Origin of the sequence: Gordonia westfalica, assembly GCF_900105725.1 — a bacterium.
Taxonomy (GTDB): domain Bacteria; phylum Actinomycetota; class Actinomycetes; order Mycobacteriales; family Mycobacteriaceae; genus Gordonia; species Gordonia westfalica.
In genome coordinates this window covers 2,130,023-2,186,143 of record NZ_FNLM01000034.1, presented here as the reverse complement: position 1 = coordinate 2,186,143, position 56,121 = coordinate 2,130,023, and the positions used below count along the sequence as shown (strand labels likewise).

52 protein-coding genes, 1 tRNA gene and 3 pseudogenes (2 of these 56 only partly in view) are annotated in these 56,121 nt (G+C 67.6%); 29 read left to right on the top strand and 27 right to left on the bottom strand.

Going from position 1 to position 56,121, the window contains the following annotated elements; translation table 11 throughout:
- Positions 1-487: the 3' portion of a serine hydrolase gene (locus BLU62_RS15370; protein ID WP_084811914.1), read on the top strand. 359 nt of this gene lie to the left of the window's left edge; 487 of the gene's 846 nt are visible here — the last part of the coding sequence; its start codon lies beyond the left edge, outside the window; the stop codon is at positions 485-487.
- An 11-nt stretch (positions 488-498) separates the two neighbouring features.
- Here BLU62_RS15370 and BLU62_RS15365 read toward each other — a convergent pair whose 3' ends face one another.
- The 5 genes from BLU62_RS15365 to BLU62_RS15345 are packed head-to-tail and all read right to left on the bottom strand — an operon-like array spanning position 499 to position 5,988.
- Positions 499-1,830 (bottom strand): YibE/F family protein, encoded by a 1,332-nt coding sequence (locus BLU62_RS15365; protein ID WP_074850417.1) that lies wholly within the window; start codon positions 1,828-1,830, stop codon positions 499-501.
- Positions 1,831-1,856: 26 nt separating this feature from the next.
- Positions 1,857-2,795, bottom strand: a complete 939-nt coding sequence (locus BLU62_RS15360; protein WP_074850415.1) for a MetQ/NlpA family ABC transporter substrate-binding protein — start codon at positions 2,793-2,795, stop codon at positions 1,857-1,859.
- A 34-nt stretch (positions 2,796-2,829) separates the two neighbouring features.
- Positions 2,830-3,537 (bottom strand): methionine ABC transporter permease, encoded by a 708-nt coding sequence (locus BLU62_RS15355; RefSeq protein WP_074850413.1) that lies wholly within the window; start codon positions 3,535-3,537, stop codon positions 2,830-2,832.
- On the bottom strand, positions 3,534-4,574 hold the full coding sequence (locus tag BLU62_RS15350; RefSeq protein ID WP_074850411.1) for a methionine ABC transporter ATP-binding protein: 1,041 nt from the start codon (positions 4,572-4,574) through the stop codon (positions 3,534-3,536). Before BLU62_RS15350 ends, BLU62_RS15355 begins: the two co-directional genes overlap by 4 nt.
- A 13-nt stretch (positions 4,575-4,587) precedes the next feature.
- The gene (locus BLU62_RS15345; protein WP_244278369.1) at positions 4,588-5,988 is read right to left on the bottom strand and encodes an LLM class flavin-dependent oxidoreductase; all 1,401 of its coding nucleotides are present in this window, start codon (positions 5,986-5,988) and stop codon (positions 4,588-4,590) included.
- Between the two features lie 149 nt (positions 5,989-6,137).
- Here BLU62_RS15345 and BLU62_RS15340 point away from each other — a divergent pair, with 149 nt between their 5' ends.
- Entirely contained in the window at positions 6,138-6,641 is a 504-nt protein-coding gene (locus BLU62_RS15340) for a mycothiol transferase (RefSeq protein ID WP_074850407.1), read from the top strand.
- A 12-nt stretch (positions 6,642-6,653) separates the two neighbouring features.
- Here the strand turns inward: BLU62_RS15340 and BLU62_RS33860 are convergent, their stop codons facing one another.
- Positions 6,654-6,833, bottom strand: a complete 180-nt coding sequence (locus tag BLU62_RS33860; RefSeq protein ID WP_244278198.1) for a helix-turn-helix domain-containing protein — start codon at positions 6,831-6,833, stop codon at positions 6,654-6,656.
- 323 nt (positions 6,834-7,156) lie between these two features.
- On the opposite strand from BLU62_RS33860, the gene BLU62_RS15330 reads away from it, so the two are divergent.
- Positions 7,157-7,744, top strand: a complete 588-nt coding sequence (locus tag BLU62_RS15330) for an alpha/beta fold hydrolase (protein ID WP_244278197.1) — start codon at positions 7,157-7,159, stop codon at positions 7,742-7,744.
- Positions 7,745-7,811: 67 nt separating this feature from the next.
- On the opposite strand, the gene BLU62_RS15325 is transcribed toward BLU62_RS15330, so the two are convergent.
- Entirely contained in the window at positions 7,812-8,225 is a 414-nt protein-coding gene (locus BLU62_RS15325) for a hypothetical protein (RefSeq protein WP_074850403.1), read from the bottom strand.
- 143 nt (positions 8,226-8,368) lie between these two features.
- Between BLU62_RS15325 and BLU62_RS15320 the strand changes: the two genes are divergently transcribed.
- Positions 8,369-9,301 (top strand): LLM class F420-dependent oxidoreductase, encoded by a 933-nt coding sequence (locus BLU62_RS15320; protein WP_074850402.1) that lies wholly within the window; start codon positions 8,369-8,371, stop codon positions 9,299-9,301.
- A 10-nt stretch (positions 9,302-9,311) separates the two neighbouring features.
- Here BLU62_RS15320 and BLU62_RS15315 read toward each other — a convergent pair whose 3' ends face one another.
- From BLU62_RS15315 to BLU62_RS15305, 3 genes are read right to left on the bottom strand one after another with little or no spacing between them, the layout of a single operon-like run.
- Positions 9,312-10,055 carry a pirin family protein gene (locus tag BLU62_RS15315; protein WP_074850400.1) on the bottom strand — a complete coding sequence of 248 codons (744 nt, stop codon included), beginning with the start codon at positions 10,053-10,055 and terminating at the stop codon, positions 9,312-9,314.
- Positions 10,055-10,537 carry a MarR family winged helix-turn-helix transcriptional regulator gene (locus BLU62_RS15310; RefSeq protein WP_074850398.1) on the bottom strand — a complete coding sequence of 161 codons (483 nt, stop codon included), beginning with the start codon at positions 10,535-10,537 and terminating at the stop codon, positions 10,055-10,057. Before BLU62_RS15310 ends, BLU62_RS15315 begins: the two co-directional genes overlap by 1 nt.
- A gap of 3 nt (positions 10,538-10,540) precedes the next feature.
- Complete coding sequence (locus BLU62_RS15305) at positions 10,541-11,512, bottom strand: pirin family protein (RefSeq protein ID WP_074850396.1); 972 nt, start codon at positions 11,510-11,512, stop codon at positions 10,541-10,543.
- Positions 11,513-11,641: 129 nt separating this feature from the next.
- Here BLU62_RS15305 and BLU62_RS15300 point away from each other — a divergent pair, with 129 nt between their 5' ends.
- A complete protein-coding gene (locus BLU62_RS15300; protein WP_074850394.1) occupies positions 11,642-12,022 on the top strand; it encodes a hypothetical protein in 381 nt (126 codons plus the stop codon).
- A 50-nt stretch (positions 12,023-12,072) separates the two neighbouring features.
- Positions 12,073-12,909 (top strand): alpha/beta hydrolase, encoded by an 837-nt coding sequence (locus BLU62_RS15295; protein WP_074850392.1) that lies wholly within the window; start codon positions 12,073-12,075, stop codon positions 12,907-12,909.
- 46 nt (positions 12,910-12,955) lie between these two features.
- Here the strand turns inward: BLU62_RS15295 and BLU62_RS15290 are convergent, their stop codons facing one another.
- Positions 12,956-13,504: a TetR/AcrR family transcriptional regulator gene (locus tag BLU62_RS15290; RefSeq protein ID WP_074850390.1), complete on the bottom strand. Its 549-nt coding sequence runs from the start codon at positions 13,502-13,504 to the stop codon at positions 12,956-12,958.
- 92 nt (positions 13,505-13,596) lie between these two features.
- Here BLU62_RS15290 and BLU62_RS15285 point away from each other — a divergent pair, with 92 nt between their 5' ends.
- Positions 13,597-15,645 carry a hypothetical protein gene (locus tag BLU62_RS15285; RefSeq protein WP_139180030.1) on the top strand — a complete coding sequence of 683 codons (2,049 nt, stop codon included), beginning with the start codon at positions 13,597-13,599 and terminating at the stop codon, positions 15,643-15,645.
- Positions 15,646-15,737: 92 nt separating this feature from the next.
- On the opposite strand, the pseudogene BLU62_RS15280 reads toward BLU62_RS15285, so the two are convergent.
- The 3 genes and pseudogenes from BLU62_RS15280 to BLU62_RS15270 form a co-directional block, all read right to left on the bottom strand.
- A pseudogene (locus BLU62_RS15280) lies at positions 15,738-16,216 on the bottom strand (hypothetical protein).
- 120 nt (positions 16,217-16,336) lie between these two features.
- Positions 16,337-17,824 carry an alpha/beta hydrolase gene (locus tag BLU62_RS15275; RefSeq protein WP_074850386.1) on the bottom strand — a complete coding sequence of 496 codons (1,488 nt, stop codon included), beginning with the start codon at positions 17,822-17,824 and terminating at the stop codon, positions 16,337-16,339.
- Positions 17,825-17,918: 94 nt separating this feature from the next.
- On the bottom strand, positions 17,919-18,722 hold the full coding sequence (locus BLU62_RS15270; protein WP_074850384.1) for an alpha/beta fold hydrolase: 804 nt from the start codon (positions 18,720-18,722) through the stop codon (positions 17,919-17,921).
- Between the two features lie 117 nt (positions 18,723-18,839).
- Between BLU62_RS15270 and BLU62_RS15265 the strand changes: the two genes are divergently transcribed.
- Positions 18,840-20,075 (top strand): benzoate/H(+) symporter BenE family transporter, encoded by a 1,236-nt coding sequence (locus BLU62_RS15265; RefSeq protein ID WP_074850382.1) that lies wholly within the window; start codon positions 18,840-18,842, stop codon positions 20,073-20,075.
- 68 nt (positions 20,076-20,143) lie between these two features.
- On the opposite strand, the gene BLU62_RS15260 is transcribed toward BLU62_RS15265, so the two are convergent.
- Complete coding sequence (locus BLU62_RS15260; RefSeq protein ID WP_074850380.1) at positions 20,144-21,568, bottom strand: aldehyde dehydrogenase family protein; 1,425 nt, start codon at positions 21,566-21,568, stop codon at positions 20,144-20,146.
- Positions 21,569-21,754: 186 nt separating this feature from the next.
- On the opposite strand from BLU62_RS15260, the gene BLU62_RS15255 reads away from it, so the two are divergent.
- Positions 21,755-22,075 (top strand): putative quinol monooxygenase, encoded by a 321-nt coding sequence (locus tag BLU62_RS15255; RefSeq protein WP_074850378.1) that lies wholly within the window; start codon positions 21,755-21,757, stop codon positions 22,073-22,075.
- Positions 22,076-22,091: 16 nt separating this feature from the next.
- Here BLU62_RS15255 and BLU62_RS15250 read toward each other — a convergent pair whose 3' ends face one another.
- The 3 genes from BLU62_RS15250 to BLU62_RS15240 form a co-directional block, all read right to left on the bottom strand.
- Positions 22,092-24,443 carry an MMPL family transporter gene (locus tag BLU62_RS15250; RefSeq protein ID WP_074850376.1) on the bottom strand — a complete coding sequence of 784 codons (2,352 nt, stop codon included), beginning with the start codon at positions 24,441-24,443 and terminating at the stop codon, positions 22,092-22,094.
- A gap of 1 nt (position 24,444) precedes the next feature.
- Complete coding sequence (locus BLU62_RS15245; RefSeq protein ID WP_074850373.1) at positions 24,445-25,083, bottom strand: TetR/AcrR family transcriptional regulator; 639 nt, start codon at positions 25,081-25,083, stop codon at positions 24,445-24,447.
- Positions 25,084-25,212: 129 nt separating this feature from the next.
- The gene (locus BLU62_RS15240) at positions 25,213-25,428 is read right to left on the bottom strand and encodes a hypothetical protein (RefSeq protein WP_074852924.1); all 216 of its coding nucleotides are present in this window, start codon (positions 25,426-25,428) and stop codon (positions 25,213-25,215) included.
- A gap of 117 nt (positions 25,429-25,545) precedes the next feature.
- On the opposite strand from BLU62_RS15240, the gene BLU62_RS15235 reads away from it, so the two are divergent.
- Positions 25,546-26,379, top strand: coding sequence for an SDR family NAD(P)-dependent oxidoreductase (locus BLU62_RS15235; RefSeq protein WP_074850371.1), 834 nt, complete (start codon positions 25,546-25,548; stop codon positions 26,377-26,379).
- 20 nt (positions 26,380-26,399) lie between these two features.
- On the opposite strand, the gene BLU62_RS15230 is transcribed toward BLU62_RS15235, so the two are convergent.
- Positions 26,400-26,473, bottom strand: a tRNA-Leu gene (locus BLU62_RS15230).
- Positions 26,474-26,550: 77 nt separating this feature from the next.
- Here BLU62_RS15230 and BLU62_RS15225 point away from each other — a divergent pair.
- From BLU62_RS15225 to BLU62_RS15205, 5 genes and pseudogenes are all read left to right on the top strand, one after another.
- Positions 26,551-27,774, top strand: coding sequence for an oxygenase MpaB family protein (locus BLU62_RS15225; RefSeq protein ID WP_074852923.1), 1,224 nt, complete (start codon positions 26,551-26,553; stop codon positions 27,772-27,774).
- A gap of 99 nt (positions 27,775-27,873) precedes the next feature.
- Positions 27,874-30,129: an MMPL family transporter gene (locus BLU62_RS15220; RefSeq protein WP_244278195.1), complete on the top strand. Its 2,256-nt coding sequence runs from the start codon at positions 27,874-27,876 to the stop codon at positions 30,127-30,129.
- Positions 30,086-30,768: pseudogene (locus BLU62_RS15215) on the top strand (TetR/AcrR family transcriptional regulator). Before BLU62_RS15220 ends, BLU62_RS15215 begins: the two are co-directional and overlap by 44 nt.
- A gap of 144 nt (positions 30,769-30,912) precedes the next feature.
- The gene (locus BLU62_RS15210; protein WP_074850367.1) at positions 30,913-31,779 is read left to right on the top strand and encodes a Bax inhibitor-1/YccA family protein; all 867 of its coding nucleotides are present in this window, start codon (positions 30,913-30,915) and stop codon (positions 31,777-31,779) included.
- 149 nt (positions 31,780-31,928) lie between these two features.
- A complete protein-coding gene (locus BLU62_RS15205) occupies positions 31,929-32,477 on the top strand; it encodes a DUF6790 family protein (RefSeq protein WP_244278193.1) in 549 nt (182 codons plus the stop codon).
- Here the strand turns inward: BLU62_RS15205 and BLU62_RS15200 are convergent.
- Positions 32,470-33,693 carry an acetyl-CoA C-acetyltransferase gene (locus BLU62_RS15200; RefSeq protein WP_074850363.1) on the bottom strand — a complete coding sequence of 408 codons (1,224 nt, stop codon included), beginning with the start codon at positions 33,691-33,693 and terminating at the stop codon, positions 32,470-32,472. The genes BLU62_RS15205 and BLU62_RS15200 overlap by 8 nt on opposite strands.
- A 72-nt stretch (positions 33,694-33,765) precedes the next feature.
- Entirely contained in the window at positions 33,766-34,713 is a 948-nt protein-coding gene (locus BLU62_RS15195) for an SGNH/GDSL hydrolase family protein (protein ID WP_074850361.1), read from the bottom strand.
- 97 nt (positions 34,714-34,810) lie between these two features.
- On the opposite strand from BLU62_RS15195, the gene BLU62_RS15190 reads away from it, so the two are divergent.
- Positions 34,811-36,205 (top strand): cystathionine beta-synthase, encoded by a 1,395-nt coding sequence (locus tag BLU62_RS15190; protein WP_074850359.1) that lies wholly within the window; start codon positions 34,811-34,813, stop codon positions 36,203-36,205.
- A 12-nt stretch (positions 36,206-36,217) separates the two neighbouring features.
- Positions 36,218-37,390: a cystathionine gamma-synthase gene (locus tag BLU62_RS15185; protein ID WP_074850357.1), complete on the top strand. Its 1,173-nt coding sequence runs from the start codon at positions 36,218-36,220 to the stop codon at positions 37,388-37,390.
- A gap of 5 nt (positions 37,391-37,395) precedes the next feature.
- On the opposite strand, the gene BLU62_RS15180 is transcribed toward BLU62_RS15185, so the two are convergent.
- Positions 37,396-38,475 (bottom strand): class I SAM-dependent methyltransferase, encoded by a 1,080-nt coding sequence (locus tag BLU62_RS15180; RefSeq protein ID WP_074850355.1) that lies wholly within the window; start codon positions 38,473-38,475, stop codon positions 37,396-37,398.
- Between the two features lie 110 nt (positions 38,476-38,585).
- Here BLU62_RS15180 and BLU62_RS15175 point away from each other — a divergent pair, with 110 nt between their 5' ends.
- From BLU62_RS15175 to BLU62_RS15165, 3 genes are all read left to right on the top strand, one after another.
- On the top strand, positions 38,586-41,561 hold the full coding sequence (locus BLU62_RS15175; RefSeq protein WP_074850353.1) for an ATP-binding protein: 2,976 nt from the start codon (positions 38,586-38,588) through the stop codon (positions 41,559-41,561).
- A gap of 4 nt (positions 41,562-41,565) precedes the next feature.
- On the top strand, positions 41,566-42,765 hold the full coding sequence (ilvA, locus tag BLU62_RS15170; RefSeq protein WP_074850351.1) for a threonine ammonia-lyase: 1,200 nt from the start codon (positions 41,566-41,568) through the stop codon (positions 42,763-42,765).
- An 80-nt stretch (positions 42,766-42,845) separates the two neighbouring features.
- Positions 42,846-43,757 carry a hypothetical protein gene (locus tag BLU62_RS15165; RefSeq protein WP_074850349.1) on the top strand — a complete coding sequence of 304 codons (912 nt, stop codon included), beginning with the start codon at positions 42,846-42,848 and terminating at the stop codon, positions 43,755-43,757.
- Positions 43,758-43,773: 16 nt separating this feature from the next.
- Here BLU62_RS15165 and BLU62_RS15160 read toward each other — a convergent pair whose 3' ends face one another.
- Complete coding sequence (locus tag BLU62_RS15160; RefSeq protein ID WP_074850347.1) at positions 43,774-44,292, bottom strand: SRPBCC family protein; 519 nt, start codon at positions 44,290-44,292, stop codon at positions 43,774-43,776.
- Positions 44,293-44,473: 181 nt separating this feature from the next.
- Between BLU62_RS15160 and BLU62_RS15155 the strand changes: the two genes are divergently transcribed.
- The 3 genes from BLU62_RS15155 (at position 44,474) to BLU62_RS15145 (ending at position 46,971) form a co-directional block, all read left to right on the top strand.
- Positions 44,474-45,403 carry a hypothetical protein gene (locus BLU62_RS15155; protein ID WP_074850345.1) on the top strand — a complete coding sequence of 310 codons (930 nt, stop codon included), beginning with the start codon at positions 44,474-44,476 and terminating at the stop codon, positions 45,401-45,403.
- A gap of 195 nt (positions 45,404-45,598) precedes the next feature.
- Positions 45,599-46,033 (top strand): Ltp family lipoprotein, encoded by a 435-nt coding sequence (locus tag BLU62_RS15150; RefSeq protein WP_074850343.1) that lies wholly within the window; start codon positions 45,599-45,601, stop codon positions 46,031-46,033.
- A 179-nt stretch (positions 46,034-46,212) separates the two neighbouring features.
- Positions 46,213-46,971, top strand: a complete 759-nt coding sequence (locus tag BLU62_RS15145; RefSeq protein WP_074850341.1) for a DUF4352 domain-containing protein — start codon at positions 46,213-46,215, stop codon at positions 46,969-46,971.
- 131 nt (positions 46,972-47,102) lie between these two features.
- Here BLU62_RS15145 and greA read toward each other — a convergent pair whose 3' ends face one another.
- The 3 genes from greA to BLU62_RS15130 all read right to left on the bottom strand — a co-directional run bounded on the left by greA (position 47,103) and on the right by BLU62_RS15130 (position 48,949).
- The gene (gene greA, locus BLU62_RS15140) at positions 47,103-47,588 is read right to left on the bottom strand and encodes a transcription elongation factor GreA (protein ID WP_074850339.1); all 486 of its coding nucleotides are present in this window, start codon (positions 47,586-47,588) and stop codon (positions 47,103-47,105) included.
- 129 nt (positions 47,589-47,717) lie between these two features.
- On the bottom strand, positions 47,718-48,494 hold the full coding sequence (locus BLU62_RS15135; RefSeq protein WP_074850337.1) for a queuosine precursor transporter: 777 nt from the start codon (positions 48,492-48,494) through the stop codon (positions 47,718-47,720).
- Positions 48,491-48,949 carry a DUF4307 domain-containing protein gene (locus BLU62_RS15130; RefSeq protein ID WP_074850335.1) on the bottom strand — a complete coding sequence of 153 codons (459 nt, stop codon included), beginning with the start codon at positions 48,947-48,949 and terminating at the stop codon, positions 48,491-48,493. Before BLU62_RS15130 ends, BLU62_RS15135 begins: the two co-directional genes overlap by 4 nt.
- Before the next feature lie 48 nt (positions 48,950-48,997).
- Between BLU62_RS15130 and mca the strand changes: the two genes are divergently transcribed.
- The 4 genes and pseudogenes from mca to BLU62_RS15110 all read left to right on the top strand — a co-directional run.
- Positions 48,998-49,894 (top strand): mycothiol conjugate amidase Mca, encoded by an 897-nt coding sequence (mca, locus tag BLU62_RS15125; protein WP_074850333.1) that lies wholly within the window; start codon positions 48,998-49,000, stop codon positions 49,892-49,894.
- A gap of 8 nt (positions 49,895-49,902) precedes the next feature.
- Positions 49,903-50,223, top strand: a complete 321-nt coding sequence (locus tag BLU62_RS15120; RefSeq protein ID WP_099047904.1) for a hypothetical protein — start codon at positions 49,903-49,905, stop codon at positions 50,221-50,223.
- Between the two features lie 13 nt (positions 50,224-50,236).
- Positions 50,237-52,225, top strand: a complete 1,989-nt coding sequence (locus tag BLU62_RS15115) for a thioredoxin domain-containing protein (protein WP_074852922.1) — start codon at positions 50,237-50,239, stop codon at positions 52,223-52,225.
- Between the two features lie 80 nt (positions 52,226-52,305).
- A pseudogene (locus BLU62_RS15110) lies at positions 52,306-52,539 on the top strand (tryptophan-rich sensory protein); the annotation flags it as partial.
- On the opposite strand, the gene rocD reads toward BLU62_RS15110, so the two are convergent.
- The gene (gene rocD, locus BLU62_RS34380) at positions 52,475-54,559 is read right to left on the bottom strand and encodes an ornithine--oxo-acid transaminase (RefSeq protein WP_074850329.1); all 2,085 of its coding nucleotides are present in this window, start codon (positions 54,557-54,559) and stop codon (positions 52,475-52,477) included. The pseudogene BLU62_RS15110 and the gene rocD overlap by 65 nt on opposite strands.
- 97 nt (positions 54,560-54,656) lie before the next feature.
- On the opposite strand from rocD, the gene BLU62_RS15100 reads away from it, so the two are divergent.
- Positions 54,657-55,103: an Lrp/AsnC family transcriptional regulator gene (locus tag BLU62_RS15100; protein WP_074850327.1), complete on the top strand. Its 447-nt coding sequence runs from the start codon at positions 54,657-54,659 to the stop codon at positions 55,101-55,103.
- A 231-nt stretch (positions 55,104-55,334) separates the two neighbouring features.
- Positions 55,335-56,121, top strand: partial view of a 3-deoxy-7-phosphoheptulonate synthase gene (locus BLU62_RS15095; RefSeq protein WP_074850325.1) — the 5' portion only. Its footprint extends 302 nt past the window's final position; only the first 787 of its 1,089 coding nucleotides appear in the window; its start codon is at positions 55,335-55,337; the stop codon falls past the right edge of the window.

The window sequence follows — 56,121 nt, the reverse complement described above, 5'->3', positions numbered from 1 at the left end:
GTGGGGTGCGCTGGGTGGCGGTCGCGCCTCCGTCGACGCGGTGACCGCCGTGCTGCGCGAGGGACACGACACCCGAACCCATGTCTCCTCGGAGATCGACACTCCGGCGTCGTACCCCGGGTACACCTCCTGGGCCCTGCGCGATCAGGCGCTGTTCGGCGCACACCTGCCCTGCCTGCCCGGCAGCGAGCAGATCATCCGGCTGATGAGCGACGTCGCCCCGAACCAGCAGTGGGGGATCGCCAAGGTCGGACGGAACAAGGGTGCGGTGACCGCCGTCAAGGGCGGCTGGGGGCCGGCCACCTCCAAGTCCGGTGGGCACCTCGTGCGTCAGCTCGGCATCATCACGACCACCGACGGTCAGGTCGCGGTGTCGATGGCGGCGATCCCGCGCAGCGGATCGTTCACCGACGGCACCAAGATGCTGACCCGCCTGGGCAACTGGCTCGGCAAGAACCTGGCCGAACTGCCCAAGGGGCGGTGCTGAACGGCCGGATCTCAGGTCGCCGCGTGCGCGACCGCCGGTGACGGCGCGCCCGCGGGCCGGCAGAGGGCCGCGGCGATCGCGGTCGTCAGCGGAACCGACAGCGCGATCGCGATGCCGCCGACGAAGGACCGGGCCAGTTCGACGGCCACCACGTCCGTGGTGAGCAGACCGCCGAGGGGTTGCCGGGCGACCGAGAACAGCAGCATCAGCGGCAGGGCGCTGCCCGCGTAGGCGAACACCAGCGTGTAGACGGTGCTCGCGATGTGGTCGCGTCCGACGCGCATCGCGGCCTTGAAGGTCGCGAGCCGGGTGGGTTCACCCGCGGCGGCCAGCTCGAAGGCCGCCGACGCCTGCGTGATCGTCACATCGTTGAGGACGCCGAGCGTGCCGATGATGAACCCGGCCAGCAGGAGGCCGCTGACCGAGATGTTGCCCTGATAGACCTGCAGGTTGGTGGTCTGGTCGCCGGACAGGCCGGTCAGGTTCATCGTCTCGATCGCCAGCCAGCTCAGCAGACCGGCCATCAGCAGCGAGACCAGCGTGCCGAGCAGGGCCGAACTCGTGCGGAGGCTGATGCCGTGCGCGAGATAGAGCACCACGAACAGAATGACCGCCGACGACACCACTGCCACCGCGACCGGGGACGAGCCGTCGAGGATGGCGGGCAGGGTGAACCCGCCGAGGACGATGAAGGCGAACGCGAGGCCGATGATCGACCGGAAACCGCGCCACGCCGCGACCAGCACGATGGCCGCGATGAACAGGATCGCCCAGATGATCGTGGCGGTGCCGCGCTGGAAGTCGAAGAAGGTGTAGCGGTTGCCGTCCGGGCCGGGCACCGTGGAGAGCCGGATCGCGTCGCCGACGTGCAGGGTCGGCTGACCGGCCTGGGGCTCGTCGAGCGATCCCGGTGCCGGCACCCCTTCGGTCCCCGGCGCGGCGCCGGACTGCGCACCCTTCGTGGGGATCTCCAGCACCGTGTACCGGCCGGCGACCTCACCGGAGTCGAAGCGGACCGCGTTGAGGATGCACGGACCGTCGGCGACCGGGTTGATGGGGATGTCGGCGGTCTCGAGCACCGAGCCCGCCGCCGGGTTCAGGCAGCTCGCCCGGAACTGGTCGACGACCTCGCCGTCGACCGTCTCGATCGACCCGCCGTCGGCGGACCGGAACTGGGTGGGCACCGGATGCTCGGAATCCGACGGCCAGAGGACGATCATGCCGATCGTCACCGCCACCGCGGTGACCGCCAGTGTCCCGATGACCAGCCACCGCGCGAACGGGGACAGCATGTGGGAGATATCGGTCAGCGAATGCGGGTGACCGTGATGTTTGCGCTCCACGCGGGTGAGCCTATGTGCAAGCGAAACTACAGGGGCAGCAGGATGCCCTTCACCCGCGGATCGGTGGCCAGGAACTCCTGGACCGCGGGATCCTTGAACGCGGCGACGAGGTTCTTGATGTTGTCGGTGTTCTCCCACTCGGTACCGATGGTCAGCTGCCCGGCGAACTCGTCGGGGGCCGGGGGCGCGTAGATCTGCTTCTCGATCGGGATGTTCGCGGCCAGGTAGTACTCGGTGTAGCCGACGGTGGCGTCGAGATCGGCCAGCGACCGCGACTGCGCGGCGAAGTCGAGCAGCACGAACTGCAGGTTGCGCGGGTTGTCGGCGATGTCCTTCTGGGTCGCCTTCCACTTGTCGATGCCCGGCTTGAGGGTGATCAGACCGGCGCGCTCGAGCAGCCAGAGGCCCTGTGCCTCGTTCGCGGGATCGGAGTAGAGCGAGACCTTCGCGTTCTGCGGGAGGTCCCCGACGTCCTTGTACTTGTCCGACCAGATGCCGAAGCCCCAGCGGAAGACGGGGGTGGCCGCCACTTCCTTGAAGTCGGGGTTGGCCTCGAGCACCTGCGCCAGCCACAGCTTGTGCTGGTAGATGGTGCCGGCGACCTCGCCGTCGCTCACGGCGCGGTTGAGGGTCGTCGAGTCGGCGAGGCCCTTGAAGTCGACCTTGATGCCGTAGCGGGGTGCGACCTCTTCGCCGACGAACTCGACGAGGGCCTGCTCGGAGGCGTTGCCCTCGGCGGTGACGACGGTGAGCGTTGCGCCGGCGGTCTCGTTGGGGGAGGTCGAATCCGACCCGAGGAAACGCCAGCCGAGAACGCCGGCCAGCACGGCGACGATCACGAGGACGCCGGCGATCAGCGGCCAGTGGCGACGCTTCGAGATCTCGATGTCGGAATTGCCTGCGGGTGGGAGGTTGTCGGGCGACGAAACCGACACCTCGGTGGTGGAACCGGTGTCCTGAGACATGAGTGGACCTTTCAAGTGTGGTGAAGGTGATGCGTCAGTGGTTGACGCGCTTGGAGGTCACCGGGTTGAGGCTGCGGGCGAGCGCGTCGCCGGCGAGCTGGATCAACGCCACGGTGATGATGAGGACGATGATCGTGGCGATCATGACGCCCTGGTCGAATCGCTGGTAGCCGTAGGTGACCGCGACGTAGCCGAGACCGCCGGCGCCGATCGTGCCCGCGATGGTCGAGTATTCGATCATCGCGATCGTGTTGATGGTCAGGCCACCCACGATGCTCGGCAGAGCCTCGGGAACCTGTGCCTTCCAGATGATCTGGGCGTTGGAGCCGCCCGACGCCCGGGCCACGTCGATCGTCGACGCCGGCACCGACCGCAGCGAGTTCTCCACGATGCGGGTGAAGAACGCGATACCCGCGATCGACATCGGGACCACCGCCGCTGCGATGCCGATGTTGGTGCCGGTGATGAGGCGGGTGAACGGGATGATCGCCGTCATCAGCACCAGGAACGGCAGCGACCGGCCGATGCTGATGATCCAGGACAACGGCGTGTGCAGCGCCCGGTTCTCGAAGAGCCCACCGGGAGCGAGGTTGTGGACCAACGCGCCGAGCGGAACGCCGACGACCAGCACGACGACCATCACGATGCTTACCATCAGGACCGTGTCGACGAACGCCGGCCACAGCAGATCGGGGATCTCGTCGAGCGGTACGGTGATGGCGGCCAGGTTGATCGTGCTCATGCCGCCACCCCCGCGTCCTTCTTCTCGGTACCGGCACCGGTGGCCGGCGCGGGTGCTTCCGCGACTCGGGCCACGAGGCCGAGTTCGGCTGCCGCGCCGATGAATCCGGACGCGTGTCCGGCCGGCACGGAGACGGTCAGATCGCCGAAGGCGGTGCCGTCGATGGTCTGGATGTTGGCTCCGAGCACCGAGATCGGGATGCCCAGGGATCCGCCGAGGCGGGTGAGCCAGTCGGCGGGCACCGTCGTCGAGTTGTAGATCACCGTGATCGGGGTGTCGTCGGCGGTTGCGGCCGCGCTGGGGCCGCGGGGCCGAAGTGCCCGTCCGAGAACGGAATCCGCGTCGAGGACGAGGTTCTCGAGGCGCCCGTGTTCGACGATGCGGCCGTGATCGAGCCGGCCGACGGTGTCGGCGACCCGCACGATGGTGTCCATCTCGTGGGTGATGAACACGACTGCCAGGCCGAGTTCGTCGCGGACCTCGGTCAGCAGCTGCAGGAACGTGTCGGTCGCGGCCGGGTCGAGTCCGGACGTCGCCTCGTCGGACAGGAGCACCGACGGCTTCAGTGCGAGGGCGCGGGCGATGCCCACACGTTGACGCTGTCCGCCCGAGAGCTGATGCGGGTACAGATCGGCCTTGTCGGACAGCCCCACCAGGTCGAGCAGGTCGGCGACCCGCGACCTGGTGGAAGCCTTTGTCGCACCCAGGTATTCGAGCGGCAGCGCCACGTTCTGCGCCGCGGTCCGGCGGGAGAGCAGGCTGGCCGACTGGAACACCGTGCCGATACGGCGACGGGCATCCCGAAGTCCGGAGGTGCCGAGCGCGGTGAGGTCCTCGCCGTTGACGACGACCCTCCCCGAGGTCGGGCGCTCCAGGAGGTTGAGACAGCGTGCCAGGGTGCTCTTACCCGCACCGGACGGGCCGACGACGGCGAAGATCTCGCCGGAGCCGACGGTGAACTCGACTTCGTCGAGAACGGTGGTCGGGTTCGGCGAACCGACCCCGAACACCTTGGTGAGTCCAACGACTTCGATCATCGTGCGGTCCTGGTCACTTCGTTCCGGCGGTGGTGAGGCGGTTGCGCTCACGGATGGAGTCGTCGATGGTCGAGTTCACGCCGCCGACGCGGTAGGTGGAACCGCGGTGGTTCTCGGGCAGCTGGTCGCCGCGTCCGAAGAGCTTGTTGCGCAGGCTGCCCGGGGCGTAGTCGCGCTCGTAGAGGCCGCGACGCTCGAGGGCGGGCACCACGTGGGTGATGATGTCCTCGAACGATCCCGGCGTGACCGCGTAGGCGACGTTGAAACCGTCGACGTCGGTTTCGGTGACCCAGTCCTGCAGATGCTCGGCGACCTCGTCACCCGAGCCGATCAGGACGGGGCCCATACCGCCGACGCCACCCCAGGCCGCGATGTCGCGGATGCGCCATTCCTCGCCGCTCTCGGAGGCCTGCTGGAACGCCGCAACCGCCGACTGGATGGCGTTGCTCTGCACGTTGCCGATCGGGTCGTCGATGTCGTAGCTCGCGAGGTCGATGCCCATCCAGCCGGACATGAGGACGAGTGCACCCTCTTCGCTCGCATAGGACTGGTACTCAGCGGCTTTCGCGCGCGCGGCCTCGGGCGTCGAGTCGGTGATGATGGTGAGCAGCGTGTAGATCTTGGCGTCGTAGGGGTCGCGTCCGGCGAGGACGAGTTCTTCGCGGATCTGGCTGACCACGTTGCGCAGGATCGCCTTGGTGGGTGCGCCGACGAAGATGGCCTCGGCGTTCTCCGCGGCGAAACGACGTCCGCGCGGCGAGGCGCCGGCCTGGTAGATGACCGGCGAGCCCTGCGGAGACGGCTCGGACAGGTGGATGCCCGGGACCTTGAAATGCTTTCCCTGGTGGCCGATGTGGTGGACCTTGGACGGCTCGGCGAAGACCCCGGCCTCCCGGTCGCGACGCACCGCGTCGCGCTCCCAGGAACCCTCCCACAGCTTGTAGAGCACGGTCAGGTACTCGTCGGCGTGGTCGTAGCGGTCGTCGTGCTCGAGCTGGTCGTCGTCGCCGAGATTGCGTGCGCCCGACGGCAGGTACCCGGTCACGACGTTCCAGCCGACACGGCCCCGGGTCAGGTGATCGAGTGTCGACATGCGGCGCGCGAACGGGTAGGGGTGCTCGAAACCGGTTGCGGTGGTGATGCCGAACCCGAGGTTCTCGGTGGCGTGGGCCATCGCCGAGACCAGCAGCATGGGGTCGTTGACCGGGATCTGGGTGCCCTGACGGATCGCGGCCTCGTCGTTGCCGGCGAAGACGTCGTACGTGCCGAGGACGTCGGCGATGAACAGGCCGTCGAATCCGCCGGTCTCCAGAAGACGGGCGAGATCGACCCAGTAGTCGATGGTGTTGTAGTCCCACGACCGGTCGCTCGGATGGCGCCACAGGCCGGGGGACTGGTGCGCAACGCAATTCATGTCGAAGGCGTTGAAGCGGATCTTGCGGGTGGAGCGCGTGCCGTTGTCGGGGGTCACGGCAGGCCGGTTCTGTTCAGACACCGGAGGAATGATCCAGATGGATCGGTGGAGTCGCCATCTTTGCGCGCACAGCGAACTAAACTTGCCGCATGCGTGCCACAGATGTGTTAGTCGACGGTCTCGGACGCGTCTCCGAGAATGTTCACGCGCTGCTCAGCGGCTTGGAACCCGAGGTCCTGAACCGGGCACCGGCCTCGGGCGCCAACACGATCGCGTGGTTGGTGTGGCACCTGACACGCGTTCAGGATGCGCAAGTCGCCGATGTCGCCGACACCGACGAGGTGTGGGTGAGCGGCGGTTGGGTCGACCGATTCGATCTGCCGTTCTCGCCGGCCGACACCGGATACGGCCATTCGGCCGACGAGGTGGCGCGGGTCGTCGTCGACGACGCCGGCCTGCTCCGTGACTACTACGACGCCACCCACGCGGCTTCTGTCGACTACATTGAGTCCCTGAGTGATTCGGATCTGGACCGGATCGTCGACACCAACTGGGACCCGCCGGTGACGCTCGGCGTCCGGCTGGTCAGCGTCGTCGACGACGATGCCCAGCACATCGGGCAGGCCGCGTACCTACGCGGACTCTTCACCTGACGACGAGCACCGTCAGTCGCGGAGCGTGTGCGAGAGGAGGCGGCCGTAGCGGTGGCGGTACATCTGGGAGAATCGGCCGAGATTGTCGAAACCCCAGGATTGGGCGACCTCCGCGACGGTGACGGTGGCGGGGTCTTCTCGGAGTAGCTGCTGATGGGCCCGTTCGAGTCGGATCTGCCTCAGGAACTGCATCGGACTCATCTTGCAGGTGCTCCCGAAAGCCCTGCTGCAGCGCGCGGACCCCGATCCCCGCGGCGGCGGCCAGCTGTGTGACGGTCAGGTCCTCGTGTGCGGAGCGTTCGACGAGTTCGACGGCTCTGCGGATCTGGCGCGGCACGGCCGGCCGGTCATCCGCCTGGCTTGCCTGTACGGGATGCGTCGCCACGAGGGCCGCAGCGATCATCCGCGACCGGATGGTGAGTTTCCCGCGTACCGGGGTGCTCACGAGAACCCAGGCCCCCAGGGGATCCGGATCGATCCGTACGTCCGTGCCATAGCGCAAGGTGTGGATCGCGTTGTCGGACAACGTCAGTGTGAAATCGATCGTCGATTACGTCGAGACCAACGACCTGACGGACTTCGTGCTGGTCGGCCACAGCTACGGCGGCACCGTGATCGCGCAACTGGCAGAAGAGATCCCGCAGCGGATTCAGCGGCTCGTCTTCTGGAATGCCTTTGTGCCGCAGCCGGGCAACAGCCTGATGGATGAGGCGCCGCCGCACTACCGTGACCTGTTCAACGGTTTGGCGGCGGCCAGCGACGACAACACGGTGATGCTGCCGTTCCCGATCTGGCGCGAGGCGTTCATCCAGGACGCCGATCTGGACACCGCGACGCGGACCTACGAACTGCTCTCACCGGAACCGTTGCAGCCGATGGCCGACAAACTCGATCTGACGCGCTTCTACGAGAGCGAGATCCCCAGGAGTTACATCGACGCGACCGAGGACATGGCGCTGCCGCAAGGAGAGTGGGGCTGGCATCCGCGGATGTCGTCGCGCCTCGGTCTGTTTCGTCTGGTGCAGATGCCGGGCAGTCACGAGGTGATGTTCACCAACCCGTCGCTGCTCGCGGCGAAGATGGTGGAGGCAGGCCGACCCTAGGACTCCAGGCCGGTCGCCCTCCGCACCGGTGGCGCGAAGTCGTGCCCGTCTTCCATCCGGAAGAGGGTCAGGACATGCAGCCCTTGAAGGTCTGGAAGTCGCCCGCGAAAGCCGGGCCCTTGCAGGTGGGGCCGTTCTTGCCGTCGACGACGACCTCGCCTCCGGCACCTGCGATGCCGATGGCCAGTCCGGCTCGATCACCGGTCATGGTGACCGTGGCGCCGGGGCCGAGTGCGATGGCCGCGGGGCCGGCGAAGTTGTCTGCGGTGGAGGTGGCCTTGCCGCCGTTGTCGGTGATGGCCAGCGCGAGGCCGGTGGGGCCGGATTCGGCGCTGCAGGATGTCGTGGAGGAGCTCTGACCAGGCAGAGCCGGACACAGGGAGGGTGCTGCACTCGCCGACGGCGAGGCCGCGAGCGATACCGCGGTCGCGCCTGCGGCGGCGACGACGAAACCGAGGGCTGTACGGGCAACTGTCTTCATTTTCGGACTCCTTTGTCGTGTACTCGCGCGAGTACCGGGTTGGGTGTCGTGCCCAAGCGATTCGGATTCGCCGAGGTGCCGGATGGGCGGCCGGGGGGCTCGGGCCGCACGAGGTGAATGCCCACTGCGCGTAAGTTGAAACCGTGCAATTGCGAATCTTCACCGAACCCCAGCAAGGTGCTACCTACGATCAGCTGCTCGCCATGGCGAAGGCGACCGAGGACCTCGGCTTCGATGCGTTCTTCCGCTCCGACCACTACAGCGGCATGGGCGGTGACGGGCTGCCCGGACCCTCCGACGCGTGGATCACGCTGGCGGGCCTTGCCCGTGAGACGTCGCGTATCCGGCTGGGCACGCTGGTCTCGTCGGCCACGTTCCGCCTTCCGGGGCCCTTCGCGATCGCGGTGGCCAACGTCGACCAGATGAGTGGTGGCCGAATCGAACTCGGTCTCGGGGCCGGTTGGTTCGAGGAAGAGCACGAGAACTACGGAATCCCGTTCCCGTCGCTGAAGGACCGGTTCGACCGCCTCGAGGAGAGCTTCGAGATCATCACCGGCCTGTGGGGTACGCCCGAGGGCAGTCGATTCGACTATCGCGGTGAGCATTTCCAGATCAGCAACTCGCCGGCGCTGCCGAAGCCGGTGCAGAGCCCCCGCCCGCCGATCATCGTCGGCGGCAGCGGCAAGAAGCGCACCCCGGCGCTGGCCGCACGTTTCGCCGACGAGTTCAACGTGGTGTTCCAGCCCGTCGACGTCGCCCGCGACCTGATCGGCAACGTGCGGGCCGCCTGCGCCGAGGCGGGACGTCGTCCCGAGACCATGACGTATTCGGGCGCGCTCGTCCTGTGTTGTGGCAGTGACGAGGCCGAGTTCCGGCGTCGCGCGGAGGCGATCGGCCGGGAGCCGGAGGAACTGCGCGAGAACGGCGCGGCGGGAACGCCCGACGAGGTGGTGGCCAAGATCGAGAGCTATCGCGAGCTCGGGATCACCCGGATGTACCTTCAGACCCTCGACTTCGACGACCTCGACCACCTGGACCTCGTGGCGTCGAAGGTGGCCCCGCAGCTGGGCGGTTGATCGGAGCAGCTCAGGCGACGCCGGCGTGCATCTCCCAGAACAGGATCTCGGCTCCGCCGGGGCTGCGCAGGGAGATCTCGCCGGCGTTCCTGGTCCGCACGGCATCACCTTCGACGAGCCGGTCCCCAGAGGCTTCGACTCCGGCCACTTCCACGTCGCCTCGCGCGACGTAGAGGTGACCGTACGGTGCGTCGGGCAGCGTCACCGTCTTGCCGGCCGGCATCCGCGCCACGTGCAGGGCGGCGGCGGAGTTGTTGATCGTCACCGGCGTCGACGCCGCACGCCGTGGTAGCCCGGAGACGACGACCGCCAGATCGCCGCTCGCCAGCGCGTCGGTGACATCGGCCTCGGCGTATCCGGGTTCGAGACCCGCCTCGTCCGGAGCGACCCACATCTGGACCACACGCAGGTCGGTGCCGTCGAGGCGTCCGGTCGCGTTGCCCTCGCTGTGGGCGATACCGCGGCCGGCCGTCATGCGCTGTACCACTCCGGGTTTCAGGACACCGTCGTTCCCGGCGGAATCGCGGTGGTGCAGTGCGCCGTCGAGGACCCACGTGACGATCTCGGCATCACGGTGCTGGTGGCGGTCGAGTCCCTCGCCTGCGTCGACCCGATCGTCGTTGTGCACGAGCAGCACTCCGTGGGCGTTCGCCGCCAGGTCGAAGTTGCCCGTCGCCGGGAGCGACTGCCAGGACTCGAGCCATTCGTTGCGCCAGTGGTGACGTTCGTCGGCCCGGATGATGATGAGTGACATCAGGTCTCCTGGATTCCCGGGTGGGTGGTGTCGAGGTGGGTGGCGAGCCGCTCCAGCACCGCGCGTAGCTCGCGGCCGTCCGCGGGATCGAGGGCCGAGAAGAACAGCGCATCGACGCAGCGGTAGTGATCGTGGGCGGCATCGGAGAACGCGGAACGTCCCGCATCGGTGAGCGACGCGTAGCTGCCGCGCCTGTCCTCGGTGGCTCGTTCTCGTTGCAGCCAACCGCGTTTCACCATCGCATCGACCTGGTACGACAGGCGCGACGAGGAGAACACCATGCGGTGCGACAGGTCTCGCATACGAAGCCTGCCGCCGTCGCTCTCGTGCAGGATGAGCAGCACGCTGTAGTCGGCGAGGCTCATCCCGGCGGTGGCGCGCAGGTCGTCGTCGAGCATGGTCTGCAGCCGCGCGGCGGTTTCGATGAAGACGCGCCACGCGGCCTGCAGGTCGTCGTCGGGTCCGGTGGTCGGTCGGGGCATGGATCAGCGAACGGTGTGCGGCATCAGCGCATCCGGAGGAACGACGCCGAGCCGACCGGCCTGATAGTCCTCGACGGCCTCGACCAGTTGCTGGCGGGTGTTCATCACGAACGGACCGTACTGGGCCACCGGTTCGCGGATCGGCCGGCCCCCGAGAAGCAGGACCTCCAACGCGGGACGGTTGCCGTCCTGCGAACCGTCGGCGGCGACGGTGATCCGGTCACCCTTTCCGAGGACGGCGAGGGAGCCCTGTTCGACCGGACGTCCCTCGGCCCCGACCCGTCCGCGGCCGGACAGCACGTAGACCAGTGCGTTGAACTCCGGCTGCCACGGGATCGACACCGCCGCACCGGGTTGCACGGTGGCGTGCGCCAAGGTGATGGGTGTGTGGGTGGAGCCGGGCCCGCGGTGGCCCTCGATCTCACCGGCGATGATCCGGATCAGCGATCCGGCGTCGGGGGAGGTGACCAGACCGACCTGGCCGCCCTCGAGATTCTGGTAGTTGGGCGCGAGGAACTTGTCCTTGGCCGGCAGGTTGACCCACAGCTGGATGCCGTGGAACAGGCCGCCGGACTCCACCAACTCGGCCGGTGGGGTCTCGATGTGCAGGATGCCGGAACCGGCCGTCATCCATTGCGTCGCACCGTCTTCGATGAGACCGCCGCCGCCGGCCGAGTCCTGGTGGGCGAACCGGCCGTCGATGATGTAGGTGACCGTCTCGAAGCCGCGGTGCGGATGCCAGGAGGTGCCGCGCGGTTCGCCGGGCTCGTAGTCGACCTCGCCCATCTGGTCCATGTGGATGAACGGATCGAGGTCGGCGGCGGAGACGCCTGCGAAGGCACGTACCACCGGGAATCCTTCTCCCTCGTAGCCGCGCGGTCCGCGGGTGACGGACCGGACGGGACGTTCGGTGGCGTCGATCCCGGGCGAGGACAGGCGCGTCAACGACAAGGTGTCGGCGGAGACGGCAGGCATGGTGTACTCCTTCGGTCAGGAAGTCACTCAAATTTGAGTAACCATGTCTGCGTCAACCGCCGGGGGCGCCGGACTATTCCTCGCGCGTTCGGTCTCCCACCGGGCGTGCGGTGGGTGATAATCCAGCGCATGGCCGACACCGCGTCATCGAAGCCACCCGAGCGACAGCGCATCAAGAAGCTGGCGCAGGCGGCACTCAACGCCGACATGACGGTCGAGCAGCTCGAGGGGATCCTCGCCGACATGGGCGAAACCCTCGAGGGACTCGGCCCGACCATGGGCAATCTGGATGCGACGATCGAGAAGCTCGACGCGACGCTGGTACGGATGTCGGGAACACTCGACCAGGTGGACACCACCGTCGACCGCATGTCCGACGTCGTCGCCCGGCTCGAGCGGGTCGTCGCCCGGGTCGAGGTGCTGGTCGGGATCGGGGAGGCCGCGTTGCGTCCGCTCGGGGTACTCGAATCCGCGGGCAAGTCGGTCGCGGCACGGCTGGGCCTCCACTGACACGAGCGGCTCCACCGACACGAGCGGCTCCACTGACGAGAGAACAGGGAATGCGACCGGAAGAGCACAGTTTTCGCGGCCCGCACGGCGAGACCATCGTCTACGACGTGCACCGACCCGAGGGTGACCTGCGGGGGGTGGTGGTCATCGCCCACGGCCTCGCCGAACACGGTCGGCGATACGGACATGTGGCGCAGCGGCTCGTCGACGCGGGCTATCTCGTGGCGATCCCCGACCACGTCGGGCACGGACGTTCCGGCGGCAAACGGATGCGGCTTCGCCGCTTCAGCGAGTTCACCGGCGACCTCGACACCGTCATCGCCCACGTGTCCGACGACGCCCTGCCGACGTACCTGATCGGGCACAGCATGGGCGGCTGCATCGCTCTCGACTACGCGCTCGACCACCAGGACGTCCTCGACGGTCTCATCCTCTCGGGGGCCGCCGTCCTCCCCGGGGACGACCTGTCGCCCCTGGCCATCAAGATCGCGCCGGTCCTGGGGAAGATCGCGCCCGGCTTGCCGACCACCGCACTGAGTTCGGCGAGCATCTCCCGCGATCCGGCCGTCGTCGCGGCCTACGACGCCGATCCGCTCGTGACGCGCGGCAAGATCCCGGCCGGGCTCGCCGGGGCGATGATCTCCGCGATGCAGTCGTTCCCGGAGCGACTGCCGTCCCTGCAGCTGCCGGTGCTCGTGATGCACGGCAGCGCCGACGCCCTCACCGACCCGAGGGGCAGCGAACTCGTCGACCGCCTGGCCGGTTCCGAGGACAAGACACTCGTCATCTACGACGACCTGTTCCACGAGATCTTCAACGAACCCGAACAGGACGTGGTCCTCGACGAGGTCGTGAGCTGGCTTGTCGCCCACACTCGTGTGAAGTGATGTTGGTTCTGCCGGTGGAAACTGCCCGGTGTGGGACCGCGGATCGCTACGGCAGGTCGAGCACGGCCTGCACGAGTCGCCATACGTCGTCTGCGGTCTGATCCAACTGGGACTCGCTGCCCGCGGCGAGTGCGATTGCGACCAACCTGACGGTGCCTCCCGCGGCGAAGTCGAGGTCACTGGGGCGTGCATCCGGGTGGGCTTCGGCGAGGTGCTCGGTCAACCACTCTTCGAAGGCCGAGCGGACCTGACCCCACGTCGCCCGGTCACCGAGAAGGCCCGCGAAGGCTCGGGGCTGCGCGCCGATGTCGGCGAGAACGCGTCTGATGACCGCAGGTGTGTCGTCTCGGTCGGATTCAGGGACCGAGGCGAGGATGTCGTCGAACCGCGATCGGACCATGTCCGCCAGTAGTTCATCAGGTGATGAGTAGTGCTGGTAGAAGGTCGGCCGGCTGACCTGTGCGCGCTGGCAGATGGCCGAGATCGTGATGGCCCCCGACCCCTGCTCGAGGACGAGGCCACGAGCGGCGTCGAGTAGCGCAGTCCGACTGCGTACCGAGCGTGCATCCGTGCTGGTTCGACCGACTGTCGTCATCGTCACTCATTTCAACTTTGCCGATCGCTATTTTACATCTGTAAGGTTTTTTACAACTGTAAGACAACGTTCTCGTGGAGGAGCCTTTCATCATGTCATCTGGACCACCCGGCGCCGCGACGAGCTGGCCGAAACTTCTGGCGGCTCTGGCATTTCCGATTTTCATGGCCCTCGCGATGCCCGCGGCCTATCTCGCCGCCTTCCACGAGCCAGAACCGACCAACATGGTGGTGCAGATCGTGGGCACCGGCGACCGAGCCCAGAAGCTCGCGACCGGAGTCGGTGTCAGCACCGAGGGCCGGTTCGACGCAGCGGTGGTCGCCGACACGGAGACGGCGAAGCGCGCGCTGGCCGATCTCGACAGTCGTGCGGCATACGACCCGGAGACCGGCGACCTCTTCATCGCTTCGGCGGGAGGCGCAGCAGCGGCACAGGCGGTGACCGCCGTCTTCACCGAAGTCGCCGGTCAGAGTGGTCAGACACTCAGCGTCACCGATGTGGCTCCGCTGCCCGAGCAGGACCGGGTCGGGGTGTCGTTCCTCTTCATCGGCCTCGCCGCGATCTTGGCCGGCTTCACCACCGCGACGATGCTCGGTATGGTGCTGCCCGGTCTCGGACTGCGACGCCATCTCGCGATCCTGGGTGGGATGAGCGTGATCACCGCGGTGATCGGGACGTGGATCGCCTACGGCGTCTACGGTGCGTTGAGCACCAACCTGCTCGCGGTGGGCGCGATGCTGACAGTGCTGTCAGCCGTGACCGGGTTGATCCATCTGGGAGGCCTCCGGCTGATCGGTTCCGAGATGACCGTCGTGTCGGTCATCCTGTTCATCATCCTCGGGATACCCGCCTCTGGTGCCGGGGTTCCGGCCGACATGGTGCCCGGGTTCTTCGGATCGCTGCAACACTTCCTGACGACCTCGTCTGGTCTGGATGCCCTCCGGCGGATCATCTACTTCGACGGCGCGGGAATCGCGGCGGACCTGACCACGCTGGCGATCTGGACCGTGGCCGCGATCGGGATGTTCACGCTGGCGACGCTGAAGCGGCCGGGGAAGGGCGGGGAGGAAGTCCTCCCGATCGCCGTCCCCACGGAGCCGGCCGAGCGGCGCCTCTTCACCCGGCGGTTGACCGCAGGTGTGATGACCCTGCCGCTGTTGTTCGCGATCGTCATGCCTCTCGTGTTCGTCGGGCTCTTCCACAGCCCGGCACCGCGTTCCATGCCGATAGCGGTGATCGGATCCGGTGCGCCCGTGACGGAGACGGTCGCCGGTCTCGAGGCCGCAGCCGGCGACGCGCTCGATGTCGTCGTCGTGCCCGATGCCGGCGTGGCCCGTCAGCAGCTCGAAGATCTCGAACTCCGTGGCGCGGTGGAACCGATGAGTGGCGACGTCTACGTCGCCTCCGCCGCGGGCATGCAGGCCGCTGCGGCGGTCGAGTCGCTGCTCACCGGCGTGGTCGAGTCGGGTGGGCGCACGGCAACGATCACCGACGTCGCACCGCTGCCCGCCGAGGACTCGGTCGGTGCGAGTTCGCTCTACCTCGGCATCGGTGCCGCCGTCGGCGGGTTCCTCGCTGCGGTGATCGTCAGTGTCTTCGGTGGCGGCCTGCGAACCCGGGTTCAGGCGCTCGTCGTGGTCGCGGTGGCCGTGATCAGCGCGGCCATCCAGGTGCTGTGGGGCTGGACGGTGTTCGACATCTTCGACGGCAGCGCGCTGTCCGCGTTCGGCATGCTCACCGCACTCGGGATCACGATCGGCCTGATCACGCTGGCCGGGTTCAAGCTCATCGGTCCCGCGCAGCTCCTCATCACGCTCTTCGTGTTCATCATTCCCGGAGTGGCCGCGAGCGGTATCGCAGTCCAGCTCGACTTGGCGCCGTCGTTCTACGGGGTGCTGCACGCGATCCTGCCCACAGCGCAGGGACTCGGTGCGATCCGTGACGTCATCTACTTCGATGGCGCCGGTGTCGGTAGCAGTCTCGCGGTCATGGGTGCGTGGGCGGCCGCGGCAGTGATCTGTCTCGTCTGGGCATCGCGACGTGCGGGCAAGGCGGACCGGTCAGGAGAGGAAACCGCCGACGACCAGGCGGTGGAGACCGACGAAGGTCAGGTTCTCGTGGGGGCCGTCGACGCTCCCTGACGCGTCCACCGATTGTCTGTGGTCAAAAGGGCACCTGGGTCTGTGGTGGTATTCCGCCGCCGACCCAGGTGCCCTCTGTCGTGAGGGAGTGCTCAGGCCACGCGCGCTACGACGCCGGCGAGCAACACCAGCACTCCGCCGATCTCGCCGACGATCAGCGCGAGCATGAACAGATACGTCCCCGGCATCGGGTTCACGAACTGATTGGTGGTGTCGCGTAAGGCGCCGTGGATGCAGTACGCCCCGATCGCGGCGACGAAGAACACGATCGGAACCGCGGCGGCCAGCACATTGACAACCGGCGAGAACGCACTCAGCTCGACCAGCGCCGCAAGGACGAGGGTCGCGAACGAATACATCAGTGCCGCTCGGTGAGCGATGTCGACGTACACGTGCGCGCTGTGCTCGGGGATGTGCGAATCCCGTGGTACTTCCACACGCCCAGCGCGAGGCCCCAGACGAGGATCAGTCCGGAGGCGACCACCACGGCGATGGTGTCGGTGCCGACCAGGTCGGCGAGATCGGAGGAGTTCACGTTGTAAACGTAACTGCTGCGTGTGAATTCGGACATCTAGCGCATTCGGAACAGTGACCGCGAAGTGGGTCTCCACCATCGATGCGGCCTGACCGACGGGTCAGCAATAGGTATCGATGAGCGATACCTATTGCTGAACGCCTCAACTGAGCAGGCTCACCGCACCGGCGTGGTCGTGGTCGCCGTCGACGGGGCGGGCTGTTCCGAGACGCTCGGAGCGGACGGCTCGACCTGCGGCACCGTGGGTTCCGTCGTCGCCGCGGCCGATTCCTCTGCAGGCGCGGCAGATTCGGCCGCTACCGACTCGGGTGCAGCGGGGGCAGACGTCGACACGTCGGTCGACGGATCGACCGAGTCAGAGGCCTCCGACGAGGCAGCCGATTCGGACGAGGCCGGCGTCTCCGAGGAAGCGCTGGACGCGTCCGTCGACTCCAGTGCGGCCAGGACCGAGGCGTCGAGCGCGGGGGAGGCCGCGGCGGCGTTCTTCACGGCCATCGTGACCTTTGCGGGGCCTTCGGGGTCGGGGCTGCCCGACGCCGAGACTACCGTCGTCTTCGCGGTCACCGGCGGGTTGTTGCGCAGCGTCTCGAGGACGTGGCCCTTGCCGTCGCCGAGGGCGCGGCCCCAGTTCTCCCAGGTGTGGCCGCCGTAGTTGGGCAGCGAGATCACCGATGCACCGGACTGTTTGGCCTGCAGCTGCATCAGCACGGTCGACACCGCGGACAGGATCTCGAGTGCGATCGCCGAGATCTGGTCCTGCGGTGCGAGCTTCGCGAGCTCGGTGGGGGTGAGGAATCCGTTGCCCGACGAGATGATCAGGACCTGGCCGTTCTCGGCGAGCTTGCCGACGTTCTTCGACGGGTCGTTGTCGGTCCAGCGGGTTCCGCCCGGCGCGCCCCACATGTTGACGATGCCGCTGACGTAGTTCGAGACGAGGCTCTGCGTCGCGAAGACGCCGAGGGCGCCGATCGGGTTGTCGGTCTGGTAGTAGCCCGACATCGCCTGGACGACCTTGAACTGTTCGGGGTGCCGTTCGGCGAGGGTCACCGCGGGACCACCCGACATCGACAGACCCACGATCGCGTTGTTGTTGCGGGCCACGCCGAATTCGCGCTCGAGATAGGCCGGCAGCTCAGAGGTCAGGAAGGTCTCCTGCTTGATGACGGTGTTCTTGTCGCCCGCACCGCCGTCCCAGTCGGTGTAGAACGACGACGCGCCGCCCACCGGCATGACGAGTGTGGTGTTGGCCTTGGCGTCGTAGACACGGGCCGCCTGGACGTCGGTGGTCCACGCCGAGCGGGTCTCGCTGGCGCGCATGCCGTCGAGCAGATAGACGCCGCTGTCGCTGCCGCTCGATGCGCGGATCTGGACGATCACCTCGCGCTTCTGGGACTCCGACCACACCTTGCAGTTCTGCACGTAGTAGCCCGAGGAGTCCCAGGTGCAGCCCGGACGCAGGATCTCCGGGTGGCCGCGCAGGGCACTGGCCGTGTTCGACGAGTTGAGCAGGCTGCTCGCCCCGAACAGACCGAGGGTGAGGATCGCCACGACCGATATGCCGGTGAGGATGCGCTGACGAGGCGAGAGGCGACGGGTCGTGAGGCGACGGGTCGTGAGGCGACGGGTCTCGGTTGGGTGCGACATAGAACTCCTGACGTACGCGGCCACCCGAAGATCGCGTCGGTGCCGATGTCAAGAATGTCGTTCGAGGACCCGACCGGCGTTACGCCGGCTCCGGTCACCCCGCCGATTTGGCTGTGCGGAGCATGACCTCCGCGGACCGCTCCGGGCGTTCCCACCAGAACATGTGCCCGACGCCGGGCCACCGTTCGAGCGCGGCGTCGGGGATGCCGGCTGCCAGCCGGTCGCCCTCGTCGACGACGATGACCTCGTCGATGTCGCCGTGGACGACCGTGGTCGGCACGCTGATGCCGGCCAACCGGTCGCGGGTGTCGTGTCCGGCGCAGGCGGCAGCCTGGAGGGCGACCACCGCCGACGGCACCTTGCGCCGCGTCGAGGATTGCGCGAATCGATCGAAGGCGCCGTCACCGGAGCGGAAACCGGGGGAGAGGTTGACCTCGAAGGCGGCGCGGGCCACCCGCGCGGCGTCCCGGGAGGAGATGGCCTCCACCAGGCGCACGACGCCGTCCGAACCGATCGCTCCCGGTCCACCCGCGGTGGTGCAGCCGAGGACGAGACTGCGCACCCGATCGGGATGGGCGAGGACCAGCTCCTGGGCGATCATGCCGCCCATCGACGTACCCATGACGTGAGCGGCGCCCCAGCCGAGTCCGTCGAGAACGCCACGCGCGTCGTCGGCCAGGTCGGCGGTGGTGAACGCGGCTTCGGCGCGGCTGCTCCCGCCGATGCCGCGGTGGTCGTAGACGGCGACCTCGAAGTGCGGGGTGAGGGCGTCGAGGAGTTCGTCGGTCCACATCTGCCGATGCGCCGACATGCCCGCGATGAGCAGGAGCGGTTCGCCTGCCCCGGTCACCTCGACATCGAGGGCGGTCGTGGAATCGGGGTGGGTGGGGATCAGCATGAACGTGGATCGTACCCAGGGCGTCTGCGACGTGGGCCGATCGCCGATAAACACTCGCGATCAATCCCCGGAAACTTTGTCCTTGTTCTTGCCGAATGCGTCACTAGCCTCGCCTCCATGTACGCACCCAGCTTCGAGCGGCCGTCCGATACCCGGCCGGGTCCGTCGTCGATGCTGCGCGACGCGGGCGGCACCTATCTCGCGAACGGGCTGATCGGTCTGATCTTCGCCGCGTCGGGACCGGTGGCCGTGATCCTGGCGGCGGGCGCGGCGGGCGACCTCACCACCGCGCAGCTGACGTCGTGGATCTTCGGCGTCTTCGTCCTCAACGGCCTCCTGACGGTGATCGCGAGCTGGGTGTACCGGATGCCGCTGGGTTTTGCGTGGACGATCCCCGGGACCGTGCTCGTCGGTTCCGCGGTGGGCCACCTGAGGTGGGCGGAGGTCGTCGGCGCGTTTCTCCTGACCGGCCTGCTGATCTTCCTGGTCGGGCTGACCGGACGTGTGCGACAAGCGATGTCGGCGATACCGATGCCCATCGTGATGGGCATGGTCGCGGGGGTGTTCCTGCAGTTCGGTCTGGACATCGTCAATGCGGTCGGCGCCGACCCGTGGGTGGCGGTACCGATCGTCTTCGCGTTCTTCGCGCTCCACTGCCATCAGACGGTGAGCCGGCGGGTTCCGCCGATCATCGGGGCGTTCGTGGTGGGCGCGATCGCGGTCGTCGCGACCGGGTCCTTCCACGTCGACGCGCCCGCGTCGTCGATCGTGGCGGTGCCGGTGTTCACGGTTCCGGAGTTCACCGTCCGTGCGGCCATGGAACTGGTGGTGCCGCTGGCCATCACCGTGATCGTGGTGCAGAACGGGCAGGGCGTCGCGGTGCTGCGTGCCGCCGGGCATCACCCGCCGGTCAACGTGATCACCGTCGCGAGCGGGGTGTGGTCGGCACTCGCGGCATCGGTCGGCGCCATCTCGTCGTGCCTGACGGGTCCCACCAACGCGCTGCTGGTGTCGGGCGGACGGCGCGACCGTCAGTACATCGCGGCGCTGACCTTCGGTGTCCTCGCGATCGTGATCGGCGTCTTCGCGCCGGTCTTCGTCTCGTTCATGCAGGCGATGCCGTCGGCATTCATCGCCACGGTCGGCGGGCTCGCGCTGCTCGGGGCTCTGCAGGGAGCGTTCCGCGGAGCATTCGGCTCCCGATTCACGCTGGGAGCGCTGGTGACGTTCCTTGTCTCGGTGTCGGACCTGGCCGTCCTGAACATCGGGTCGGCCTTCTGGGGGCTCGTCGCCGGAATGGCGGTGTCGTGGGTCGCCGAGCGCGACGACTTCCGTGCACAGGACTCGGGGTAGAAGAGACCGGCGGGCGCATCCGCAGTGGATGCGCCCGCCGGTCCTCGTCAGAGAATGCCGGTGTGGCGTCAGGCGCCGTAGCCGAGCAGCGACTTGACCTCGAGGAACTCGTCGAAGGCGTAGTCGCCCCATTCGCGGCCGTTGCCGCTCTTCTTGTAACCGCCGAACGGTGCGACCGGGTCGACGGTGGCGCCGTTGAGTCCGATCGAACCCGCGCGGATGCGCGAACCGATGCGGCGGACCTCGTCGAGGTCCTTTCCCGAGACATAACCGGCGAGGCCGTACTCGGTGTCGTTGCCGATCTTGATGGCCTCGTCGATCGAGTCGTAGGCGATGACGACGAGGACCGGACCGAACACCTCGGTGCGGGCGATCTCCATGTCGTTGGTGACGTTGGTGAACACCGTCGGCTTGACGTAGTAGCCGGTCTCGAGGCCCTCCGGACGTCCCGCGCCACCGATGACGGGGGTCGCTCCGTCGGCGATCGCCCGCTCGATGAGTCCCTGGATCTTCTCGAACTGCGCCTCGGAGACCACCGGGCCGAGCTGGACCTCGGTCGTCGGGTCGCCGACGGTGATGTTCGGCGCGACCGACTTCGCGATCTCGGCGACCTCGTCGAGGCGTGCGGACGGTACGAGCATGCGGCTCGGGGCGTTGCACGACTGGCCGGAGTTCATCATCATCGCCGCGATGCCGCCGGCGACGTTCTTCGCGAAGTCCTCGTCGTCGAGGATGATGTTCGGGCTCTTGCCGCCGAGTTCCTGGGCGACGCGCTTGACCGACGGCGCCGCGGTCTTGGCGACCTCGATGCCAGCGCGGGTGGAGCCGGTGAACGAGATCATGTCGATGTCGGGGTGGGCGGCCAGCGCGGAGCCGACGCCCGGTCCGTCACCGTTCACCAGGTTGAACACGCCTGCGGGAACGCCTGCGGCGTCGAAGATCTCGGCGACGATGGCGGCGCTGAACGGTGCCACCTCGGAGGGCTTGAGCACCATGGTGCAGCCCATGGCCAGTGCCGGGGCGACCTTGCACATGACCTGGTTGAGCGGCCAGTTCCACGGCGTGATGAAGCCGCACACGCCGATCGGTTCCTTGACGATGCGGTGTCCGCCGCGGTCCTCGCTGAAGGAGAAACCGGGCAGCTGCGCGGCAGCGGTCATCAGGTGACCGAGGCCGATCGGCACCTGGGCCGCGTTGGTGAGGCCGACCGGCGAACCCATCTCCTCGGTGACCGCGGCGGCCAGATCGCCCATGCGGTTCTGGTACTCGGCGATGATCCGGTTGATGACCTCGAGGCGCTCCTCGACGGTGGTCTGGCCCCAGGTGTCGAACGCGCGGCGGGCGGCGTCCACCGCGGCGTCGACGTCGGCGGCGCTACCGATGGCGACCTGCCCGGCGGCCTTCTCCGTGGCCGGGTTGATCACGTCGATGAGGTTGAGCTCGGCGGGCTCCACCCACTGGCCGTCGATGTAGAACTTGGTGATGTCCGGCATATCGCCTCCGTTGCTGCAAAAGATGTGAGGACATTTGTTGTCGGTTTCACACTCTATGCCGCGAGCCGTCGGAGGTCTCGCGAATCCTCCGAGCCGCCGGCGGTCACGCGGCGAGATGTTTTGGGACTGTCGTCCCAGTCGCATTTTGCGACGCCCGGGCCTCGGCCGGGGGACTAGGGTCGAGGCATGATCCTCATCGTCGTGAAATGGCCGATCAAGCCCGAGTATGCAGATGAATGGCCGGAACTCTCGCGCGAGTTCACCGAGGCGACCAGGGCCGAGCCGGGCAACAAATGGTTCGACTGGTCGCGTTCGCTCGACGATCCGAACACCTACGTGCTCGTCGAGGCCTTCGACGACGATGCGGCCGAGGCGCACGTGACCGGTCCGCATTTCAAGCAGGCCCAGCAGGAACTGCCCAAGTACCTGCAGCGAACCCCGGACGTCATCAACACCACCATCGACGGTGACACCTGGTCGGAACTCGGGGAGTTCCGCGTCGAGTGATCGAGGCGGCGCGGCGTCACCGCCCGGCGCGGACCTCCGCATCCGGAGCGGTGCCGGCCGCCGGGCCCGAGTCGTCGAGCCGGAGCTTCTCGCCCTCGATGTCGACGTTCGGCAGGATGCGGTCGAGCCAGCGCGGCAGCCACCACGCCTTGTCGCCGAGCACCGTGAGTACCGCGGGCATGAGTGTCATGCGGACCACGAAGGCGTCGAAGAACACCGCCGCGGCCAACGCGAAGCCCATCACCTTGATGAAAGCCATGTCCTGCAACATGAACGCCGCGAACACCGAGATCATGATCGCCGCGGCGGCAGCCACCACGCGCGCACTGTGCCGATAGCCCTCGACGACGGCGGTCTTCGCGTCGGCGCCGTGGACGTAGGCCTCCCGCATGCGCGTCACCAGGAACACCTGGTAGTCCATGGCGAGACCGAACACGATGCCCACCAGCATGATCGGCAGGAATGACACCACCGGCTGGGGGTTCCCGACGATGCCCAGGGCCCCGTCGGTGAACAGCGCGACCGTGACACCGAACGTGGCGGCGACGCTGAGCAGGAATCCGAGCGCGGCGGTCAGCGGCACGAGGATCGACCGGAACACGATGATCAAGAGGATGAACGCCAGCCCGACCACGACGAGCAGGTAGGGGATCAGCGAATCCGACAGTCGGTCCGAGATGTCGAGTTCGATCGCGGTCTGCCCGGTCACGCCATACGAGACACCGGTGGTCGCGGCGACGCGCGGCTCCATGTCGCGCAGCGTCTGAACGAGTTGCGGGGTGGCCTCGTCCGACGGCGCGGTCGACGGAATGATGGTGATCTTCGCGGTGTCGCGGGCCTCGTTGAGCCCGCCGGCGCCGATCTGCGCGATCTCCACACCCTTGACCTGGGCTAGGTCGTCGACGAGGGTGTCGAAGGTACGAAGCCGATCGCCCGTGTCCTCGATGCTGCGCCCGTCGGCGACGACGACGAGCGGGCCGTTGAATCCGGGCCCGTAACCGTCGGCGACCATGTCGTACGCCTGCCGCTGCGTCGTCGACGGCTCGGATGTCCCGTCGTTGGGCAGTGCCAGCTTGAGACCGGTCATCGGCACCGCGAGTACGACGAGGATGCCGACGATCGCGGCGGTCACGGCACGCGGATGGGCGACGATGCGCTGAACCCAGCGCTGACCGTTGTGCACGCGCTCGGCCTCGTGCGGTTCCACGTCGGGGGCGTTGAGGCGGGGGAGTCGTCCGGCGAAGGCCTTGCCGCCGAACAGGCCGAGGATGGCCGGCAGCAGGGTCAGGGCGACCAGCACCGCGACGATCACGGTGGCCGCGGCCGCGACGCCCATCGCGGTGAGGAACGGGATGTTGACGATCGCCAGTGCGGCGAGTGCGATCACGACGGTGCTGCCGGCGAACACGACCGCCGATCCGGCGGTGCCGACGGCCCGGCCGGCCGCATCGGCGCGATTCGCCGACCGATGGATCTCGTGCCGGTACCGCGACACGATGAACAGCGCGTAGTCGATACCGACGGCGAGCCCGATCATCGTCGCGAGGATCGGCGTCTCTTTGCTGAGGTCGAAGAAGTGTGTGCCCAGCTGGATGCCGAGCATGCCGATGGCCACGCCCACGATCGCGGTGATGATGGGCATACCCCACGCGACGAGAGAGGCGAACGTGAGGATCAGGATCAGCGCGCCGACGCCGATGCCGATCAGCTCCGAGGTGATGCCGAGCTCGAATTGCTGTGTGGCAGTGCCCTTCATCTCGACGGTGAGTCCCGCGGCCCGCCCGTCCTCGGCGACGGCGTCCATCTGCTCGCGGGTATTCTCGGTGATGTCCGACGACGCCTCCACGGCGAAGGACGTACCGAATTGCGCGACGGTGGCCGCGGAGTTGATCGGCGAGGTCGCCTGGGCGTCGGCAGCGGCCTCGGCGGCACTCTTGCCGAAGGTCTGCTCCTGGAAGGCCTGGGACAGTTCCCGGAGTTGACCGGGGGACTGTTCGGTGCCGTACGAGACGAACGGATTGACGATCGAGTCGGGGTTCGCGACCCCGTCGACGTTCTTGAGGTCGGCGACCATGTCGTCGATTGCCTGCTGATACCGGGGCTCGGTGAGCGTCGAATTCTGCGGTGCGCGAACCACATAGGTGACGCCGACGTCGGCGCCGAACGAGGGTTCGCCGGGGAAGCGCTCGACCATGAGGTCCTGTGCCTTCTCCGACGGGATGCCCGGGATCGAGAACGATTCCGACGTGGGTTTGGCCAGCAGGGTCGCGCCGACACCCAGTCCGATGAGGACGAGAACCCAGATCGCGATCGTCTTGAGTCGGTTCTCGTACGTCCAGCGTCCGAGTCGGTACAGGTGTGTTGCCACGTCAGGGCTCCTTGTGGGATGCGTCGGCGGGGTTCATGAGCGGGGCGGGATGCACCAGACCGGCCGACATCTGGTCGAAGGCGGACTCGAGCACCGTGGACAGGTCGGGTCGGCCGCGGGCCACGAAGTACTCGAGGGCGACTCGCGCGGTGGTGATCGCGGTGTGGACGACCAGGTGGGGGTACATCGCGTCGGCCCGCTGGCCGCGGCGGGCGTAGAGCTGGGTGAGCCGGGCCTCGACCGTCTGGTCGAGGTCCATGTCGCGGGATCGGGCGGCCAGTCCCGGATCGGTGTCGAGAAGTCGCAGCAAAGCGACGATCTCGGCCGGCTCGCCGACGTCGGGTGAGGTGGCGGTCTCGATCAGCGCGGCCCGCACCGAACACCAGAAGCTCTCACCGGCCGGCCGTGCCTCGATTCGTTCGATGACCGAGTCCAGCAGGGTGTCCACGAAGTGGAGCAGTGCGTCTTCTTTGCCGGCGAAGTAGTTGTGGAAGGTGCGGACCGAGACGTTCGCCTCAGCGGCGACCGCGTCGATGGTCACGTGGTCGATACCGTCGCGCGTCGACAGGCGGAGCACGGCGCGGGCGAGCGCCTTGCGCGTGGCGGCATTCTTGGCCTCACGGAGTCCTGACGGGTGCATTCCTCCACGCTACGGAAGTTGCAGAAACCTGCAAACTTGCAGACGCATGCAAAAATGCAAGTGTTCTCTCACTCGGGTGCCGGGGGTGGCGTGGCTCACACGCGGTCAGCGGCTCGCCGGAGTGGTGGCCTAGCCTCCGTGCACGCTGCTGAGGATCGCGATGATCACGCCGGCGACCGTGAGGACGCCGACCACCCAGGCCATGGCGATCGCGAGACGGCGGCGGCGGAAGCGGGCGGCGTTGATCGCGATACCGAGGCATACAAGGATCGCAACCGAGTACAGCGAGATGCCGAGGGTGAGGAGAGCGGCCGACGAATCGGCGGCCAGGACCCGAGTGGACATGTCCACGAGTACATCACCACGGGTGCCGGTCGGCCCAATCGGCCGAGGGCTCCCGGCGGGACTGGGACAACCTAGCGCTTGTTAGGGTGCCCGCATCGGATAGGTCGAGGAGGGTGCGTGGACGTCGACGGCAGGGATCTGTCAAACAAGGTCTTCGTGGTGACGGGTGCGGGGAACGGTATCGGGCGATGCGTCGCACTCGATCTCGTCTCCCGGGGTGCGACGGTGGCCGGTGTCGACATCAACGAGATCGGACTGGCCGAGACCGGACATCTCACGAGCGACGCCTCCCGCTTCCGGCCGTACGTCCTCGACATCGGCGATCAGCAAGCGGTGCAAGGCTTTCCCGGACGGGTCCGCGCGGACCTCGAGCACGTCGACGGCCTGTTCAACATCGCGGGCATCCCGCAGGACACGCAGCCGATCGCGGAGGTCGACGACGATCGCATCGATCTGCTGATGCGCGTCAACTACTTCGGCACCGTCTGGCTCACCCGGGCGTTCCTCCCACACCTCGAACAGCGCCCCGACGGTGGACTGATCCTCATCACCTCGAGCCTGTCCGGGCTCGCTCCCTTCCCGGGGGCCGCGTTCTACGGGGCCAGCAAGGCCGCGGTCGCGTTCTTCGGCTACGGCCTGGCTCAGGACCTGCGCGGGAAGAAGTCGAAAGTCACCGTCACCACGGTCATCCCGGGCACCATCTGGACCGACCTCGTACGCAAGACCTCGCAGGCCCTCGGCACGCCCGAGGCGCTGGCGAAGGGTTTCGCGATGGCGCCGGAGAAGGCCGCGCGTCTGATCATCGACGCGGCCCTCGACGGCCGGGTCCGTGCGGTGGTCGGAAAGGACGCGCATGCGTTCAACGGTGCGCGCAGGCTGAGTTCCCGGTTGAGTGAGCGGATGGCGTACGCGCAGGTGGGGCGATTCGTATATCGGTCGAAAGGTCGCTGAGCCCTGGGCGTCCCGTGCGGTGCCCCCAGTCGGACTCGAACCGACACTGTGCCGATTTTAAGTCGGCTGCCTCTGCCAATTGGGCTATGGGGGCTTCGGAGTGAGCATAGTCAGGCTCGGTGACCTGCCCCTTCCTTGACCCGCCCACCGCGGCGGGTGATCATCGGAGACATGGACGCGTCAACGGTGACCGGGGCCCGCAACTGGGAGGCTGTCCGAACGCGGCATCCCGAACTCGTCGACCGTCTGGAGGTCGGTCTGCTGCAGGGGGACCCGCTCGCCGACGCGGTGGTCGTCGAGGCCCGCGAACAAGGGATGTCGTTCGCGACTCTCGTCGATCTGCTGGAGGCGCATGCGGATCCGGAGGCGGCGCATGATCCCGACCGGATCGACATGCCGGCGTCGATGCGTCGCCTGCTGCGGGCCACGAGTACCCCGCCGACGTGGTTCGATGCGGCGTTCGCGGCCTCGGGGGCGCGTGCGTGGTGGCGATTCGGCACGCTGCAGTCGTCGACGCTCTATCAGTCTCTGATCTACGGGTACAAGGCGCAGGGTTTCGTACGACCATTGGTCGCCACGGGGCGCCTGGGATTGGGGACACGCGATCGGGTGCAGTCCACCGCGCGCTGGGTCGCCGAGGCGACCACGCCCGGTGCGATGCTGCCGGGAAACCCCGGATGGATTGCGACACTGCGTATTCGGCTCCTCCATGCCTATATCCGGGACATCCTGTGCCACCCCCGCGGCGTCGACGGGGAGGAGGCGCCGGGCTGGGACGAGGCGGAGTGGGGTGTGCCGATCAACCAGACCTACTCGCTCATGACCATCTCATGCGGGTTCCTGGCGCTGCCGCTGCTGGTCGCGCGCGACTTCGGCATCCACTACAGCAGTGCCGAACGTGAGGCGATCACCCATCTCTGGCGGTGGATCGGCTGGGTCATCGGCGTCGACGACGACCTGCTCCCGGCCAGTCACGCCGAGGCGGCCGACCTCTTCCGGGTCGCCGCCGAATTCCAACTCGAACCGGACGATTCGTCGAAGGTGCTCATCAAGGCGTTGCTCCGCGAGGGCTACGTCCTGCCCGGTGTCGTGCAGGGTGCGGCGCCGATCCCGGTGCCCACGGTGCTGGTGTCCGCGCTCGACGCGGTGACCGGGCCGATCCTCCGGTCGTCCTTCTCCGCGATCTCCACCCGGTGGGTGGAGCGTCCGGTGGCACGACGCATGGGTCTGCGGCGTTCGCCGCTCCACCATCTGGTCGACGTCGCGCGTCCGGCGATCCGGTTGCGGGAGATCATCCGGACCACCGGACTCCTCGGCTCGGAATCGGCCGTCATCGAACGTGAGCTCCGAACGGTACGCCGCGGACTGGGCATGGAGGTCCACCCAGGTCGGTGACCGTTGATCTGCTGGGTTACTGCTGATAACTTAACGCCGTAAAGACAACCGAGGCGAGGGGGCCGCACGGTGGTTCGATTGACACGGTGGATCATTTCGATGCCGAAAAGGGTGCTGCTCGGCGCGGGCATCCTGATCGTGGTGTGCGGCGCGTACGGCGCGACGGCCGCCGAGCATCTGCTGGCGGGCGGCTACAGCGCTCCGAACGCCGAATCCGCACGAGCCGACAAGGTGCTCGACGAGACCTTCAACCGAGGCGGCATCCAGGTCGTCCTCAAACTCGACGGCCCGGCCGGCGTCGACATCTCGCGCGACCCGACCGCGAAATCCGTGGCCGACAACGTCATCCGTGAACTCGACGCCAACGATCATGTGCAGGACCAGATCCTGTCCGTCTGGGCCAACCCGGCGCTCGACTCGGCACTGGTCAGCCGCGACCGGACGTCGGCGCTGATCATCGTCGCGCTCGAAGGCGGCGAGGACCTCGCCCCGGCGCGGGCCGCGGAGATCGAGGAGGAGTTCACCGGTGAGCGCGACGGGATCGCGATCCGGGTCGGTGGCCAGGCGCTGGTGTATTCCCAGGTCAACGAGCAGACGGCATCCGATCTGCTGATCGCCGAGGCGATCGCCATCCCCATCACCTTCGTCGTGCTGATCTTCATCTTCGGCGGGCTGATCGCGGCGGCGATACCCGTCGGGATCGGGATCGTGTCGATCATCCTGACCTTCGCGCTGCTGCGTGCCATCGGATCGGTCACCGACGTCTCGGTGTTCGCGTTGAACCTCACGACCGCAATGGGTTTGGCGTTGGCGATCGACTACACGCTGCTCCTGCTCACGCGCTATCGGGAGGAGGTCGCCCGCGGGCTCGAACGTCCTGAGGCGATCGTCCGGACGCTCGCCACCGCGGGCCGGACGGTCGCGTTCTCGGCGGTGACGGTCGCGCTCTCGCTGAGTGCGCTGGTCCTGTTCCCGCAGTACTTCCTGCGGTCCTTCGCGTTCGCCGGCCTGGGGGTCGTGGCGGTCGCGGCCCTCTCCGCGCTCATCGTGACACCGGCCGTGCTGATGCTCCTGGGCGACCGGATCGATGCACTCGACGCGCGCAAACCCGTGCGCCGGTTGCTGCGGCTGCCCCCGTCGCGTCCGCGCGAGCCGGAGGAGACGTGGTGGTACCGCCTCGTGCAGTGGGTCCTCCGGCACGCGGCGCCCGTCGCGGCGGTGGTCACGATCTTCCTGCTCGTCCTGGGCGCGCCGTTCCTGTCGCTCAAGATGGGCTTCCCCGACGACCGCGTCCTGCCCGAGTCCGCGAGTTCGCATGCCATCCAGCAGGAGATCCGCGACGACTACGAGGACGACCTCTCCTCGGCGGTCACCGTCGTGGTGCGGGGACCGGTGGGGCAGCAGTCGCTCGCGGCGTACACGCGCGCGCTGTCGCAGGTCGACCACGTCAATTCGGCCGGCTCCTCGGCCGGGACCTTCGTCCGGGGTGAGGCGGTCGCGCCCGGCAGTCCGGAGGACAGCCGCGACGACATCCACGTCCTCAACGTGTCCACCGATCGGGATCCGATGAGCGATGCCGGGCTCGCCCAACTCGACGACCTGCGCGCTGTGCCGGCGCCCGACGGGACGGAAACCCTGTTCACCGGGCTGGCGGCGACCACAGACGACACCGTGGGCTCCATCTACGCCCACCTGCCCTGGGTGCTGGCAATCATCGCGATCGCCACGTTCGTCCTGTTGTTCCTGTTCACCGGCAGCGTGGTGCTGCCGTTGAAGGCACTGGTCCTGAACATCCTGTCGCTGTCGGCGACATTCGGCGCGATGGTGTGGTTCTTCCAGGAAGGCCACCTCGACGGCCTGGGAACGACCGCCACCGGAACCCTCAACGCGACCATGCCGGTGCTGCTGTTCTGCGTGGCGTTCGGTCTCTCCATGGACTACGAGGTGTTCCTGCTCGGCCGCGTGCGCGAGGAATGGCTGAAGTCCGATCGCACCCGCGAGGCCAGCGATCACGCGGTGGCCCTGGGCCTCGCGCGCACCGGTCGGGTGATCACCGCAGCGGCCCTGCTGATGAGCATCGTGTTCGCCGCGATCGCGGCGTCGGAGGTCTCGTTCATGCGTATGTTCGGGGTGGGGTTGGCGCTCGCGGTCCTGATGGACGCGACCCTGATCAGGATGTTCCTGGTGCCCGCGTTCATGCGTCTCGCCGGGCGTGCCAACTGGTGGGCGCCGGCTCCGTTGCGGAGATTCCACGACCGCTTCGGGCTGGCCGAGGAGGTCCCGGAGGAAGTTCATCGAGCGCAGGAGAACAGTGACGACACGGAGACGGGCGAGGTCGCCTCGCGGCGCCGGTGAGATCCTCGCCGAGGAGATCATCGAGGCCGCGGGAGAACTCCTGGTCGAGCACGGCGACGACACCGCGATGTCCATCCGTGCCGTTGCCAACCGGGTCGGCGTCACCCCGCCGTCGATCTACCTGCATTTCGCCGACAAGGACGCACTGCTCGACGCTGTGTGCGCCCGGTACTTCGCGCGCCTCGATGATCAACTGGCCGCCGCCACAGAGGGCATCGACGACCCGCTGGACCGGGCGCTGAAGCTCGGCCTCGCCTATATCCGGTTCGCCGTCGCGACCCCGGTGCTCTACCGCGTCGCGTTCGGCAAACCCGCCGACGCCGCGCATCCCTCCAAGGTCGACCAGGTGCTGGCCGCCAGCGCCTACACCCGGTTCGTGGACACGGTCGCCGAACTCGCCGACGAGGGCATGTTCGGGCACGACGAGGTGAACGAGGTCGTTCTCGAACTGTGGGCCGCCGCGCACGGCGTCGCGTCGTTGATGCTCGCGAAGCCGGGACTCGGCTGGGGGACGAGTTCGTACGCGCCGAGTCCATGCTCAAGGCCGTGTGCCTCGGACGTGCGCTGATGTCCGGACATGCGGACTTCCGGGACCCGGCGACCGCGCGGACCTGGCTGGAGACACTGCGCTCGCGATAGTCCGGGAGAAGCGATGAACGACAAGATGGTCAAGGGTCGGTAAAGTCGAATCCGACACGGTCATTCTCGAGAATCCGTCAGGGAACTCACAGGAACGACCCGACGTTGAGACGGTATACATCCGTACCTAGTAAGGAGCGCTTCGTGCGAGAGAGCAGCAATCCGGTGATGCGCGGCGTGGTCCGCGACAATCAGACCGGGTACGCGGGGTTCGGGGCCGGCATGGCCGGCACCGGCGTCGCGATGAACAAATACGGTCAGGCAACCGACCCGTACACGCAGCCGGCACCTCCCACCACCCGGCAGCTCACGATCGACGACGTGGTCACCAAGACCGCGATCACCCTGGGTGTCCTGACGATCGTCGCGATCGCGACCTACTTCGGCATCGCCAGCCGGGCCACCGAGTCCGCACAGACGAGCCTCGCGCTGCCGCTGATGATGGTCGGCGCGATCGGCGGCCTCGTCCTCGTCCTGGTGGCGAGCTTCGGTCGTAAGCAGGACAACCCGGCCATCGTGCTCGCCTACGCGGCGTTCGAGGGTCTGTTCGTCGGTTCGATCTCGTTCGTCTTCGCGAACCTGGTCGTCGGCGGTGACATCTCGGCCGGAGCCCTGATCGGACAGGCCGTTCTCGGTACGTTCGGCGTGTTCTTCGGCATGCTGTTCGTGTACAAGATCGGCGCCATCCGCGTTACGCCGCGCTTCACCCGCATGCTGTTCGCCGGCATGATCGGTGTTCTCGTGCTGATGCTCGGCAACCTGGTGATCGGCCTGTTCACCGGCGAGGCAGGCATCCTGCGCGACGGCGGCCCGATCGCGATCATCTTCTCGCTGGTCTGCATCGCGCTGGCAGCGTTCAGCTTCCTGCTCGACTTCGACTCGGCGGACCGTCTCATCCGTGCCGGCGCACCCGATCGCGCCGCATGGGGCGTCGCCCTCGGCCTGACCGTCACCCTGGTCTGGCTGTACGTCGAGATCCTGCGCCTGCTGAGCTACTTCAACTCGGACTAGTCCCGACGCGGTAGAACCGCGACGCCGACCCGAGACGAACCCCGCACTTCGCGTGAGTGCGGGGTTCGTTGTCGTCTGTCCGGAGGAATCCACACCAAGCGGGCGATGGCGGAACAGGACTGTGCCGACCATCGAGAATGGTGTTCTTCATGATCCAACTGGCGCTGATGATCCTCGGCGCGATCGTGCACATCGTGGTGGACCGGTCGGCGTCGCGACGCACCACCGGCCGCGCAGCTGAACTCGTGCTGCTCTGGATTCTCGTACCCGCCGGAGTGTTCGGCATCTTCGCCGGCGTCGGCCACATCGGCCCCGACGCGCCCGAGATCGCCAAGGACATCGGTCCCGACTTCATCCCCTCCATGTTCCAGTGGGAACTCGGCTGGAACGACATCGCCGTGGGACTGCTGTGCGTCCTGACCTTCCGTGTCCGCAACCGCGGCGGATGGCTCGACGCCGCGGTCTGGGCGCTGGCGATCAGTTACGGCGGTGACCTCGCCGGGCACATCTCGCAGTACTACATCCACGACAACACTGCGACCAACAACGTGTGGGCCATCCCCGCGGAGATCTACATCGTCGGCGTCGCCGTGATCGCGTGGGCCGTCTACCGACGAACAACCCCCCGCAGCGTCGCGATCCTGGGACCGAACGCGGCGAGGGGCGTCGAAGAAGCGGTGGGGACTCCCGTCAGCTGAGGCGCTCGAGAACCATGGCCATACCCTGACCGCCACCCACACACATCGACTCGATGCCGAAGGTCTTGTCCTGCGTGCGGAGGTTGTTGAGCAGGGTGGTGGTGATCCGGGCACCGGTCATGCCGAACGGGTGGCCGAGAGCGATGGCGCCGCCCGACACGTTCAGCTTGTCGTGGTCGATACCGAGCTCGTTCGCCGAGCCGAGCACCTGGACCGCGAAGGCCTCGTTGATCTCCACGAGGTCGATGTCGGACAGCGACATGCCGGAGATCTTGAGCACCTTGCGGATCGCCTCGATCGGGCCGAGGCCCATGATCTCCGGGGACAGGCCGGTGGCGGCGGTGGCCACGACCCGGGCGAGCGGCGTCAATCCCAGTGCCTTGGCCTTGGTGTCGCTCATGATGACCAGTGCGGCCGCACCGTCGTTGAGCGGGCAGGCGTTGCCCGCGGTGATGGTGCCGTCGGGACGGAAGACCGGCTTCAGCTGCGAGATCTTCTCGTACGTCGTACCCGCGCGCGGGCCGTCGTCGGTGGTGACCTGTGTGCCGTCGGGCAGGGTCACGGGGTCGATCTCGCGCTCGAAGAAGCCGGACTTGATGGCCTCCTCGGCGCGGTTCTGGCTGAGGACACCCCAGCGGTCCTGGTCCTCGCGCGAGATGCCGGTGAAGGAGGCGACGTTCTCGGCGGTCTGGCCCATCGCGATGTAGACGTCCGGGACGAGTCCGTCCTGGCGGGGGTCGTGCCAGATGCCGGCGTCACCCGCGGCAGCGAGTTCGGTGCGCGCCATCGCGTCGTCGAACAGCGGGTTCTTGGAATTCGGTGCGCCGTCGGCGCCACCGGAGATCCCGAAGCTCGACACGCTCTCGACGCCGCCGGAGATGATGACGTCGGCCTCGCCGGCCTTGATCGCGTGCAACGCCATCCGGGTGGTCTGCAGCGACGACGAGCAGTAGCGGTTGACGGTCACGCCGGGGATGTGGTCGTAACCGAGTTCGACGGCGATCACGCGGGCGATGTTGTAACCGCCCTGACCGCCCGGCTGGCCGATACCCCAGTGGATGTCCTCGATGTCGGCCGGGTCGAGTTCGGGCACCTTCGCGAGGGCGGCCTCGACCATCTGGCGGGACAGTTCGTCGGGACGAACGTCTTTGAGGGATCCCTTGGCGGCGCGGCCGATCGGGGAGCGGGCGGTGGAAACGATCACTGCTTCAGCCATGCGCTCACGCTACCCCAACCAAGCAGATGCTTGGTCGCAGTGGGGGCGTGATCACACTTCGCCGGAGTCCGCTCAGACCTGCTTGAGCAGGCGGCGTAGTCCGGTGGCCACACGTGACTCCTCGACCGCCGGTGATTCCTCGGGAGGTTCGGGCAGGGGCGCCGAACCCCATTCGCCGATGGCGTCGAGGACCGGCGGCATCAGGATGTCGGCGGCGAGCGCGTACCCCGCCGCCGAGGGATGGTACTGATCCGGCGACAGCATGTAATCGCGCTGGGCGCGGAACTCCTTGGCCATCAGGTCGGCGAGTGGGACCGACTGCCCACCCGCGGCCCTGACCGCCGCGCGCTGGGCTGCGGCCAGGCGTAGACCCCACTGCCGCAACACCGTTCGCAACGGCTGCGGGATCGCCGTGATGACGCCGAAGTCGGGACACGTGCCGACGACGACCTTCGCGCCGCCGCCGATGAGCAACCGCACGGCGTCGCCGACCCGGCGGGCCGACGCGCGGATGCCGTTGCGGGACGTCACGTCGTTCGCGCCGATGAGGATGATCGCGACATCCGGCCGTTCATGGGCGATGAACATCGCGTCGATCTGGGCGGCCAAACCCTTGGAGGTCGCGCCGACGATGGCCTTGTTGGCGTAGCGGATCGTCTTGCCGGTCTCCGCCGCGACCCGACGGGCCACCTGCACACCGGGCGTCTCGTCGGCGGTGTCGACGCCGAGTCCGGCCGCGGTGGAATCGCCGAAGACGGTCAGGAACAGATCGATCGGGGTGTCGCGCGTGTAGCGGGTCACCCGGCCGTCGGGGTGATAGACGCCGTCGCCGTCGGGGGCGTTGTCGGTGCGGTGGGGGATCACGGTGCGGGCTGTCGCGGCCTGGCCGTTGAGGTAGTTCCAGACCGCCCATCCGGCACCCGCTCCGGCTGCGGTGGCCGCTGCCGTGGCCCCGACGTCGCGGCAGACCCGACCCCAGACCCGACGGTCGGCACCGACCTTGCGACTCCACCCGGACACGGCCGCCAGTCTAGAGGGAACGGTCAGGTGTCAGAGCGAACGGTGCGTGACGACGGCCGGGTGTCGGGGACGACGACGGTTCTGGGACCATGGACACATGCGCATCGCCAATCACGTTGTGGACCTGGTGGGCAACACCCCTCTGGTCAAGCTGAATTCCGTGACCTCGCCCGGATCCGGGCTGGTCGCGGCCAAGGTGGAGTACCTCAATCCGGGCGGGAGCAGCAAGGACCGTATCGCGGTCCGGATGATCGACGCCGCCGAGGCCTCCGGCGAACTCAAGCCCGGCGGCACCATCATCGAGCCGACGTCCGGCAACACCGGAGTCGGCCTCGCGCTGGTCGCCCAACAGCGCGGATACAAGTGCGTGTTCGTCTGCCCGGACAAGGTGGGCGAGGACAAGCGCAACGTGCTGCGTGCCTACGGTGCCGAGGTCGTCGTGTGCCCGACCGCCGTGCCGCCGGAGCACCCGGACAGCTACTACAGCGTGTCCGATCGCCTCGTGCGCGAGATCGACGGCGGGTGGAAGCCCAACCAGTACGCCAACCCGGCCGGCCCGCAGAGCCACTACGAGACCACCGGTCCGGAGATCTGGGCCGACACCGACGGCAAGGTCACCCACTTCGTGGCCGGCGTCGGCACCGGCGGCACCATCACCGGCACCGGGCGCTACCTCAAGGAGGTGTCCAACGGTGCGGTGAAGGTCGTCGGCGTCGACCCGGAGGGTTCGGTGTACTCCGGCGGGACCGGACGCCCGTACCTCGTCGAAGGTGTCGGTGAGGACTTCTGGCCGGCCGCCTACGACCCGGAGATCCCCGACGAGATCATCGCGGTCTCCGACGCGGATTCCTTCGACATGACCCGTCGCCTCGCCCGCGAGGAGGGCCTCCTGGTCGGCGGTTCGTGCGGTATGGCCGTCGTCGCGGCCCTGCAGGTCGCCGAGCGCGAGGGCCCCGACGCCCTCGTCGTCGTACTCCTGCCGGACGGCGGACGCGGCTACATGGCCAAGATCTTCAACGACGAGTGGATGAGCAGCTACGGCTTCCTCCGCACCCCGCTGGACGCCAACGCCAAGGAGTCCCTCGTCGGCGACGTGCTGCGCGGCAAGACCGGTGCGCTGCCCGACCTGGTCCACACCCACCCGCAGGAGACGCTGCGCGACGCCATCGAGATCCTCCGCGAGTACGGCGTGTCCCAGATGCCGGTCGTCGGCGCCGAACCGCCGGTCATGGCCGGCGAGGTCGCGGGTGCGGTCACCGAGCGAGACCTGCTCGGTGCCGTCTTCGAGGGACGCGCAAGCCTGGCCGACCCGGTCTCGGCGCACATGGGAGATCCGTTCCCGCTCATCGGTTCCGGTGAGCCGATCAGCGCCGCCACCAAGGCACTCGGCGACAGCGATGCGCTGATGGTCGTCGAGGACGGCAAGCCCATCGGCGTCATCACACGCCACGACCTGCTCGCGTTCGTCTCGAGCCACCCGATCGTCGGATAGGAGCACACCACTGTGAGTGAACGACGCAGCGCCGCGGATTCGGTTCGCTGGCAAGGTTTCTCGACCCGCGCCATCCACGCCGGATACGACCCGGATCCCCAGACCGGCGCGGTGAACGTGCCGATCTACGCCAGCTCGACCTTCGCCCAGGACGGCGTCGGCGGTCTGCGCGACGGATTCGAGTACGCCCGCACCGGCAATCCGACGCGACGAGCGCTGGAGGCCAACCTCGCCGCACTCGAACACGGAACCTACGGGCGCGCCTTCGCGTCCGGCATGGCCGCCACCGACTGCCTGCTGCGCTCGGCGCTGCGGCCCGGCGACCACCTGGTGATCCCCAACGACGCCTACGGCGGCACCTTCCGTCTCATCGACAAGGTGTTCACCCAGTGGGGCATCACCTACTCGGTGGCACCGGTGTCCGACGTCGCCGCGGTGCGCGCCGCGATCCGTCCGGAGACCAAGCTCGTCTGGACCGAGACACCCACCAACCCGCTGCTCAACGTCGGCGACATCGAGACGCTCGCCACCATCGCGCACGAGGCCGGCGCGAAGCTGGTGGTGGACAACACCTTTGCCTCGCCCTACCTGCAGCAGCCGCTGACGCTGGGCGCCGACGTCGTCCTGCACTCGACGACCAAGTACCTCGGCGGTCACTCCGACGTGGTCGGCGGTGCGCTGGTCACCGACAGCGAGGTACTCGACGAGGCCTTCGCCTTCCTGCAGAACGGAGCGGGTGCGGTTCCCGGCCCGTTCGACGGCTACCTGACGATGCGCGGCGTCAAGACGCTCGCCGTCCGCATGGACCGTCACTGCGACAACGCCGAGAAGGTCGTCGAGTTCCTGAACTCGCACGACAAGATCGACGCCGTCCTGTACCCGGGACTCGAGAACCACCCCGGGCACGAGGTCGCCGCGAAGCAGATGAAGCGTTACGGCGGCATGGTGTCGGTGCTGGTCAAGGGCGGCATCGAAGAGGCCAAGCAGTTCTGCGCCCGCACCGAGGTGTTCACGCTCGCCGAGTCGCTGGGCGGCATCGAGTCGCTGATCGAACATCCCGGCGCGATGACCCACGCGTCGACGGCCGGTTCTCTGCTGGAGGTTCCCGCGAACCTCGTCCGCCTGTCGGTGGGTATCGAGGACATCGACGACATCCTGGGCGACCTGGAGAACGCGCTGCGCTGAGCGGCTCACACACCGGCTTCCAGCAGCAGGTTCGCCGCCGTGGCGGCGACCCTGGCTGTCGGCAGGCCGGCTGCCCGGAATGCATCGAGCAGTCGGCCGGGTCCGGCCTGCGCGCCGAGCGACGTCTCGCCGTCGGCGATGCTGTGGGGGACGCAGAGGTACGAGCTCCCCGAGTAGAACAGCAGCGCAACGGGATTCGTCAGATTATCGGCGAGGGTGTCGTGTGCGAACGGTTCCACCGCGATCACCTGGCCTCCCGGCCGCAGTGACGCGCGCGCATGAGCAAGTGCGGCCACCGGGTCGCCGAAGTCGTGCAGTGCGTCGAAGAACACGATGGCGTCGTGACTGCCGTCGTAGTCGTCGGCGGACGCGACACGGAACTCGACACGATCGGACACCCCGGCGGCGATTGCTGCCGCGGTGGCGCGTTCGACCGATTCCGCATGGGTGTCGACGCCCACGAACCTCGACTTCGGGAAGGCTTCGGCGAGAAGGATCGTCGGAACCCCGAGACCGCACCCGACGTCGAGGACGTCGATGCCGGCGGTGAGGCGTTCGGAGAGTCCGTCGACGGCCGGAACCCACTCCGCCAGAAGCGATGTGCGGTAGATGGTGCCGTAGAAGCGCTCCACGCCGGTGAACAGCCGCGAATCGTGGGCGTGCCAGGGGATTCCGTCGCCGGTGGTGTAGGCGTGGGCGAGTTGATCGACCGAGGCCCAGACCGCGGCGGCGACTTCGAACCCCGCCACGATCGCGGCGGGGCTGTCGTCGTCGGCGAGCACCATCGCGTGTTCGGCAGGCAGCGTGAACGTGTCGATGCCACCGTCGGAACTCGCATCGAGGACCACGTAACCCGCGGCCGCCTGGACGCAGAGCCATTCGTGCACGTAGCGAGGTGCCAGCCCCGATCGTTCGGCCAGTTCGGCGCTGGTCGCCGAGCCGAGGTCGGCGAGGGACCGCCACAGGCCGAGTCGGTCGCCGAGGTGGACGCTGATGCTGTGGTAGGCGTGCGTCAGATCGGCGCTCACCTGGCCGGCGAACGCCTCGACCCGGGCGAGGTCGATGGTGGATGTCGTGTTTGTCATGGATTCAGCCTTCCTGTGTTCGACGGACTTCTCCGTGGGGTGACAGTGAGAGTGCGCCCGGTCGCTGTCATGCCGCTGTCACGGACGCCGCGGGGACTTACGCTTCTCCTGTGACCGACCCCCAGGAGTCGGACCGCGGAGAGCCGCAGACCCCGGCGGTCGAGATCGGAGTGCTGGGGCCGTTGACGCTGCGCATCGACGGGGTGGACACCGCGGTAACCGGCGCTCGGCGTCGTGCGCTTCTCGCAGTGCTGGCGATGGCGGGACCACACGGGGTCACCACGATGCGGCTCGTCGACTCGCTGTGGGACGAGCAGCTCCCGGCCGATCCGACCGCGGCGTTGCACAATCTCGTGTCGCGGCTGCGACGGCACTTCGGCCGGTACTCGGACGTGGTCGAACGACGCCCGGCCGGCTACCGGCTCGTCGTACCCGACGACGCGATCGATGCGGCAGTTGTCCGCGAACTCGTCACGACCGCCACCACCGCTTCTGATCCGGAGATCCGGCTACGGCTCACGCGCCGCGCACTCGGGTTGTGGCGGGGGCAGCCGCTGGGAGAATTCAGCGGCGTCGCCGACCTCGACGCGGAACGTGTTGCGCTGGAAGAACTACGAAGCCGGCTCGACGACGTCCATCTCGACGCCATGCTCGAGACGGGTGGTCCGGGCGCAGCGGCGGCCGCGAAAGACGCACTGGCGGCAGCACCACTGCGCGAGAGCACGGCCCGAATCCTGATCCGGGCATTGGCGGCCGAAGGGAACACGGCGGAGGCGATGGCCGCCGCTGCCGGCTTCCGTGTGCGTCTCGCGGAGGAAACCGGTCTGGACCCGAGCCCCGCGCTGGCCGTCTTGGAGGAACAGGTCGCGGCCGGTGGCCTGCCGGCGGTTCAGGTCTCGGCAGGCCGGGCGTCGGGTCCGATGAGCGCTGCGTCCGGTCCGCGTCGCCCTCCTCGCCCGGACGGCCCGTTCGTGGGGCGCGAACGCGAACGGGCCGAACTGACACGACTTCTCACGGAACACCGTCTCCTCACACTGACCGGGACCGGGGGTGTCGGCAAGACACGACTCGCCCTCGAGATCGCCGGCGATCCGACCGTGTTGACCGGCCATACCGTGCACATCATCGACCTCGCGGCCGTCGTGGAACCCGAAGGGGTCGGGCCGGCTGTGGCGTCGACGCTGGGACTCGACCCCGGTGGCAACCCCTCGGCGGCGTCCGGGTCGCCCGAGGTGCTGGCGCACGCGATCCCGGGTGGACCCATGTTGCTTGTCCTCGACAACTGCGAACACGTCCTCGCGGCCTGCCGCGAGGTGGTCGTCGCGCTCCTTCGGGGTGCACCCGAGGTGCGGATCCTTGCGACATCGCGTGTCGTGCTGCAACTCTCGGCCGAGTACGTGGTACGACTGCAGCCGCTGCCGACACCGCGCGAGGCCTGCGTGGGAGAGCAGGCGATGCGCCAGCCCGCGGTGCGCGCGTTCATCGAGCATGCGCGTCGACGTGTGCCGGACTTCGTGCCGGCAGAGCATGATCTGGCCACGGTCGGCGACATCGTGCACCGCGTTGACGGGTTGCCGCTCGGCATCGAACTCGCCGCGCGACAAGCGGCCACGATGCCGCTGGACGATGTGGCGCGAGTGCTGGACACCGCGCTGGATCTGGCGACGGGACGTGGCCACGACGATCGCCGGCAGCAGACGCTCCGTGTCAGCCTCGACATGTCGTTCCACCTGCTGTCTGCGCCCGATCGGGAGCTACTCACGTCCCTGGCGATCTTCCCCGGTGGGGTCACGCTGCGAACGTTCGGCTCGCTGGCGCGCCACGTGAGCGGCGACGGGCGCGCGGTCGATCCGGCGATGGAGCCGTTGCACCGGCTCGTCGACAGCTCGTTGCTTGTCGCAGACCCCCTGGCAGGGCGTTACCGTCTGCTGTATCTCGTGCGGCAGTTCCTGCTGGACCGACTTCGCGAATCGGGTGGCCTCGACGCGGCCGAGGATCTGCTCCTGACGCAGTGCGTTCTGACCGCACGGGAAATCGACGAGGACTGGCTGGGACCGGAAGAGCCGCAGGCGAATCGGCGATTGCACGCCGAGCTGGACAACTTCAGGGCCGCCCGGGACGTGGCGCTCGCGTGCGGCCGGATCGACGAACTGGTGTCGATCACGACGTCGCTGAGCCTGGTGAGCATCTGGCGGAACATCCACGAGTTGTGGATGTGGGCAATCGAATTGGCGGAGTCGCCGGAGATCGACGGCCATGTGAGGGAGGACGAGGTGCTGGCGGCCGCAGCAGAGGCGGCCCGACTGACCGGGCGCTTCGACCTGGCGCTGAACCTCGCCGGCCGTGCCGTCGACGCGAGTACCTCGGCCGGACGCGATCCGAACGGCGCAGCATATGGCGCGAGCGCCGCGGTCGCGCATTTCCGCGGCGACTACGCGGTGGCGGCGCAACGATGGTCGGCGGCCGCCGATCTCGACTCTCGGGTCGGCGCCGCATATCTCGCATCATCGGCGCTGGCGATCGCGTACGGAGGTGACCGCCGGCGCGCGGCGAGGGTGCTCGCGGAAGCAGGGGACCGCGTTGCCGCTGATGCCGGAGGGTCGCAGCACGCGTTCCTGGACTACGTGCAGGGTGAACTCGTCGCCTCTCGCGACCCGGCCACGGCGCTCGCCCTGTACCAGCGGGCAGAGGCACGGGCCGAGGCGGTGGGCGCGACGTTCGTCCTCGGTGTCGCGCGCGTCGGCGCCGCGTCGTGCCTTGCCCAGGTGGGGGACCGGGCGTCGGCCGCGCAGGCCTATCGATTCCTCCTCCGGTTCTGGCGCGACAGCGGTCAACCCACTCAGCTGTGGACCACCGCCCGGAACGCGGCGTCGTTGCTGCGTGCGGTGGGCCGTCGCGAGATCGCCGATCTGCTCCTGAGCTGCGCGGAACTCGACCCGGCGGCGTCCCTCGACGGACCTCGAAACGGTGACGACGCAGCGTCGACGGGCGGCGGCATGGCGGCATTCGTGAGCGCCGATGACGTGATCGACCGGGCTTTGCGCGAGCTGGGTGAGACCGTGGACGAGCTGGAACCCGGATACTGAGGTCATGCTGCTGACATCTGCCGACATCGAGAAGGCGACCGCCGAGCTGTCCGACGTGGTCCGGCGGACGCCGCTGATCGCGTCCCGCGTGCTCTCCGAGCGGAGCGGCGCCGACGTCTGGCTGAAGTGCGAGAACCTGCAGCGCACCGGCTCGTTCAAGCCGCGGGGTGCCTACCTGCGGATCTCCCGGTTGTCCGCCGAGGAGCGGGCGCGCGGGGTCGTCGCGGCGAGCGCGGGGAACCACGCACAGGGGGTCGCGTGGTCGGCGACCGAACTGGGGATCACCTCACGTGTGTACATGCCCACCGGCGCGTCGCTGCCGAAGATCGCGGCGACGAAAGCCTATGGCGCCGAGGTGGTTCTGGCCGGTGAGACGGTCGACGAGGCGCTCGTCGAGGCGCAGCGGTATGCGGACCAGACCGGTGCGGTGCTGATCCATCCGTTCGATCACCTCGACATCGTCGCCGGTCAGGCAACGGTCGGGGTCGAGATTCTCGAGCAGATGCCCGACGTCACGGTCATCGTCGTACCGCTCGGTGGCGGCGGTCTGCTCGCGGGTGTCGCCGCGGCGGTACGGACCGCGCGACCCGAGGTCAAGGTCATCGGCGTGCAGGCGGCGCAGGCAGCGGCGTGGCCGACGTCGCTCGCGGCGACGCGACCGGTGCCCGCGGCGTCGATGAACACCATGGCCGACGGCATCGCCGTGGCCACGCCCGGCGACGTCCCGTTCGAGCACGTCACCGAGTACGTGGACGACGTCGTCACGGTCAGCGAAGAGGAACTGAGTACGGCGCTGCTGCTGATGCTGGAACGGGCGAAGATGGTCGTCGAGCCCGCCGGTGCCGCAGGCGTCGCCGCCGCGGTGGGCGGAACACTCGACCTGTCGGGACGGGTGTGTGTGGTGTTGTCCGGCGGGAACATCGACCCGTTGCTGCTGCGCCACGTCACCACCCACGGTCTCACCGCGGCCGGTCGGTTCCTGACGTTCACCGCCACCGTCTCCGATCGGCCGGGCGGTCTCCTCGCGCTGCTCGAACTGCTTCGTCAGCAGGGTGCGAGCGTCATCGACATCGTGCACTCACGGGTCGCCGACGACCTGTATCTCGGCGAGGTGCAGGTGACGGTCAGCGTCGAGACGCGTGGACCCGACCACCAGCGGGATGTGCGTGGCGCGCTGAGTGAGGCGGGGTTCCTGCGGGGATAGCTCGGCGAGGTTGTGGATGGGGCCGTTGCCTGTGGAGTCTTCCCGTCGCCGGGGTGCGGGGCGCACTTACCTTGCCGTGCATGGGTAGACGTTCACACTCATCCGAGTCGGCCTGGGGACCTGAGCACGCGGAGCGGATTCGGGAGGATCTGCTGGAAGAGTACCGTGCCCAGCACCGGGTGATCAGCGCCGTGGGCAACGAGTGGGCCTCATCGATGAAGACCGTGCTCGACAACGCCAGGACGGTGACTCCCGCTCGGCTCTCCGACGATCAACTACTCGATCGGATCGAGTTTTGGATGAAGACCCGGGGCTTCGCGGGGCACTTGATGTCAGGTGTTTCGAACGTTGCACTGGCTCAACGCGAATTGCCCAGTTGTCCGTTCACATGGGTCAGTGAGTCTGCGATGCTTCCGTTGGCCGAGGCGTGCGAGTGGTGGCGGAACCGAGGAGCGTTCGGCTATATCGATTCGACCATGTTCGGTGACTCCGGACTCGTCATGTTCGAGCAGTCCGCGGGCTCGTTTCACGCGCGCAGGGAGATCGGTGAGATCTCTACGCGCACGGTTTCGATCGACGGGCTCTTCTGGAGTCGACGTCGTTCTGCCGAGGATGCAGTCTTCTATGAGAACGACTGGGACGCCGGTGCACCGGACGGTGAGGATTGGGACGAAGCGGATGACGATGAAGACGAAATCGGCCATCCCGCTCGACCGCTCACTATTCAGGTGCTCACCAGGAACCGGGCCGTGCGACGCGTGCGGTCATCGGCGAAGCGTCGGCCGTTGGTCGTCCCAGCAGGCGCAGTCAGACTCCCGCCTGGAGACAGGGTGTTGAGCGAATCCGACCTGCTGCCTGCCCGACTGTTGGGAGCGCTGCATTTTGAGGCCTGCCTCAGTCCGTTCTCTGCTATCGAACTGCAACCTGTTGAGCACTTGGCGTCAGCCGGGGCGAACGGCTTCCCGGCCGTCACGATCGTGTCGGCCGCCTGAACCAGCTGTTCTCGCCTTAAGTCGCCGAAGGCAGATGCGCGAAGTACTTGAGAGTGTCCGCCTCGATGGTCTTGTACACCGTCGACGACGCCGGCCCGGAGAACGCCGTGACGGCCTTGGATGTGGTGGGCAGTTCGAGTGCGAAGGTCCAGCGGAGGCGACAGCCGACCTCGGCGGGATCGATCTGTGTGGCCTCACCGAAGCGTCGAATCCCCGGGACGTTGGCGCTCTTGACCCGGAATGCGTTGTGGTATTTGCCTGCCTCAGGTTCCTCGGTCCAGTGGAAGAAGTCCTCTTCGAGCGTCACATAGCCAGGTCCCAGAACCGCTTTGCGGGTGGCTCCCGCGCCGTAGGGCGGGGGAGAGGTGAATTCGATCTTCTTGATCGCCCGACACCAGTCGAGGGTGTTCTGGCGGGTGAACTCGGCCCACGCCCGCTGCGGCGTCACCGGCAGGCGGACGTCGATCACGTGGCGCACGGGTGCGTCGTCGAAGAAGTCGAGGTCGAAGGTCTCCAGCGAATAGGAACGTCCCATGCGGCCCATTCAAGCATCGACGAGTCGGTCCCACATGCGCTTCGTCATCGACCGGCGAACCTCAACCCGACTCACAGACTTCGATCGAGGTCTGTGAGTCGGGTTGAGGTTCGCCGGTCGGGGCGCCCGGTCAATCGATCACGACAGTGAACCGATCGTCGGTGCGCTGCGTCTAAGACCTATGACTGTCTTTCCCACCGACTCACACGGACTCATCCGACGAGAGGCGACCCTCAGGCTTGGTATTTCCGACGATGTCGTCGCAGGTGCTGTCCGCCGAGGTGAACTCGTCCGGCTTGCTCCCGGCGTATGTGCGGTGCCGGTGCCGGAAACCGACACCGCCGACGACGAGTTGTACCGCCTGAAGTCGATCGCCGTCGCGACCTCGGCACGCGACGGAGACACGTCGACGCTCAGTCATGACTCGGCGGCAGCCGTCCTCGGACTGTCGCTGCTCCATCCGGAGCGCGAGTTCATCCATCTCACGAAGACGCATGTGCGCGGCGGTTTCGTGCGCGGCCATCGCATCGTCCACGCAGGCCCGTTGTCGCCGGACGACATCACCGACATCGACGGTGTTCCGGTCACCGCTCTCGAGCGCACCGCCGTCGATGTCGCGATGGCCGGCGACTTCGAACGAGCCCTGGTCGTCTTCGACCGCGCACTAGCACTCCAAGCCGACCTCGCGGAGATGACGACGATCCTCGACTCGCGGGGTCGCTGGCGGGGAGTGGGTACCGCACGCCGGGCACTCTTGCTTGCCGACGCCGCGTCGGAGAGCGTTGGTGAATCTTGGAGTCGGGCCCAGATGATCGCCGCCGGGCTGCCGATTCCCCGTCTGCAGCATACGTTTCAGACGAGCGATGGGCCTGCGCGTGCCGATTTCGATTGGGAGGGAAAACTTGTCGGCGAGTTCGACGGCCTGCAGAAGTACGGACGGTTGTTGCGTCCGGGAGAGACCGCCCGCGATGCGCTGATCCGCGAGAAGAGACGCGAGGATGCGCTACGCGCGCAGGGAATCATGGTGGTCCGCTGGACGTGGGCGACGCTCGAACGTGGCGAGCTGGTGGGTCTGCTTCGTCCGTGGCTGACTTCGCTCGCGGCCGCGTGACCGGCGAACCTCGGTCCCGACATGTAGACGTCGATCGACGTCTAAGCGTCGAAACGACGTCGACGTGATTGCAGGTCGGACCGGAATCATCTGATCGGATGACACTGCGGGGCAACGTTTTTGTCGGACCCTCGTGACACCTTGCTCTCAGATGCGGCTCCGCTTCCCAGAGCTGCTTTTGAAGAAGGAAGAACGATGATCAACACCCAGAAGAAGAGGTCGTGGGCGGCAGGCGTCCTGGCAGTATTCGTGATGATGATCGGAGTCGCGGCAGGCTTCGGCACCAGCACCTCTCCGCAGGCGGCGCGTGGTGTGCCGGCTCCCGTGATCAAGCTCGTGTCCGAGAAGTCGAATGCGGTCGCCATGGCGAGGGAGTACCTCGCGTACAGCAGTTTTTCGAAGTCGGGGCTGATCGGCCAACTCGAGTTCGAGGGCTTCTCATACTCGGACTCGTCCGCCGCCGTCGATCAACTCGAGGCTGATCGCGAGGTGAATTGGTATGTACAGGCAGCAAAGTCGGCCCGTCAGTACCGCGAGTACTCCCCGTTCTCGCGACAGGGCCTGATCGAGCAGCTGGAGTTCGAGGGTTTCACCTCCCAGCAGGCCGTCTACGGCGCCGATCACAGCTAGGACGACGCATCTGTTCTGTCGGCGACGCCCGTTACGGAAATGTCTCGGAATTGAGTGTGATCGTCGCGCATTCACACGAGATTCCTTCACATAAACGACATGCGGAAGCTGTCAGACCCGTTGTGCACAATGACATTTGAGCGCCCGTTCCCTGGGCACGCATCTGAAGAAGGAACCAAATGACCGACCCCCAGAATCCCCAGCCCGGGCAGCCGTACCCGGGCCAGCCCCAGCCCGGACAGGCCCCTTATCCGGGACAGCCCTACGGGCAGCAGCCTCAGTACGGTGCCCCCGGACCGTACGGTGCGCCGCCGGCGTATCAGGCTCCGATCCAGCCGCCGAAGAAGAAAAAGAAATGGCCGTGGATCGTCGGCATCCTGGTCGTGCTCATCGTCATCATCGCCGCCGTGTCCGGCGGTGGGGACGAGGGGACCGACAACACCGCCTCGTCGGGCAACTCGAACTCGGCCGAGCAGGCGGGTTCGGGTAACGGCGACGCTGGAGACGACAAGGGCGACAAGAAGACCGACGAGCAGGCCGCCGGCCTGAACACGCCGGTGCGCGACGGCAAGTTCGAGTTCGTCATCACCAACGTCGAGTCGGGGTTGTCGTCGGTCGGCGAGAACGAGTTCCTCACGGCGGAGGCCCAGGGGCAGTTCGTGGTCGTCACCATGACGGTGAACAACACCAGCAAGGAGCCGAAGGACTTCTCGCCCACCAACCAGAAGCTCTTCGACACCGAGGGCCGCAGCTTCGAGCCCGATACCACCGCGCAGATCTACCTCGGCGGCAGCGACATTCCCGTCTGGGACAACATCAATCCGGGTAACACAGTCGAGGTCAAGGTCGTCTTCGACATGCCCGTCGACGCCAAGCCGGCCAGCATCGAGCTCCACGATTCGATGTTCTCCGGCGGGGTGAAGGTCAACCTCGGCTGACCACACCTGCGGACAGGCGAACCTCGGTCCGGACGTGCAGACGTCGATCGACGTCTGCACGTCGAAACGAGGTTCATCAGACGAAGCGAGCCCGGGACGATATCGTCCCGGGCTCGCTTCGTGGTTTGTGATCAGCCGTGGTACGGCTCCGCGCTGACGAGGGTCACCTTGATCGTCGCGCCGCTGGGCACGGAGTACTCGCGCGTCTCGCCGACCTTGGTGTCGATGAGTGCGGCACCCAGGGGCGAGCTGGGGGAGTAGGTCTCGAGCTTGCCGCCCTCTTCGCGGGTCGCGATCAGGAAGGTCTCGGTGTCCTTCTCGTCGCCGTCGTAGTAGACGGTGACGACGGAACCGGGCAGGGCGACGCCGGACTGCGTCGGCGCCTCGCCGACCTTGGCGTTGTTCAGCAGTTCCTGCAGCTGGCGGATACGCGCCTCCTGCTGGCCCTGCTCCTCGCGCGCAGCGTGGTAGCCGCCGTTCTCCTTGAGGTCGCCCTCTTCACGTCGCTCATTGATCTCGGCGGCAATGACCGGACGATTGGCGATCAATGAATCGAGCTCGCTCTTGAGGCGATCATGCGACTCTTGGGTCAACCAGGTCACCTGGGTGTCGGTCATCGGTCACTCCTTCGTGTTGTCCGCGTCGCGCCGCGACTCTTTCACCGCGCGACATATGGACAGCTATAAATGCAGCAACACGACCCCTCTCGGAGCCGTGTATTGGACCATCTTACCAGCCGGTGAGACCTATCGCACATCCCTCGTGCCGGCCGTCGCGACCTCGAGTGCTTCCTGATAGGTGGGTTCGGCCCGTTTCAGCCATCCCACAACGAAATACGTCACCGGCATGATGATGATCTCGACCAGAGTTTTCCAGACAAATCCGACAATCGTGTAGTTGACGAAATCGCCCCAGTCGGAGATGCCGAGCGCAGTTGCGGCGATCGAGCAGAAGACGAGGGTGTCGGCGAATTCACCGACAACGGTCGAGCCGAGAAGACGCGCCCAGAGATGTCGCTCGCCGGCGCGTTCCTTCATCTTCACCAACACGAATGAATTCAGGAACTCGCCTACGACATATCCGGCAAGTCCGGCTAGTAGGAATTGCGGAACGACGCCGGCGACCGTCTCGAACGAATCCTGGCCCTCGTAGAAATCGGCGGCGGGGAGATGGATGGTGAGCCAGAAACACAGCGAGGCGAGGATGAGCACCGCGAAACCGGCCAGAATGGTTCGGCGCATCGCGCGGAAGCCGTACACCTCGCTGATCACGTCGCCCAGGACGTAGGCGAGCGGGAACAGGAAGAATGCGCCGTCGGTGACCAGACCCTCCATGTGGATGGGACCGATGTCGATGTTGAGCCAGTCGTCGAACAGCACGACACCCTTGGTGCCGGTGACGTTACTGATCAGCATCACGCCGACGAAGAGCGCGACGAGCAGCGGGAAATAGCGGCTACCGATGGAGGCGAACGCGGCGCGGGATGCGTGAGCGTCGCCCGGCTCGATCTGCCGCGTGCTCACGACTCGGGCTGCAGGTAGGCGGGGACGTCAACGGTGCAACCGAAGACCTCGCCGATGACCGGCGGCTTCGAGGTGGTGATCTCGGTGCGGAAGCCGATGCGTTCGGCGGTGCCGGCCGGGATCAGGATCTCGCGGCGGCCGGTCTCGCTGCCGTCCCTCGATCGGCCCCGGACCACGCACGCCGCGGGCTTGCTCGGGTCGGAGCGGTCCACGGTGAACTGCACGGCGACGGTGCTGTCGTCGAGGATCTCGTAGCCGGTCGCCTCGCCGGACACATCGGCGGTCCCGAACTTGCTGTATCCGATCGCCGCCAGCGTGACGCCGGCCACGACGACGAGTATGGACAGTGCGACGAACCAGCGTCGACGGGTCTGTGCGGTCGCGGAATGCTCCGGGTACGTCGCGCGCGGGCCACTGCGAGGGCGCTGCGCGGCGCCCCCATCCGAACTGTTCACGCGTCAATACCTACCATGGGACGAGTAGCGATCCGAAGGTGAGGAACTGTGACCGAATCCCATGCCGACGCCCCGCAGTCGGGTGTGTTCCGTCTGATGGCGGTCCACGCGCACCCCGACGATGAGTCGAGCAAGGGTGCTGCCACGACCGCCAAGTATGCGGCCGAGGGCAACGAGGTGCTCGTCGTCACACTGACAGGTGGCGAGCGCGGCGACATCCTGAATCCGGCGATGGACCGTCCGGGCATCAAGGAACGTATGACCGAGGTTCGCCGCGAGGAGATGGCGAAGGCCGCCGAGGCTCTCGGCGTCCAGCAGACCTGGCTGGGCTTCGTCGACTCGGGACTTCCCGAGGGCGACCCGTTGCCCCCGCTGCCGGAGGGCTCCTTCGCGACGGTCCCGCTGGACGAGGCCACCGAGGCACTCGTCCGGGTGGTACGCGAGTTCCGGCCGCATGTGATCATCACCTACGACGAGCACGGTGGATATCCGCACCCGGATCACATCCGCTGCCACGAGGTGTCGGTGGCGGCCTACGAGCAGTCCGGCGATCCCGACGCGTTCCCGGGTACCGGTGAGCCGTGGACGGTGTCGAAGCTCTACTACACGCACGGCTTCATCCGCGATCGGATGGTGCTCTTCTCCGACGAGTTCGAGCGCCACGGCCAGGAGAGCCCGTTCGCCGAGTGGCTCAGCAAGTGGGACCCCAGCCGGGGTGACCTGATGGGCCGGGTGACCACCCAGGTCGAGTGCGCCAAGTACTTCCCCCAGCGTGACGACGCCTTGCGGGCGCATGCGACGCAGATCGATCCCAACGGCATGTTCTTCGCCGTCCCGCTGGAGTGGCAGCAGCGACTGTGGCCGACGGAGGAGTTCGAGCTCGCCAAGACGCGGGTTAAGACGGCCCTGCCCGAAACCGATCTGTTCGCCGGAATCGAGGCGTGATGAACATCATGAACAATGTGGACTTCGTGAACACCGTGATGGTCGTCGCGGCCGAGGAGCCGCAGGGACCGGAGTTCGGCAAGTCGTCGCCGCTCGGCCTGCTGGTCATCCTGTTGCTGCTGGTCGGTACGGCGTTCCTGATCTGGTCGATGAGCCGACAGCTCAAGAAGCTGCCCGAGTCGTTCGACACCGAACATCCCGAAGCCGATCAGGCATTCGACGAGGGGACCGACCCCTCCGGGCCGGTCACCAGCACCGACGCTCCCGTCGGCGATCAGGATCCGACGAGCTCGGCTGGGACCGATGAGCGACGCCCGGCGGACACCTGACGGTTCGTCGAACATGCTGGGCTCGGCGACGAGCCCCTATCTCCGGCAGCATGCCGACAATCCTGTGCACTGGCAGGAGTGGTCCGACACTGCGCTGAACCGGGCGCGCGACCGCGATGTGCCGGTGCTGTTGTCGGTCGGCTACGCGGCCTGTCACTGGTGTCATGTGATGGCGCACGAGTCCTTCGAGGACGACGCCACCGCCGCGCAGATGAACCGCGACTTCGTCTGTATCAAGGTCGACCGGGAGGAACGTCCCGACATCGATGCCATCTACATGAGTGCGACCGTCGCGATGACCGGGCAGGGCGGGTGGCCCATGACCTGCTTCCTCACCCCCGACGGCGCCCCGTTCTACGCCGGCACCTACTACCCGCCCAGACCGCGCGGGCAGATCCCCTCGTTCCGGCAGGTCCTGTCCGCGGTCACCGAGGCGTGGACGCAGCGTCGCGCCGACCTCGACGACACCGCCGCCAAGGTGCGCGAACACATCGTGGTGAACACCTCGCCGCTCCCGGCGGGCACCGTTTCGGTCGATGACCGGTTGCTCGCGCACGGCGTCCGCACCGTGCTCGACGAGGAGGACCGTGAACTCGGGGGGTTCGGTGGCGCACCGAAGTTCCCGCCGTCGGCCCTTCTCGAGGCGCTGATCAGACACACCGAACGCACCGGCGACACCGCAGCGCTCGACGCCGCCGGCCGGACCATGCACGCGATGGGTCGTGGGGGCATCTACGACCAGCTCGCCGGCGGCTTCGCCCGGTACTCGGTCGACGCCGCCTGGGTGGTACCGCACTTCGAGAAGATGCTCAACGACAATGCTCAGCTCCTGCGCGTCTACGCGCATCTCGCTCGCCGCACCGGAGATCCGTTGGCGCACCGCATCGTCGAGGAGACCGTGACGTTTCTTCGACGGGATCTCCGGGTGTCGGGCGGGTTCGCCTCGTCGCTCGACGCCGATGCCGACGGAGTGGAGGGCTCCACGTATGTGTGGACGCCGGACGAACTCGTCGAGAAGCTCGGACCGGAAGCCGGCCGCTGGGCGGCCGAGTTGTTCGTCGTGACAGATCAGGGCACCTTCGAGCACGGTCGGTCGACGCTGCAGCTCCCGGCGGATCCGGACGATCGCGACCGTTTCGACGCGGTGCGCGCGGCTCTCCTCGAAGCCCGGGGGAGACGTGTCCAGCCCAGCCGCGACGACAAGATCGTCACCGCGTGGAATGCCATGACGATCACCGCCCTGGCGGAGGCGGGCGCCGGGCTGGGCGAGACCGGCCATGTCGAGGAGGCGGTCCGCTGCGCCGACGAGTTGTTGGCCGGCCATCTCGTCGGGGGTCGCCTTCGGCGGTCGTCGCTGGGTGGTGTTGTCGGGGACTCCGACGGCGGCCTCGACGACCACGCGGCGATGAGTACGGCTCTGCTGACCCTGTTCCAGGTCACCGGCGAAACCCGTTGGCTCGGGGCCGGATTGGGACTGCTCGACACCGCGATCGAGATCTTCGCCGATCCCGAGGCGCCGGGCGCCTGGTTCGACGCCACCGGCGAAGGACTCATCGCCCGGCCACGCGACCCGATCGACGGCGCCACCCCGTCGGGTGCGTCGCTGATGGCCGAGGCGCTGCTCACCGCATCGATGCTGGCCGATACGGGCAAGGCGGTCGGCTACGCAGAATTGTTGGAGCACAGCCTGTCCCGTGCGTCGGTCCTCGTCGCCAAACTGCCCCGTTCGGCGGGGCACTGGATGTCGGTGATGTCGGCGCGGGTCGCCGGCCCGGTGCAGATCGCGGTCGCAGAGACCGCGGCATCGGAGCATGCGATGGCCCACGCGGCGTGGACGCATGTGCCTGGCGGCGCGGTCGTCGTTGCCGGCGAACAGGATTCGCACCCGCTGCTGGTCGCCCGCGGACCGGTCGACGGACGGGATGCGGCCTATGTCTGCCGGGGAACGGTGTGCGGGCTTCCGGTCACCGATGCGGAATCCCTCGCTGCGCAGTTCCGCTGACCCGCGCGAGGCGGCGCAGGTGCCGGATGGCGGAAGGTGTCGGATGGCGGAAGGTGGGTACCAGGAGAGGCATGCGCATTGGCAAGGGGGCGCTCGGCACCGCGTCGGTGGCGGCCGGGATTCTCACGGTCAGCAGTGCAGACCTCGCCCGGCGTACCGGAGCCGTGAACACGCCGGCCGGGGCCGCGCTGGCCGCCTACCCCGCCTGGTGCGCCTTCGCCACGGTCCTGTCGACGTCGACGTGGTGGCTCAACCGTGATCGCGCAGCGTCTCGGCGAACCGGTCCATGGCCCAGTCGATCTCACCCACGGTGATGACGAGCGGCGGCGCCAGCCGCAGCGTCGAACCGTGGGTGTCCTTGGCCAGCACGCCGTGCTCGGCGAGCCGGAGACAGAAGTCCTTGCCGGTGCCGAGTGACGGATCGAGATCGATTCCCGCCCAGAGTCCGAGACCGCGGGTCGCGACGACACCGTGGCCGATGAATTCGCGTAGGCGCGAATGCAGGTGGTCGCCGAGATCGGTCGCGCGCTGTTGCCAGGTTCCCTCGGTGAGCATGTCGACGACGGTGTGGCCGATCGCCGCGGCCAGGGGATTGCCGCCGAACGTCGAGCCGTGTTGCCCGGGGTGAAGGACACCGAGGACGTCGGTGTCGGCGACCACTGCGCTCACCGGCACGATCCCGCCGCCCAGCGCCTTGCCGAGCAGGTAGACATCGGGTTCGACGCCCCAGTGCTCGACGGCGAAGGTCCGACCCGTTCGACCGAGGCCCGACTGGATCTCGTCGGCGATCAGCAGCACGTCGTTGGCAGTGCACAGTGCGCGCACACGCGGTAGATAGTCGGCGGGCGGCACGATGATCCCGGCCTCACCCTGGACCGGTTCGACCAGGACGCCGACCGTCGTCTCGTCGATCGCGGCGGCCATTGCTTCCACATCCCCGTACGGGACGCGTACGAAACCCGGTGTGTACGGCCCGAACCCGGCACGCGCCTCCGGATCGTCGCTGAAGGAGATGATGGTCGTCGTGCGGCCGTGGAAGTTGCCGCCGGCGACGATGATCGTCGCGCGACCGTCCGGGACGCCCTTGACGTCGTATCCCCATTTACGGGCGACCTTGATCGCCGACTCGACGGCCTCGGCGCCGGTGTTCATCGGCAGCACCATCTCCTTGCCGCACAGCTCGGCGAGTGCCGCGCAGAACGGTTCGAGTCGGTCCGAGCGGAACGCCCGACTGGTGAGGGTGACGCGCTGGATCTGTTCGAGTGCCGCGGCGACGATCCGCGGATGTCGATGCCCGAAATTGACGGCCGAGTAGGCGCCCAGGCAGTCGAGGTGACGCTTGCCGTCGACGTCGGTGATCCAGGCGCCCTCGGCGGTGGCGGCGGTCACCGGGATCGGCGAGTAGTTGTGCGCCACATGCGGTTCGGCGTCAGGTGTGGGAGATGCGGGAGGTTCCACCTCGTGGGGGATGAGTGTGTCGGACATGGTGTCGTGTCTCCTGAGTTCCAATGTGCAGCACTTGACCCCGCCGCCGCCCTTGAGCAGTTCGGAGAGATCGACGGTCACCGGCCGGAACCCGGCGTCGCGCAGTGATGCCTCGAGATGCGGTGCGCGATCGGTCATCACGACGTTGCGTCCGTCGGAGACCAGGTTGAGGCCGAGAACTGCGGCGTCGGCGGCGGTGGCGATGATGGCGTCGGGGAACATCTCGTCGAGCTGTCGACGCGAACGCTCGGAGAACGCGGCGGGATAGTAGGCGACGGTCCGGTCGTCGAGGACGCCCAGTGCGGTGTCGAGGTGATAGAACCGCGGATCGACGAGTTCGAGGGTGACGACGGCCCGACCGGTGAGCGCGGCGACCTCGTCGTGGGCGGTGCGTTGGGTGCGGAAGCCGGTGCCGGCCAGGATCCGGTCGCCGACGACCAGGAAGTCCCCTTCGCCTTCCTGGACGGCCGCGGTGCGGTGGACGGTCCCGAAACCGTTGCGGGCGAACCATTCCGCGTAGAGGTCGCCTTCCGCGGCTCGCTCCGGAAAGGCGAAGCGCGCCGCGACGACGGTGTCGCCGACGCTGAGTCCGCCGTTGGCGGCGTAGACCATGTCGGGAAGGCCGGGCGCCGGGTCCACCAGATGCACGGTGTGGCCGAGGGATTCGTAGGCGGCGCGGAGTGTGTGCCACTGGGTGAGCGCGCGCTCGGTGTCGACCGGTACCGAGGTGTCCATCCACGGGTTGATCGCGTAGGACACCGTGAAGTGCACCGGTGGTGTCATCGCGTACGTCCGTGGCCGCGCCTCACGCAGCGGAGGCACACCGACTCCCGGGCTCGTCAGAGTCATGGATCGAGCGTATCTTCGGTGGAAGATGCAAACAATCGCCGTTGCTTGCGCATCGGTGCAATGAATCGCCACGACAACTGTGAAAGGTGGGCTTCTGTTGCGAACGCTCGACGATCTCGACGAGAAGGTGATCGCCTGCCTCACCCGCGACGCACGTGCGACCTACGCCCAGATCGGCGACGAGGTGGGACTCTCGGCGCCCGCGGTCAAGCGGCGCGTCGACCGGCTTCTCGACGACGGCGTGATCCGCGGATTCACCGCCCTCGTCGATCCGCACGCCATGCAGTGGACCACCGAGGCCTACGTGCAGGTCTACTGCCGCGGCAACATCTCACCCGACGAACTGAAGGCGTCTTGGGAGCCGATCCCCGAGGTCGTCAGCGCGGCGACCATCTCCGGTCAGGCCGACGCCATCCTCCGGGTACGAGCACGAGATGTCCGCCACCTCGAGCAAGCGCTCGAACGGATCCGCGCAGCCGGTCCGGTGGACAGGTCGGAGTCGATCATCGTGCTCAGCGAACTGATCGACCGCGGCCACCCGTGAGCCCTGTGCTAATGTTGTCGCCGTGATCAGCACCGTGCGCGCCTATTGGCGCTTTATCGAGGCTCCGGGTGGGGCCACGATGAAGCGCTGACCAAGCGCGCGCACGTAACACCCGGAGCCCGAGCAGCGACCATACGGTCGCTGCTCTTGTCGTTTGAGCGGGGCTCCACCACTGAGAAGGCGTGCCCCGACCGGACCACCGACAGGGCATGACCTCGAAAGGCACACACAGTGACCACTCTCCCGGACCTCCCGACGCGCACGGCCGAGGCGGCCGAGTCGACCTCTGATCGCCGGATCAAGTCCTTCCGCCCGATCCCGTCGCCCGACACCGTCCGCAGCGAGCTGCCCCTGACCGCGCGCCGAGCGCTGGCGGTTGCGCGCGACCGCGACGAGATCGCCGACATCCTCGCCGGCCGCGACGATCGTCTGCTCGTCATCGTCGGGCCGTGCTCGGTGCACGATCCGATCGCCGCCCTCGACTACGCGCGTCGGCTGGCGCCGCTGGCCGAGGCCTACGCCGATCGTCTGAAGATCGTCATGCGGGTCTACTTCGAGAAGCCGCGCACCACGGTGGGCTGGAAGGGTCTCATCAACGACCCCGGCATGGACAACACCTTCGACGTCGAACGCGGGCTGCGGACCGCGCGGTCGCTGCTTCTCGACATCATCGACCTGGGCCTGCCGGTCGGCTGTGAGTTCCTCGAGCCGACCAGCCCGCAGTACATCGCCGACGCCGTCGCGTGGGGTGCGATCGGCGCCCGCACCACCGAATCACAGGTGCACCGCCAGCTCGCATCGGGTCTGTCGATGCCGATCGGCTTCAAGAACGGCACCGACGGCAACGTCCAGGTCGCCATCGACGGCGTGAATGCCGCTGCGGCCGAACATGTCTTCTTCGGAGTCGACGACTTCGGCAACGGCGCGGTCGTCGAGACCGCCGGCAACGAGGACTGCCACATCATCCTGCGCGGCGGCACCCGCGGACCCAACTTCGACGCCGAGTCCATCGCGTCGG

What these genes read in the sequence shown, in the direction of transcription:
- BLU62_RS15360 (WP_074850415.1), bottom strand. Translation starts at nt 2,795, where the DNA reads ATGTCTCAGGACACCGGTTCCACCACCGAGGTGTCGGTTTCGTCGCCC.
- BLU62_RS15355 (WP_074850413.1), bottom strand. Translation starts at nt 3,537, where the DNA reads ATGAGCACGATCAACCTGGCCGCCATCACCGTACCGCTCGACGAGATC.
- BLU62_RS15350 (WP_074850411.1), bottom strand. Translation starts at nt 4,574, where the DNA reads ATGATCGAAGTCGTTGGACTCACCAAGGTGTTCGGGGTCGGTTCGCCG.
- BLU62_RS15345 (WP_244278369.1), bottom strand. Translation starts at nt 5,988, where the DNA reads ATGAATTGCGTTGCGCACCAGTCCCCCGGCCTGTGGCGCCATCCGAGC.
- BLU62_RS15340 (WP_074850407.1), top strand. Translation starts at nt 6,138, where the DNA reads ATGCGTGCCACAGATGTGTTAGTCGACGGTCTCGGACGCGTCTCCGAG.
- BLU62_RS33860 (WP_244278198.1), bottom strand. Translation starts at nt 6,833, where the DNA reads ATGCAGTTCCTGAGGCAGATCCGACTCGAACGGGCCCATCAGCAGCTA.
- BLU62_RS15325 (WP_074850403.1), bottom strand. Translation starts at nt 8,225, where the DNA reads ATGAAGACAGTTGCCCGTACAGCCCTCGGTTTCGTCGTCGCCGCCGCA.
- BLU62_RS15315 (WP_074850400.1), bottom strand. Translation starts at nt 10,055, where the DNA reads ATGTCACTCATCATCATCCGGGCCGACGAACGTCACCACTGGCGCAAC.
- BLU62_RS15310 (WP_074850398.1), bottom strand. Translation starts at nt 10,537, where the DNA reads ATGCCCCGACCGACCACCGGACCCGACGACGACCTGCAGGCCGCGTGG.
- BLU62_RS15305 (WP_074850396.1), bottom strand. Translation starts at nt 11,512, where the DNA reads ATGCCTGCCGTCTCCGCCGACACCTTGTCGTTGACGCGCCTGTCCTCG.
- BLU62_RS15300 (WP_074850394.1), top strand. Translation starts at nt 11,642, where the DNA reads ATGGCCGACACCGCGTCATCGAAGCCACCCGAGCGACAGCGCATCAAG.
- BLU62_RS15295 (WP_074850392.1), top strand. Translation starts at nt 12,073, where the DNA reads ATGCGACCGGAAGAGCACAGTTTTCGCGGCCCGCACGGCGAGACCATC.
- BLU62_RS15290 (WP_074850390.1), bottom strand. Translation starts at nt 13,504, where the DNA reads ATGACGACAGTCGGTCGAACCAGCACGGATGCACGCTCGGTACGCAGT.
- BLU62_RS15285 (WP_139180030.1), top strand. Translation starts at nt 13,597, where the DNA reads ATGTCATCTGGACCACCCGGCGCCGCGACGAGCTGGCCGAAACTTCTG.
- BLU62_RS15275 (WP_074850386.1), bottom strand. Translation starts at nt 17,824, where the DNA reads ATGTCGCACCCAACCGAGACCCGTCGCCTCACGACCCGTCGCCTCACG.
- BLU62_RS15270 (WP_074850384.1), bottom strand. Translation starts at nt 18,722, where the DNA reads ATGCTGATCCCCACCCACCCCGATTCCACGACCGCCCTCGATGTCGAG.
- BLU62_RS15265 (WP_074850382.1), top strand. Translation starts at nt 18,840, where the DNA reads ATGTACGCACCCAGCTTCGAGCGGCCGTCCGATACCCGGCCGGGTCCG.
- BLU62_RS15260 (WP_074850380.1), bottom strand. Translation starts at nt 21,568, where the DNA reads ATGCCGGACATCACCAAGTTCTACATCGACGGCCAGTGGGTGGAGCCC.
- BLU62_RS15255 (WP_074850378.1), top strand. Translation starts at nt 21,755, where the DNA reads ATGATCCTCATCGTCGTGAAATGGCCGATCAAGCCCGAGTATGCAGAT.
- BLU62_RS15245 (WP_074850373.1), bottom strand. Translation starts at nt 25,083, where the DNA reads ATGCACCCGTCAGGACTCCGTGAGGCCAAGAATGCCGCCACGCGCAAG.
- BLU62_RS15240 (WP_074852924.1), bottom strand. Translation starts at nt 25,428, where the DNA reads ATGTCCACTCGGGTCCTGGCCGCCGATTCGTCGGCCGCTCTCCTCACC.
- BLU62_RS15225 (WP_074852923.1), top strand. Translation starts at nt 26,551, where the DNA reads ATGGACGCGTCAACGGTGACCGGGGCCCGCAACTGGGAGGCTGTCCGA.
- BLU62_RS15220 (WP_244278195.1), top strand. Translation starts at nt 27,874, where the DNA reads ATGCCGAAAAGGGTGCTGCTCGGCGCGGGCATCCTGATCGTGGTGTGC.
- BLU62_RS15205 (WP_244278193.1), top strand. Translation starts at nt 31,929, where the DNA reads ATGATCCAACTGGCGCTGATGATCCTCGGCGCGATCGTGCACATCGTG.
- BLU62_RS15200 (WP_074850363.1), bottom strand. Translation starts at nt 33,693, where the DNA reads ATGGCTGAAGCAGTGATCGTTTCCACCGCCCGCTCCCCGATCGGCCGC.
- BLU62_RS15190 (WP_074850359.1), top strand. Translation starts at nt 34,811, where the DNA reads ATGCGCATCGCCAATCACGTTGTGGACCTGGTGGGCAACACCCCTCTG.
- BLU62_RS15180 (WP_074850355.1), bottom strand. Translation starts at nt 38,475, where the DNA reads ATGACAAACACGACATCCACCATCGACCTCGCCCGGGTCGAGGCGTTC.
- ilvA (WP_074850351.1), top strand. Translation starts at nt 41,566, where the DNA reads ATGCTGCTGACATCTGCCGACATCGAGAAGGCGACCGCCGAGCTGTCC.
- BLU62_RS15165 (WP_074850349.1), top strand. Translation starts at nt 42,846, where the DNA reads ATGGGTAGACGTTCACACTCATCCGAGTCGGCCTGGGGACCTGAGCAC.
- BLU62_RS15160 (WP_074850347.1), bottom strand. Translation starts at nt 44,292, where the DNA reads ATGGGACGTTCCTATTCGCTGGAGACCTTCGACCTCGACTTCTTCGAC.
- BLU62_RS15155 (WP_074850345.1), top strand. Translation starts at nt 44,474, where the DNA reads ATGACTGTCTTTCCCACCGACTCACACGGACTCATCCGACGAGAGGCG.
- BLU62_RS15150 (WP_074850343.1), top strand. Translation starts at nt 45,599, where the DNA reads ATGATCAACACCCAGAAGAAGAGGTCGTGGGCGGCAGGCGTCCTGGCA.
- BLU62_RS15145 (WP_074850341.1), top strand. Translation starts at nt 46,213, where the DNA reads ATGACCGACCCCCAGAATCCCCAGCCCGGGCAGCCGTACCCGGGCCAG.
- greA (WP_074850339.1), bottom strand. Translation starts at nt 47,588, where the DNA reads ATGACCGACACCCAGGTGACCTGGTTGACCCAAGAGTCGCATGATCGC.
- BLU62_RS15120 (WP_099047904.1), top strand. Translation starts at nt 49,903, where the DNA reads ATGAACAATGTGGACTTCGTGAACACCGTGATGGTCGTCGCGGCCGAG.
- BLU62_RS15115 (WP_074852922.1), top strand. Translation starts at nt 50,237, where the DNA reads ATGCTGGGCTCGGCGACGAGCCCCTATCTCCGGCAGCATGCCGACAAT.
- rocD (WP_074850329.1), bottom strand. Translation starts at nt 54,559, where the DNA reads ATGACTCTGACGAGCCCGGGAGTCGGTGTGCCTCCGCTGCGTGAGGCG.